This window comes from Luteimonas sp. A482, assembly GCF_054072655.1.
In genome coordinates this window covers 108790-165647 of the sequence record NZ_JBSVRO010000007.1, presented here as the reverse complement: position 1 = coordinate 165647, position 56858 = coordinate 108790, and the positions used below count along the sequence as shown (strand labels likewise).

At 70.4% G+C, this 56858-nt stretch carries 48 protein-coding genes and 1 tRNA gene (1 of these 49 running past the window's edge); 26 read left to right on the top strand and 23 right to left on the bottom strand.

The window, feature by feature from the left end:
* Window positions 1-4 precede the first annotated feature (4 nt).
* From ACW5DW_RS16305 to ACW5DW_RS16260, 10 genes are all read left to right on the top strand, one after another.
* The gene (locus tag ACW5DW_RS16305) at window positions 5-1858 is read left to right on the top strand and encodes a sialate O-acetylesterase (RefSeq protein ID WP_457020342.1); all 1854 of its coding nucleotides are present in this window, start codon (window positions 5-7) and stop codon (window positions 1856-1858) included.
* A 149-nt stretch (window positions 1859-2007) separates the two neighbouring features.
* Window positions 2008-3687: a DUF5597 domain-containing protein gene (locus ACW5DW_RS16300; protein ID WP_457020333.1), complete on the top strand. Its 1680-nt coding sequence runs from the start codon at window positions 2008-2010 to the stop codon at window positions 3685-3687.
* Window positions 3688-3691: 4 nt separating this feature from the next.
* Window positions 3692-6550, top strand: coding sequence for a TIM-barrel domain-containing protein (locus ACW5DW_RS16295; RefSeq protein ID WP_457020332.1), 2859 nt, complete (start codon window positions 3692-3694; stop codon window positions 6548-6550).
* A 19-nt stretch (window positions 6551-6569) separates the two neighbouring features.
* On the top strand, window positions 6570-9014 hold the full coding sequence (locus ACW5DW_RS16290; RefSeq protein WP_457020331.1) for a glycoside hydrolase family 95 protein: 2445 nt from the start codon (window positions 6570-6572) through the stop codon (window positions 9012-9014).
* Between the two features lie 299 nt (window positions 9015-9313).
* Entirely contained in the window at window positions 9314-10726 is a 1413-nt protein-coding gene (locus ACW5DW_RS16285) for a sugar porter family MFS transporter (protein ID WP_457020329.1), read from the top strand.
* A gap of 149 nt (window positions 10727-10875) precedes the next feature.
* Window positions 10876-12438: a sodium/sugar symporter gene (locus ACW5DW_RS16280; protein WP_457020340.1), complete on the top strand. Its 1563-nt coding sequence runs from the start codon at window positions 10876-10878 to the stop codon at window positions 12436-12438.
* A 192-nt stretch (window positions 12439-12630) separates the two neighbouring features.
* Complete coding sequence (locus ACW5DW_RS16275) at window positions 12631-12762, top strand: hypothetical protein (RefSeq protein ID WP_457020327.1); 132 nt, start codon at window positions 12631-12633, stop codon at window positions 12760-12762.
* The gene (locus tag ACW5DW_RS16270) at window positions 12759-14288 is read left to right on the top strand and encodes a UbiD family decarboxylase (RefSeq protein ID WP_457020325.1); all 1530 of its coding nucleotides are present in this window, start codon (window positions 12759-12761) and stop codon (window positions 14286-14288) included. The genes ACW5DW_RS16275 and ACW5DW_RS16270 overlap by 4 nt, the downstream gene beginning before the upstream one ends.
* Window positions 14288-15286, top strand: a complete 999-nt coding sequence (ubiU, locus tag ACW5DW_RS16265) for a ubiquinone anaerobic biosynthesis protein UbiU (protein WP_457020324.1) — start codon at window positions 14288-14290, stop codon at window positions 15284-15286. Before ACW5DW_RS16270 ends, ubiU begins: the two co-directional genes overlap by 1 nt.
* 10 nt (window positions 15287-15296) lie before the next feature.
* Window positions 15297-16175 (top strand): U32 family peptidase, encoded by an 879-nt coding sequence (locus ACW5DW_RS16260; RefSeq protein ID WP_457020322.1) that lies wholly within the window; start codon window positions 15297-15299, stop codon window positions 16173-16175.
* Window positions 16176-16352: 177 nt separating this feature from the next.
* Here ACW5DW_RS16260 and ACW5DW_RS16255 read toward each other — a convergent pair whose 3' ends face one another.
* From ACW5DW_RS16255 to ACW5DW_RS16235, 5 genes are all read right to left on the bottom strand, one after another.
* Entirely contained in the window at window positions 16353-17822 is a 1470-nt protein-coding gene (locus ACW5DW_RS16255) for an L-aspartate oxidase (protein ID WP_457020320.1), read from the bottom strand.
* Window positions 17819-18844, bottom strand: a complete 1026-nt coding sequence (gene nadA, locus ACW5DW_RS16250; RefSeq protein ID WP_457020318.1) for a quinolinate synthase NadA — start codon at window positions 18842-18844, stop codon at window positions 17819-17821. Before nadA ends, ACW5DW_RS16255 begins: the two co-directional genes overlap by 4 nt.
* Entirely contained in the window at window positions 18837-19697 is an 861-nt protein-coding gene (gene ubiT, locus ACW5DW_RS16245) for a ubiquinone anaerobic biosynthesis accessory factor UbiT (protein WP_457020317.1), read from the bottom strand. The genes nadA and ubiT overlap by 8 nt, the downstream gene beginning before the upstream one ends.
* 312 nt (window positions 19698-20009) lie before the next feature.
* Entirely contained in the window at window positions 20010-20423 is a 414-nt protein-coding gene (locus tag ACW5DW_RS16240; protein ID WP_457020316.1) for a putative zinc-binding protein, read from the bottom strand.
* 107 nt (window positions 20424-20530) lie between these two features.
* On the bottom strand, window positions 20531-22501 hold the full coding sequence (locus ACW5DW_RS16235) for a pyridoxal phosphate-dependent decarboxylase family protein (protein ID WP_457020314.1): 1971 nt from the start codon (window positions 22499-22501) through the stop codon (window positions 20531-20533).
* Between the two features lie 414 nt (window positions 22502-22915).
* Here ACW5DW_RS16235 and ACW5DW_RS16230 point away from each other — a divergent pair, with 414 nt between their 5' ends.
* Together ACW5DW_RS16230 and ACW5DW_RS16225 are read left to right on the top strand one after the other, a co-directional pair.
* Window positions 22916-24193: a beta-ketoacyl-[acyl-carrier-protein] synthase family protein gene (locus ACW5DW_RS16230; RefSeq protein WP_457020312.1), complete on the top strand. Its 1278-nt coding sequence runs from the start codon at window positions 22916-22918 to the stop codon at window positions 24191-24193.
* On the top strand, window positions 24178-25095 hold the full coding sequence (locus ACW5DW_RS16225) for a crotonase/enoyl-CoA hydratase family protein (RefSeq protein ID WP_457020311.1): 918 nt from the start codon (window positions 24178-24180) through the stop codon (window positions 25093-25095). Before ACW5DW_RS16230 ends, ACW5DW_RS16225 begins: the two co-directional genes overlap by 16 nt.
* A gap of 124 nt (window positions 25096-25219) precedes the next feature.
* Here ACW5DW_RS16225 and ACW5DW_RS16220 read toward each other — a convergent pair whose 3' ends face one another.
* The gene (locus ACW5DW_RS16220; RefSeq protein ID WP_457020309.1) at window positions 25220-27319 is read right to left on the bottom strand and encodes an ATP-binding protein; all 2100 of its coding nucleotides are present in this window, start codon (window positions 27317-27319) and stop codon (window positions 25220-25222) included.
* A 107-nt stretch (window positions 27320-27426) separates the two neighbouring features.
* Here ACW5DW_RS16220 and ACW5DW_RS16215 point away from each other — a divergent pair, with 107 nt between their 5' ends.
* Complete coding sequence (locus ACW5DW_RS16215; RefSeq protein ID WP_457020308.1) at window positions 27427-27678, top strand: acyl carrier protein; 252 nt, start codon at window positions 27427-27429, stop codon at window positions 27676-27678.
* Window positions 27679-27809: 131 nt separating this feature from the next.
* Here ACW5DW_RS16215 and ACW5DW_RS16210 read toward each other — a convergent pair.
* A tRNA-Met gene (locus ACW5DW_RS16210) sits at window positions 27810-27886 on the bottom strand.
* Between the two features lie 134 nt (window positions 27887-28020).
* On the opposite strand from ACW5DW_RS16210, the gene ACW5DW_RS16205 reads away from it, so the two are divergent.
* From ACW5DW_RS16205 to bfr, 3 genes are all read left to right on the top strand, one after another.
* Entirely contained in the window at window positions 28021-28620 is a 600-nt protein-coding gene (locus ACW5DW_RS16205; RefSeq protein WP_457020307.1) for an RNA pyrophosphohydrolase, read from the top strand.
* 77 nt (window positions 28621-28697) lie between these two features.
* A complete protein-coding gene (locus ACW5DW_RS16200; RefSeq protein WP_457020306.1) occupies window positions 28698-28907 on the top strand; it encodes a bacterioferritin-associated ferredoxin in 210 nt (69 codons plus the stop codon).
* Between the two features lie 175 nt (window positions 28908-29082).
* Window positions 29083-29553, top strand: coding sequence for a bacterioferritin (gene bfr, locus ACW5DW_RS16195; protein ID WP_457020304.1), 471 nt, complete (start codon window positions 29083-29085; stop codon window positions 29551-29553).
* Between the two features lie 21 nt (window positions 29554-29574).
* Here the strand turns inward: bfr and ACW5DW_RS16190 are convergent, their stop codons facing one another.
* The 3 genes from ACW5DW_RS16190 to ACW5DW_RS16180 all read right to left on the bottom strand — a co-directional run bounded on the left by ACW5DW_RS16190 (window position 29575) and on the right by ACW5DW_RS16180 (window position 35064).
* Complete coding sequence (locus tag ACW5DW_RS16190; protein WP_457020303.1) at window positions 29575-32406, bottom strand: ATP-binding protein; 2832 nt, start codon at window positions 32404-32406, stop codon at window positions 29575-29577.
* A gap of 11 nt (window positions 32407-32417) precedes the next feature.
* Window positions 32418-34241 (bottom strand): EAL domain-containing protein, encoded by a 1824-nt coding sequence (locus ACW5DW_RS16185; protein WP_457020301.1) that lies wholly within the window; start codon window positions 34239-34241, stop codon window positions 32418-32420.
* Window positions 34242-34482: 241 nt separating this feature from the next.
* Window positions 34483-35064, bottom strand: coding sequence for a DUF4126 domain-containing protein (locus tag ACW5DW_RS16180; protein WP_457020300.1), 582 nt, complete (start codon window positions 35062-35064; stop codon window positions 34483-34485).
* A 122-nt stretch (window positions 35065-35186) separates the two neighbouring features.
* On the opposite strand from ACW5DW_RS16180, the gene ACW5DW_RS16175 reads away from it, so the two are divergent.
* The 4 genes from ACW5DW_RS16175 to ampE all read left to right on the top strand — a co-directional run bounded on the left by ACW5DW_RS16175 (window position 35187) and on the right by ampE (window position 38210).
* A complete protein-coding gene (locus ACW5DW_RS16175; protein ID WP_457020299.1) occupies window positions 35187-35900 on the top strand; it encodes a DUF6776 family protein in 714 nt (237 codons plus the stop codon).
* Between the two features lie 56 nt (window positions 35901-35956).
* Window positions 35957-36319 carry an iron-sulfur cluster insertion protein ErpA gene (gene erpA / locus ACW5DW_RS16170; protein WP_457020298.1) on the top strand — a complete coding sequence of 121 codons (363 nt, stop codon included), beginning with the start codon at window positions 35957-35959 and terminating at the stop codon, window positions 36317-36319.
* A 4-nt stretch (window positions 36320-36323) separates the two neighbouring features.
* Window positions 36324-37208: an NAD(+) diphosphatase gene (nudC, locus tag ACW5DW_RS16165; RefSeq protein ID WP_457020296.1), complete on the top strand. Its 885-nt coding sequence runs from the start codon at window positions 36324-36326 to the stop codon at window positions 37206-37208.
* A gap of 84 nt (window positions 37209-37292) precedes the next feature.
* Window positions 37293-38210, top strand: a complete 918-nt coding sequence (gene ampE / locus ACW5DW_RS16160) for a regulatory signaling modulator protein AmpE (protein WP_457020294.1) — start codon at window positions 37293-37295, stop codon at window positions 38208-38210.
* Between the two features lie 23 nt (window positions 38211-38233).
* Here the strand turns inward: ampE and ACW5DW_RS16155 are convergent, their stop codons facing one another.
* On the bottom strand, window positions 38234-40177 hold the full coding sequence (locus tag ACW5DW_RS16155; RefSeq protein ID WP_457020292.1) for an MFS transporter: 1944 nt from the start codon (window positions 40175-40177) through the stop codon (window positions 38234-38236).
* Between the two features lie 117 nt (window positions 40178-40294).
* Between ACW5DW_RS16155 and ygiD the strand changes: the two genes are divergently transcribed.
* Window positions 40295-41158: a 4,5-DOPA-extradiol-dioxygenase gene (gene ygiD, locus ACW5DW_RS16150; RefSeq protein WP_457020290.1), complete on the top strand. Its 864-nt coding sequence runs from the start codon at window positions 40295-40297 to the stop codon at window positions 41156-41158.
* 16 nt (window positions 41159-41174) lie between these two features.
* Here the strand turns inward: ygiD and ACW5DW_RS16145 are convergent, their stop codons facing one another.
* The 7 genes from ACW5DW_RS16145 to prmA form a co-directional block, all read right to left on the bottom strand.
* Window positions 41175-42314, bottom strand: a complete 1140-nt coding sequence (locus tag ACW5DW_RS16145; protein WP_457020289.1) for a pyridoxal phosphate-dependent aminotransferase — start codon at window positions 42312-42314, stop codon at window positions 41175-41177.
* 3 nt (window positions 42315-42317) lie between these two features.
* Window positions 42318-43607 (bottom strand): phosphoribosylamine--glycine ligase, encoded by a 1290-nt coding sequence (gene purD / locus ACW5DW_RS16140; protein ID WP_457020288.1) that lies wholly within the window; start codon window positions 43605-43607, stop codon window positions 42318-42320.
* 3 nt (window positions 43608-43610) lie between these two features.
* The gene (locus ACW5DW_RS16135) at window positions 43611-44060 is read right to left on the bottom strand and encodes a hypothetical protein (RefSeq protein WP_457020287.1); all 450 of its coding nucleotides are present in this window, start codon (window positions 44058-44060) and stop codon (window positions 43611-43613) included.
* Window positions 44061-44076: 16 nt separating this feature from the next.
* Complete coding sequence (gene purH, locus ACW5DW_RS16130) at window positions 44077-45663, bottom strand: bifunctional phosphoribosylaminoimidazolecarboxamide formyltransferase/IMP cyclohydrolase (RefSeq protein WP_457020286.1); 1587 nt, start codon at window positions 45661-45663, stop codon at window positions 44077-44079.
* A 65-nt stretch (window positions 45664-45728) separates the two neighbouring features.
* Window positions 45729-46001, bottom strand: a complete 273-nt coding sequence (gene fis / locus ACW5DW_RS16125; protein WP_457020285.1) for a DNA-binding transcriptional regulator Fis — start codon at window positions 45999-46001, stop codon at window positions 45729-45731.
* Window positions 46002-46115: 114 nt separating this feature from the next.
* Entirely contained in the window at window positions 46116-47063 is a 948-nt protein-coding gene (locus tag ACW5DW_RS16120) for a DUF3426 domain-containing protein (protein WP_457020284.1), read from the bottom strand.
* Between the two features lie 46 nt (window positions 47064-47109).
* A complete protein-coding gene (gene prmA, locus ACW5DW_RS16115; RefSeq protein ID WP_457020283.1) occupies window positions 47110-48027 on the bottom strand; it encodes a 50S ribosomal protein L11 methyltransferase in 918 nt (305 codons plus the stop codon).
* A 124-nt stretch (window positions 48028-48151) separates the two neighbouring features.
* On the opposite strand from prmA, the gene ACW5DW_RS16110 reads away from it, so the two are divergent.
* Complete coding sequence (locus ACW5DW_RS16110) at window positions 48152-48778, top strand: superoxide dismutase (RefSeq protein WP_457020282.1); 627 nt, start codon at window positions 48152-48154, stop codon at window positions 48776-48778.
* A gap of 64 nt (window positions 48779-48842) precedes the next feature.
* Here ACW5DW_RS16110 and ACW5DW_RS16105 read toward each other — a convergent pair whose 3' ends face one another.
* A complete protein-coding gene (locus tag ACW5DW_RS16105; protein ID WP_457020280.1) occupies window positions 48843-49388 on the bottom strand; it encodes a DNA-3-methyladenine glycosylase I in 546 nt (181 codons plus the stop codon).
* Between the two features lie 99 nt (window positions 49389-49487).
* Between ACW5DW_RS16105 and ACW5DW_RS16100 the strand changes: the two genes are divergently transcribed.
* From ACW5DW_RS16100 to ACW5DW_RS16085, 4 genes are all read left to right on the top strand, one after another.
* The gene (locus tag ACW5DW_RS16100) at window positions 49488-49955 is read left to right on the top strand and encodes an FKBP-type peptidyl-prolyl cis-trans isomerase (protein ID WP_457020279.1); all 468 of its coding nucleotides are present in this window, start codon (window positions 49488-49490) and stop codon (window positions 49953-49955) included.
* A 73-nt stretch (window positions 49956-50028) separates the two neighbouring features.
* Window positions 50029-50595: a YqgE/AlgH family protein gene (locus ACW5DW_RS16095; protein ID WP_457020278.1), complete on the top strand. Its 567-nt coding sequence runs from the start codon at window positions 50029-50031 to the stop codon at window positions 50593-50595.
* Window positions 50592-51050, top strand: a complete 459-nt coding sequence (gene ruvX, locus ACW5DW_RS16090; protein ID WP_457020277.1) for a Holliday junction resolvase RuvX — start codon at window positions 50592-50594, stop codon at window positions 51048-51050. Before ACW5DW_RS16095 ends, ruvX begins: the two co-directional genes overlap by 4 nt.
* A gap of 146 nt (window positions 51051-51196) precedes the next feature.
* Window positions 51197-52135, top strand: a complete 939-nt coding sequence (locus ACW5DW_RS16085; RefSeq protein ID WP_457020276.1) for an aspartate carbamoyltransferase catalytic subunit — start codon at window positions 51197-51199, stop codon at window positions 52133-52135.
* A 58-nt stretch (window positions 52136-52193) separates the two neighbouring features.
* On the opposite strand, the gene ACW5DW_RS16080 is transcribed toward ACW5DW_RS16085, so the two are convergent.
* The 4 genes from ACW5DW_RS16080 to ACW5DW_RS16065 form a co-directional block, all read right to left on the bottom strand.
* Complete coding sequence (locus tag ACW5DW_RS16080; RefSeq protein ID WP_457020274.1) at window positions 52194-53000, bottom strand: carboxylesterase family protein; 807 nt, start codon at window positions 52998-53000, stop codon at window positions 52194-52196.
* A 63-nt stretch (window positions 53001-53063) separates the two neighbouring features.
* Window positions 53064-54425, bottom strand: a complete 1362-nt coding sequence (gene mgtE / locus ACW5DW_RS16075) for a magnesium transporter (protein WP_457020273.1) — start codon at window positions 54423-54425, stop codon at window positions 53064-53066.
* A gap of 265 nt (window positions 54426-54690) precedes the next feature.
* Complete coding sequence (gene ptsP, locus ACW5DW_RS16070) at window positions 54691-56412, bottom strand: phosphoenolpyruvate--protein phosphotransferase (RefSeq protein WP_457020272.1); 1722 nt, start codon at window positions 56410-56412, stop codon at window positions 54691-54693.
* A gap of 198 nt (window positions 56413-56610) precedes the next feature.
* Window positions 56611-56858 carry the 3' portion of an HPr family phosphocarrier protein gene (locus ACW5DW_RS16065; RefSeq protein ID WP_457020270.1) on the bottom strand. Its footprint extends 22 nt past the window's final position, so only the last 248 of its 270 coding nucleotides appear in the window; its start codon lies off the right edge, out of view; its stop codon occupies window positions 56611-56613.

Below are 56858 nucleotides of genomic sequence, written 5' to 3'. Positions count from 1 at the left end.
GCGCATGTTCTCCGACGGCATGGTGCTGCAGCGCGGGCAACCGGTTCCGGTCTGGGGTTATGCGGAGCCGGGTGCGCGCGTCGAAGTCGCCTTCGATGGCGCCAGCGTCCACACCAGTGCCGACGGCAACGGCGCGTGGCGCGTAGAGCTTCCGGCGCGCGAGGCGGGTGGGCCGTTCGTCCTGCGCATCGACGATGGCAAGGCGCCGGTCGAGCTGCGCGACGTACTGGTGGGCGACGTGTGGCTGGCCTCGGGACAGTCGAACATGGAGTGGCCGATCTCGCAGTCCGCGGATGCCGAAACCGAGATTGCACGCGCCACTGATCCGCTGATCCGCCACTTCAAGGTTCCGAAGTCCTGGGCGGGCCTGCCGCAGTGGCAGCTGGCCGGCGGCGACTGGATCGCATCGACGCCTGAAGCGGCTGGCGACTTCTCGGCGATCGCACACTTCTTCGCGCGCGAGCTGCGCGCGTCCGAAGGCGTGCCGATCGGCATCATCGACAGCACCTGGGGCGGCAGCAGCATCGAGGCGTGGATGGATGCCGGCACCCAGGGCATCGACGGCGACGGGCTGGTGGAGCTGGCGCGCCGGATGAAGGAGGAAGACGAGCGCGCGCTCGCGCAGTCGCGCGCACAGGTGGCGCGGTGGCAGCTGCCGGCCGACGACAGCGCGTGGCATGCCGCGGGCCTGGATACTTCCGGGTGGGACGACATGGCCGTGCCGGGCCTGTGGGAAGCAGCCGGCTGGAACGGCATGGATGGCGTGGCCTGGTACCGCACCACGTTCACCCTGGATGCGGAGCAGGCGCGGCGCGGACTGACCATCGGCGTTGGCCGCATCGACGACAGCGACACCACATGGGTCAACGGCGTCGAGGTCGGGCAGACGCAGTTGCAGTACGACCTGCCGCGTGTGTACGCGGTACCGGCGGCGGCGCTACGCGCCGGCGTGAACGAGATCGCGGTGCGCGTCACCGACAACGGCGGCGGTGGCGGCATCCATGGGCCGGCGCAGGAACTGTTCGTGCAGCCGGAGGGCGGCGCACGCCTTGCGCTGGCAGGCACGTGGAAGTTCCGCCCCGCCGAGGTCACCGCGCTTGCGCTCGACGACAACAAGAACCAGCAGCCGACGCTGCTGTACAACGCGATGATCCGTCCGCTGCAGCCGTTTCCGGTACGCGGCGTGATCTGGTACCAGGGCGAGTCCAACGCCGGCAGCGTCGAGCAGGCGATGGCGTACCGGGTGCAGTTCCCGGCGATGATCCGCCAGTGGCGCAAGCAGTGGAATGCCCCGGAACTGCCGTTCCTGTGGGTGCAGCTGGCCAGCTGGCATTCGGGCGGGGACCAGGGTGATACGAGTCCATGGGCGGTGCTGCGTGAATCGCAGACCGCAACGCTGTCGCTGCCGGCAACGGCGCAGGCGGTGGCGATCGACATCGGCGATCTCGCCGACATCCATCCCAAGAACAAGCAGGACGCCGGCAAGCGGCTCGCGCTGGCGGCGCGGCATGTGGCCTACGGTGAGGCGGTGGTGCATTCGGGGCCGGTGTTCACCGGTGCGACCTTCGATGGTGGCGCGGCGACGCTGGTGTTCGAGGGCAACGGCAACGGCGAGGCTGGCCGCAGCGGGCTGACCGTGCGCGGCGGTGGCGTGCTGCAGGGCTTCCGGCTGGCCGGCGCGGATCGCATGTTCCATCCGGCCAGCGCGACCATTGACGGCGAGCACGTCGTGGTGCGGAGCGAGGCGGTGCAGGCGCCGGTCGCGGTGCGTTATGCGTGGCAGGACGCGCCGGTCGACGCAAATCTGGTCGGCGCCAGCGGGCTGCCGGCATCGCCCTTCAGGAGTGACGAATGGTGACTGCGCTGCGACGCATGACGCAAGGCTTGGCAGTTTGGCTCCTTCCCCCGCGTGCGGGGGAAGGCCGGGATGGGGGCGGGCCCGTCGCGTCGGAGCGTGCCCCCACCCAACCCTCCCCCGCACGCGGGGGAGGGCTCCAAGCGTTGCGGATGACCGGGCTGGCAAGCCTGCTTGCGCTTGCGGCCTGCCAGCCGACTGCTGAAAACAAGGGCGCTGCCGTCGCGACCGATACCGTGACCCCGAATCCGGCCTTGGAGGCCGGCGAGCGCCCGATCCCGCGCTTTGAAAGCCGCGACGGCAAGCACGCCCTGATCGTCGACGGCGCACCGTTCCTGATCCTTGGCGGCCAGGCGCACAACTCCAGCAACTATCCCGACCCGCTCAAACAGGTGTGGCCCGCGCTGGAGGACCTCGGTGCCAACACGCTGTCGATCTCGGTCGCCTGGGAGCAGGTCGAACCCGAGGAAGGGAAGTTCGACTTTTCCTTCGTCGACCACCTGCTGCAGCAGGCGCGCGAGCACGACAAGCGGCTGGTCCTGCTGTGGTTCGCGACCTGGAAGAACAACGGGCCCAACTACGCGCCACGCTGGGTCAAGCTCGACAACGCGCGCTTCCCGCGCGTGGTGCGCGAGGATGGCGTGGTGCTCAACTCGCTCTCGCCGCATGCGCAGGCGACGCTCGACGCCGACCGAAAGGCTTTTGCCGCGCTGATGCGCCACCTGAGGCAGGCCGATCCGCAGCGCACGGTGATCCTCGTGCAGCCGCAGAACGAGCCGGGCACCTACGGCGGCGTGCGCGACTTCTCGCCGCTGGCCCAGCAGGCGTTCGACGGCGCGGTCCCGGAACCGCTGCTCAGGCATCTCGGCAAGTCCCCCGGCACCTGGCGCGAAGTGTTCGGTGGCGACGCCGACGAGACCTTCCACGCCTGGCATATCGCGCACTACATCAACGAGGTCGCGAAGGCGGGCAAGGCCGAGTACCCGCTGCCGATGTACGTCAATGCCGCGCTGCGCGGTCCGTTCAATCCGGGTCAGCCGGGCCAGTACGCCAGCGGCGGTCCGACCGACAACATGCTCGACGTCTACAAGGCCGCCGCGCCGGACATCGACCTGCTCGCGCCCGACATCTACATGCCCGAGTACGTCAACTACACCACCGTGCTCGAGCGCTATGCGCGGCCCGACAACGCGCTGTTCGTGGCCGAGACCGGCAACTCCGCGGCGTATGCACGCTATCTGTTCCCCGCGCTTGGCCATGACGGAATCGGCTGGGTACCGTTCGGCATGGACTACACGCCCTATGGCAACTTTCCGCTGGGCGTGAAGCGCACCACGCCGGACACCATCAAGCCGTTCGCGCTCGGTTTCGCCCTGGTCAACCAGGGCATGCGCGAGTTCGCGAAGGCATCGTCCGAAGGCCGCCTGCACGGGGTCGCCGAGCAGGCCGGCGTGCCGGAGCAGACCATCCGCCTCAACGACCGCTGGAACGCAACGATCGGCTACGGCATGCCGCACTTCTGGTTCGTAGGCGACGTGCCGGGTAACCCCGAACCGATCGGCGGCGCGCTGATCGCCGAACTCGGTCCGGACGAGTTCCTGGTCACCGGCATGCATGCACGGGTGACCATCCATCCTTCGGCCCAGGGCGAAGCGCTGATCTACGACCGCGTCGAGGAGGGCCGCTACGTCGATGGCGCCTGGCAGTTCCAGCGCAACTGGAACGGCGACCAGACCGACTACGGCCTGAACTTTTCCGACGCAGTGCAACTGCTGCGCGTGACCCTTGCGACCTACCGCACCACTTCCGACGTCGACCCCCAGGAGGACTGACGCCATGACCCGACTTTCCCGTTTCCCGCGCCTGCTTGCCCTGCCCGTGGCCATGGCCCTGGCCGGCTGCGGCGCGCAGGCCGCCACCAGCTGGGAGCGCGTCGACGATGGCCTCGTCGTGCGCCCGCTCGCCGACGGCGCCGCCGACGTGCGCCTGCAGGTGGTGTCCGACCGCATCATCCGCGTCACCGCCGACCCGGACGGCGATTTCGAGCGCTCCAGGAGCCTGATGCGCGTGGAGCGCGAAGGCGCGGCGCCGACCTTCGAAGCCAGCGAAGCGGACGGCAAACTGCGCGTCGTTGCCGCCGGCATCTCGGCCGAAGTCTCGTTGGCCGACGGCCGCGTGGCCTTCTTCGATGCCGCCGGCAAGCCGCTGGTGTCGGAAGTGGCGGGCGGCCGCAGCTTCGAGGCCACCGAGTTCGACGGCACGCCCTACTACAGCATCCGCCAGCGCTTCGAGTCGAACGACGACGAGGGCCTGTACGGCACCGGCCTGCACCAGCAGGGCTGGATGAACCTCAAGGGCCGCGACGTCGAGCTGTTCCAGCACAACATCGACAATGCGATCCCGTACCTCTCGTCCAGTCGCAACTACGGCATCCTCTGGGACAACAACTCGATCACGCGCTATGGCGATCCGCGTGGCCTGCGGCAGATCGGGGAGGCGGTCACGCTGTACGACAAGGACGGCAATGAGGGCGCGCTGACCGCGACCTACTCGATCGACGGCGAGGTCAAGCTCACGCGACGCGAGGGCAAGATCGACTATCAGTTCATCTCCGGGCTGGAGGACTTCCCCGACGAGGGCAAGAACCTCGCGCCGGGCGGCCGCAGCGACGTGCTCTGGGAAGGGCAGATCGAGGCCAGGAGCGACGGCCGCCACAGCTTCTCGCTCTACAACAGCGAGTACGCCAAGCTTTACGTCGACGGCAAGCTGGTGATCGACCGCTGGCGCCAGAACTGGAACCCCTGGCACCACGAGTTCGCGCTCGACCTCAAGGCCGGCCAGAAGCACGACCTGCGCATCGAGTGGGATCGCATCGAGCCGGCCTACATCGCGCTGCAGGGGCGCGACCCGCTGCCGGCGGCGGAGGCGCAGGACCTGTCAATCTGGTCCGAGGCCGCGCAGGTGATCGACTACTACGTGGTCGCCGCGGACGACGCCGACGGCGTGATCGCCGGCTACCGCGAACTCACCGGCAAGGCGGTGCTGCTGCCGAAGTGGTCGTACGGCTTCTGGCAGAGTCGCGAACGCTACAAGACGCAAGCCGAGCTCACCGACGCGCTGGACGAGTACCGCCGCCGCAAGCTGCCGATCGACGCGATCGTGCTCGACTGGTCGTACTGGCCCGAGAACGCATGGGGTTCGCACGATTTCGATCCGAAGAACTTCCCGGACCCGGACGGCATGGTCGATCACGTGCACGCGCAGAACGCGCAGGTGATGATCTCGGTGTGGCCGAAGTTCTATCCGACCACCGAGCACTACAAGGAGCTCGACGCGGCCGGCTACATGTACAAGCGCAATGTCGAGGTCGGCGAGCTGGACTGGATCGGCAAGGGCTACCTCAACTCGTTCTACGATCCGTTCACGCGTGAGGCGCAGGACATCTTCTGGCGCCAGGTCAACACCAAGCTCAACAGCAAGGGCTTCGACGCCTGGTGGCTGGATGCGTCCGAGCCGGACCTGCACAGCAACATCGACACCGGCGAGCGCAAGGCGCGCACGATGCCGAACGCACTGGGTTCGTCGACCGAGTACTTCAACGCCTACCCGCTGCCGCATTCGGAAGGCGTGTATCGCGGATCGCGCGAGGTCGAGCCGGACAAGCGCGTGTTCATCCTGTCGCGCGCGTTCTTCGCGGGTCAGCAGCGCGCCGGCGCGGCGTTCTGGAGCGGCGACATCGTGCCGCGCTGGGAGGATTATCGCGAGCAGATCTCGGGCCTGGTCAACGCCTCGATGGCGGGCGCGCCAAACGTCAGCTTCGACATCGGCGGCTTCTCGCCCGAGCGGCGCTACGAGCAGAAGGACCCGGCGCACCTGCCCGAATGGCGCGAGCTGAGCCTGCGCTGGTTCCAGCATGGGGCATTCGTGCCGATCTTCCGCGTGCACGGCCAGTTCCCCTACCGCGAGATCTGGGAGATCGCGCCCGAGGGCACGCCGCATTACGACAGCTTCGTGCACTACCTCAAGCTGCGCTACACCCTGCTGCCCTACATCTACACGCTCGCCGGCGACACCTGGCACCAGGACGGCAGCATCCTGCGCGGGCTGGCGATGGACTTCCCGGGCGATGCGAAAGCGCGCGACATCGCCGACCAGTACCTGTTCGGACCGGCCTTCCTGGTCGCGCCGGTGACGGAGTTCAAGGCCACCAGCCGCGAGGTCTACCTGCCGGCGGGTACGCAGTGGATCGACTTCGAGACCGGCAAGCGCTTCGATGGCGGGCAGACGATCACCGCCGACGCGCCACTGCAGCGCATGCCGCTGTTCGTGCGCGCCGGGTCGATCGTGCCGCGCACGGTGGTGCAGCAGTACGTCGACGAAAAGCCCGATGCGCCGCTGACGATCGAGGTCTACACCGGCGCCGACGGCAGCTTCTCGCTGTACGAGGACAACGGCCGCAGCTATGGCTACGAGCGCGGCGAGTCGGCGCGCATTCCGCTGGCGTGGGATGAGAAGAAGGGCGAGCTGTCGATCGGCGCGCGCGAGGGCGAGTATCCCGGCATGCAGGTCACGCGCGAGGTCCGCGTGCGCTTCGTCGACGGTCCGCGCGGCGACAACGGCGCGCTGGAGCCTGCCGCCGACGTGACCGTGCGCTACGACGGCGCGGCGCAGGTGGTCGGGCGTCCGGCGAAATGACGGATCGCGGCGCACGCGCATGAGCTTCGATCCACGTCGCCGGGAGGCGCTGAAGGTCGCCGCGCTCGCCGCGGTGGCAGGCGGTGCAGGCGCTGTCGGCCTGGCGCAGGCTGCGCCTGCTGGCGCCAATGCCGGCACGCGTGCGGCCGCGTCGACCGTCGGCGGGGCCGCGTCGTCCGCGACCGGCCCTGCGGGCGAGGCCCGGGACGCGCTGCGCCTGTGGTATCCGCGTCCGGCCACGCAATGGGTCGAGGCCATGCCGCTGGGCAATGGACGGCTCGGCGCCATGGTCTGGGGCGGCGGCAAGCACGAGCGCATCCAGCTCAACGAGGACACGCTCTACGCCGGCGGGCCCTACGATCCGACGCCGCCGGGCGCGCTGGCCGCGCTGCCGGAGGTGCGGCGGCTGCTGTTCGCCGGTCGCTACGCCGAGGCCGAGGCGCTGGCCAACGCGAAGATGATGGGGCAGCCCATCAAGCAGATGCCCTACCAGCCGCTGGGCGACCTGGTGCTCGATTTCTTCGAAATCTCCGAGACCAACGGCTACCGGCGCGAACTCGACCTCGATACCGCGCTGGCAAGCTCGACCTTCGAGGCGCGCGGCCTGCAGCATCGTCGCGACGTACTCGTCTCGCCGGTGGACCAGTGCGTGGCGGTGCGCCTGTCGGGCGACAAGCCCGGGCGCATTTCGTTGCGCATCGGGCTGGCCAGCGACCAGCCCTCGGCGCAGGTTGAATCCGATGGCGACGCCAGCCTGCTCATGCGCGGCCGCAACGAAGCCGCGTTCGGCGTCGAAGGCCGCCTGCGCTTCGCCGCGCGCCTGCGCGTGTTGCCGCTGGGCGGCACCTTGCGGCGACAGGGCGATCGCATCGAGGTGCGCGATGCCGACGAGGTCCTGCTGCTGCTCACGGCGGCCACCAGCTTCCGGCGCCACGACGACGTATCCGGCGATCCGGACGCGATCACCCGCGACCAGCTCGCGCGCGCGGCCGCGCGCAGCTGGCAGGCGCTGCTCGATGACCATGTCGCTGCGCACCGCTTATTGTTCCGGCGCGTGTCGATCGACCTGGGCCGCACGCCGGCCGACGTTTCCGCGCTGCCCACCGACGAGCGCGTCGCCCGTTTCGCAGACGGGCACGACCCGCAGCTGGCTGCGCTGTACCACCAGTTCGGCCGCTATCTGCTGATCGCCAGCTCGCGCGCGGGATCGCAGCCGGCCAACCTGCAGGGCATCTGGAACGACCTGATGCAGCCGCCGTGGGAAAGCAAGTACACGATCAACATCAACACCCAGATGAACTACTGGCCCAGCGAGGCCAACGCGCTGGCCGAGTGCGTCGAACCGCTGGAGCGCATGGTCTTCGAGCTGGCCGAATCCGGCGCCCGCACCGCGCGCGCGATGTACGACGCGCCCGGCTGGGTCGCCCATCACAACACCGACCTGTGGCGCGCCACCGCACCGATCGACGGCGCGCAGTGGGGCCTGTGGCCGCTGGGTGGCGCCTGGCTTCTGCAGCAGCTGTGGGACCGCTGGGATTACGGCCGTGACCTCGCCTACCTGCGCCGCGTGTATCCGTTGTTCAAGGGCGCGGCCGAGTTCTTCGCCGCCACCCTGGTCGAGGATCCAAACACCGGCACGATGGTCACCGCCCCCTCGATTTCGCCGGAAAACGTGCATCCGCACGGTGCCGCGCTGTGCGCCGGCCCGTCGATGGACGCGCAGATCCTGCGCGACCTGTTCGGCCAGTGCATCGAGGCGGCGCAACTGCTCGACGCGGACGCGGATTTCGCGGCGCAGCTGGCCGGGCTGCGCGACCGCCTGCCGCCGCATCGCATCGGCAAGGCGGGGCAGCTGCAGGAATGGCAGCAGGACTGGGACATGGACGCGCCCGAGATCGACCACCGCCACGTCTCGCACCTGTACGCGCTGCATCCCTCCAGCCAGGTCAATCCGCGCGATACGCCGCAGCTCGCGGCCGCCGCGCGCCGTTCGCTCGAGATCCGCGGCGATGAGGCCACGGGCTGGGGCATCGGCTGGCGGCTCAACCTCTGGGCGCGGCTGCGCGATGGCGCACGCGCGATGAAGATCCTGCGCATGCTGCTGAGTCCGTCGCGCACCTATCCCAACCTGTTCGACGCGCATCCGCCGTTCCAGATCGATGGCAACTTCGGCGGCACCGCCGGCATCACCGAGATGCTGGTGCAGAGCTGGGGTGGCAGGATCTTCCTGCTGCCGGCACTGCCGGAGGAGTGGCCTGCGGGCGAGCTGCGCGGGCTGCGCGTGCGCAATGCCGCGCGCCTGGACCTGGCCTGGCGTGACGGCGCGCTGCACAGCGCCACCCTGCACAGCGACCGCGGCGGCGAGTACCGCGTGGACTATCGCGGCCGCGAACTGACGCTGACGCTTGCCGCAGGCGAGTCGGCGCTATTGCGGGCAGGTCGCGGCGGGCTGGTGCGCGCATGATCCAATCGAAGCTTCACCAGTCGGTTTCCACCGCAACGGATTCTCTACGAAATGCTGCAGTGCAGGAACGCTCCGGGCGGTGTCTCGGGATACCCTACCGCGCTGGATGACAGCGCAGTCATCCAGTCCTGCCGTGGTCTCTGCGCAAGCGGTGGATCCGGCGCCATCCGTGAGGTCGGGCGGATGGCGTCTATGACGGGATCGGTTGCATGGCGTGCCCGTCTTCGCGGGAATGCCGGTGGATTCAAGCCGGCAGTGGTCAGGCAAAGAGACAAATGCATATCCCGGGGAGGGAGTACATGAGCAGTCCCAACGCATCAGGTGAGAACACACGTTTCATCATCCTGATCAGTCTGGTCGCCACCATCGGCGGCTTCCTGTTCGGCTACGACAGCGGCGTGATCAACGGCACGGTCGACGGCATCACCGCCGCCTTCGATTCCGATGCAGCGGTCACCGGTTTCAACGTGGCCTCGATGCTGCTGGGCTGCGCGATCGGCGCCTGGTTCGCCGGCACACTGGCCGACCGCTACGGCCGGCGCACGATGCTGCTGTGGTCGGCGGTGTTCTTCATCGTCTCGGCCTGGGGCTCGGGCATCGCCACCTCCTCGGCGGAGTTCGTGGTCTACCGCGTGATCGGCGGTTTCGCGGTGGGCGCGGCCAGCGTGATGTCGCCGGCCTACATCGCCGAAGTCGCGCCGGCGCGCTATCGCGGGCGGTTGGCGACGGTGCAGCAGATCGCGATCATTTCCGGCCTGTTCGCCTCGTTCCTCAGCAACTACCTGCTCGCGCGCATGGCGACCTCGTCGATGGCCGAACTGTGGCTGGGCTACGAGGCCTGGCGCTGGATGTTCTGGGCCGAGCTGTTGCCGGCGTTCCTGTTCCTGTTCATGCTGTTCTTCATCCCGGAAAGCCCGCGCTACCTGGTCGCACGCGGCCTGCGCGAGCGCGCGAGCAAGGTGCTGGCGCGGCTCTACGGCGCGGTCCAGGGCGAGCGCAAGCTGGGTGAGATCGAAGGCTCGCTGGCCACCGATCACCATCGCCCGCGGCTGTCGGACCTGATCAGCAAGACGACGGGCAAGATCCGGCCGATCGTCTGGATCGGCGTGGGCCTGGCGACGTTCCAGCAACTGGTCGGCATCAACGTGGTGTTCTACTACGGCGCGGTGCTGTGGCAGGCGGTGGGCTTCTCCGAAAGCGACGCGCTGCTGATCAACGTGCTGTCGGGCGCGCTCAGCATCGGTGCCTGCATCGTGACCGTGCTGCTGATCGACAAGGTGGGCCGCAAGCCGCTGCTGTGGATCGGCTCGGTCGGCATGGCCATCACCCTGGGCCTGGTGACCTTCGCCTTCGCCACAGGCGGGGTCGATGCGGCGGGCAAGCTGCAGCTCACCGATTCGATGGGCCTGCTGGCGCTGATCGCGGCCAATGCCTACGTGGTGTTCTTCAACATGTCCTGGGGTCCGGTGATGTGGGTGATGCTGGGCGAGATGTTCCCCAACCAGATCCGCGGCTCGGGCCTGGCGGTGGCGGGTCTGGCGCAGTGGACCGCGAACTTCCTGATCACCTGGACCTTCCCGATGATGCTGGCCGGCATTGGCCTGGCCGCGGCCTACGGCATCTACACGGTGATGGCGGTGCTCTCGGTGTTCTTCGTGTTCAAGTTCGTGTACGAGACCAAGGGTCGCGAGCTGGAGCAGATGGAAGGCTGAGGCCTGCATCCGGTCGCCGCCACGGCAGGCGGCGACCGGCTTCGATGGCAGAAGCAAGTACGTGATTCCCGCGCTCGCGGGAGTGATGCGTCGCTGACGATGACGACGTGGCCCGACACCTGGTGTCGCTGCCACACCTGGAGCGTGCAATGCAGTTGTCGAGCCTCGATATCGGCATCGTGCTGGCCTACCTGGCCGGCGTGTTCGTGCTGGCGCAGTGGGTGTCACGCGAGAAGGCGGGGCACAGCAAGAACGCACAGGACTACTTCCTCGCCAGCAAGTCGCTGCCCTGGTGGGCGATCGGTGCCTCGCTGATCGCGGCCAACATCTCGGCCGAGCAGATCATCGGCATGTCCGGCTCGGGCTACGCGATCGGCCTGGCCATCGCGTCGTACGAGTGGATGGCGGCGGCGACGCTGCTGATCGTCGGCAAGTGGTTCCTGCCGGTGTTCCTGCGCAACGGCATCTACACCATGCCGCAGTTCCTCGAGCAGCGTTACGGCACCCGCATCCGCACGGTGATGGCGGTGTTCTGGCTGGGCCTGTACGTGTTCGTCAACATCACCTCGATCCTGTGGCTGGGCGCGATCGCGGTCAGCCAGGTCACCGGCATGGACCAGATGCTGGCGGTGGTGCTGATCGGCGTGTTCGCGCTGGCCTACCAGCTCTACGGCGGGCTCAAGGCCGTCGCGCTGACCGACATCGTGCAGGTCACCCTGCTGGTGCTGGGTGGCCTGCTGGTGGCCGGGCTCACGCTGGACCAGCTGGGCGAAGGCAATGGCATCGTGGCCGGCTTCAACCGCCTGTGGGCCGAACATCCCGGCCACTTCGAGATGATCCTCGACAAGGACAACCCGTTCTACAAGGACCTGCCCGGCATCAGCGTGCTGATCGGCGGCATGTGGATCATGAACATCAGCTACTGGGGCTTCAACCAGTACATCATCCAGCGCGCACTGGCCGCCAAGGACATCCATGAGGCGCAGAAGGGCGTGCTGTTCGCTGCCTTCCTCAAGCTGCTGATGCCGGTGATCGTGGTGCTGCCGGGCATCGCCGCGGTCACGCTGGCGTCGGATATCTCGCGCCCCGACGAGGCCTACCCGACGATGATGCGGCTGTTGCCGACCGGCATCCTCGGCCTGGTCTTCGCGGCGCTGGTGGCGGCGATCGTTGCCTCGCTGGCCTCGAAGATCAATTCGGTGGCGACGATCTTCACCCTGGATTTCTACGCCAAGCGCGCGCCCCAGGCCGACCAGCAGCGGCTGGTGCGCGTGGGCCGCATCGCTGCCGCGGTGGCGGTGCTGCTCGGCATCCTCACCGCCAAGCCGCTGCTGGGCAGCTTCGACCAGGCCTTCCAGTACATCCAGGAATACACCGGCTTCTTCACCCCGGGCATCGTGGTGATCTTCGTGCTGGGCCTGTTCTGGAAGCGCGCCAACGAGGCCGGCGCGCTGGCTGCGGCGATCGGCTCGTTTGCGCTGTCGGTGGTGCTCAAGCTGGCGTGGCCGTCGCTGCCGTTCATCGACCGCGTCGGCCTGGTGTTCCTGCTGGCGCTGGCGCTGGCGGTGGTGGTGTCGCTCATGACCCGGCACGCACCGGAGAAGGACATCATCCAGACGCGCGACGTGGACTACCGCACCAGCGGCGCGTTCAATGTCGGCGCACTCGCCGTGGTGGCGATCCTGGTCGCGCTGTACGCACTGTTCTGGTAGCCGGTCTTCGCCGCTGCGGATGCAGCGGACAGGGCAGGCGCGCGGCCGACTGCGCCGCGCGGGTTCCCGGCGCCTGGCACATCGGCGATGACCCGGCTGCAGTACGATCGCGGCCGCACTTGATCCAGGTCAGACAGCGCGCCGTCGGCGGCCTGCATCATCCCGCGCTGCAGAATGCGGGGCGACTGGGGAATGAAGCCGAACAAGCCGGGCGTGCCTTGCGTCGGGATGGGCGCGGCGCGCGGCATCCTTGACTGGAACGTGCCGGATGCGGCGGCGCCTGTCCGCGCCGTGCGCGCGTCCGGTGGCGACGGCGGGGCATGAGCTTCCACGACCTGCGCGGTTTTCTCGATCGCCTGTCCGCGCGCGGCGACCTGCTGCAGATCGATGCGCCGGTCGATCCGGTGCTCGAAAGCACGGCCCTGTGCCTGCGTGCGCAGCGCGAACAGGGTCCGGCGCTGCTGATGCGCCAGCCCACCGGCTCGAGTCACGCGCTGCTCGGCAACCTGTTCGGCCATCGGCGCCGCATCGAGCTGGCGCTGGGCGACCGGCCGCTGTCGTCATTGCGCGAGCTGGGCCAGCTGCTGGCACGGCTGAAGGAACCTGACTGGCCGGGCTCGATGCGCGAGGCGCTGGCCGCGTGGCCGGGGCTGGCGCAGCTGGCGCATGCGGCGCCCCGGCGCGTGCACGAGGCCGCGTTCTGCGAGCAGGTGTTCGAGCGCGACGAGATCGACCTGTCGCGCCTGCCGATCCAGCACTGCTGGCCGGGCGACGTCGACCGCCTGCTCACCTTCGGCCTGGTCGTCACCCGCGGACCGCAGCGGCGGCGCCAGAACGTGGCGATCTACCGCCAGCAACCGATCGGACGCAATCGCCTGATCATGCGCTGGCTACCGCACCGCGGCGGCGCACTCGATTACGCAGCCTGGCGCCAGCAGCATCCCGACCGCCCGTTCCCGGTGCTGGTGGCGATCGGCGCCGATCCGGCCACGATGCTTGCGGCGGTCGCGCCGATCCCGGACACCATGTCCGAATACGAGTTCGCCGGACTGCTGCGCGGCGAACGCACCCGCGTCTGGCACAGCGCGGCCACCGGGCTGGATGCACCGGCCGGTGCCGAGATCCTGCTCGAGGGCTTCATCCATCCCGGCGACACCGCGCTGGAGGGGCCGTTCGGCGACCACACCGGCTACTACAACGCGCAGGGCACGTTCCCGGTGCTGACGGTGGAACGCATGCGCATGCGCCACGACGCGATCTACCACGGCAGCTACATGGGGCGCGCGCCGTTCGACGAACCGTCGGTGCTGTCGATGGCGCTCAACGACGTGTTCGTGCCGATCCTGCAGCGGGTGTTTCCGGAGATCATCGACTTCCACCTGCCGCCGGAAGCCTGCTCGTACCGCATCGCGGTGGTGTCGATCCGCAAGCAGTACGCCGGCCATGCGCGGCGCGTGATGATGGCGGTCTGGTCGTACCTGCGCCAGTTCACCTACACCAAGTTCGTGATCGTCACCGACGAGGACATCGACGTGCGCGACTGGGGGCAGGTGCTGTGGGCGCTGTCCACGCGCGTGGACCCGGCGCGCGACATGCTGCTGGTCGAGAACACGCCGATCGACTATCTCGACTTCGCCTCGCCCGTCGCCGGCCTGGGCTCCAAGCTCGGGCTCGACGCCACCCGCAAATGGCCGGGCGAATCGGACCGCGAATGGGGCCGTCCGATCCAGCTGGATGCAGAGGTGGAGCGGCGCGTTGATGCGCTGTGGTCGCAGCTGGGCGCCACCGGACGCGTCGCGGAACCCGCCACGGGGCCGCTGCCTGCCGCAATCAACACAGGGAGTCACTGATGCAACTGGTATGTCCCGCGGGCAACCTGCCTGCACTGCAGGCCGCGATCGACGCGGGCGCCGATGCGGTCTACGCGGGCTTCCGCGACCAGACCAACGCGCGCGCGTTCCCCGGCCTGAACTTCGACGAGCAGGAACTGCGGCGCGGCATCGCCTACGCGCACGCGCGCGGCCGCAAGGTGTACCTGGCGCTCAACACCTATCCCGACAGCGTGCGCCTGCCGTACTGGCAGGCCGCGGTCGACCATGCCGCCGAGCTGCGTGTGGACGCGATCATCGCCGCGGAGATGGCGGTGCTCGACTACGCCTGCCGCACGCATCCGGCGCTGGCCCGGCACCTGTCGGTGCAGGGTTCGGCCACCACCGCGCCGGCGCTGAAGTACGCGTACGAGCGCTTCGGCATCGTCCGCGCGGTGCTGCCGCGTGTGCTGGCGCTGCAGCAGGTGGAGCGCCTGTGCGCGGCTTCGCCGGTGCCGCTGGAGGTGTTCGCCTTCGGCAGCCTGTGCATCATGGTCGAGGGCCGCTGCCAGCTGTCGAGCTACGTCACCGGCGTCTCGCCCAACCGCCACGGCGTGTGTTCGCCGGCCAGCTTCGTGCGCTGGGACGAGCATCCGGACAACAGCCGCAGCGTGCGCTTGAACGGCATGCTGATCGACCGCTTCGGCGAAGCCGAGCCGGCCGGCTATCCCACGGTGTGCAAGGGCCGCTACGCCGTGGGCGGCGAGGTGTTCCACGCGCTCGAGGAACCGACCAGCCTCAACACCCTGGAGCTGCTGCCGAGGCTGGCCGAGGCCGGGGTGGTGGCGCTGAAGATCGAGGGCCGCCAGCGCGGCGTGGCCTACGTGCGCGCGGTGACCTCCACCTGGCGCCAGGCGATCGACCGCTACCGCGCCGATCCGCAGCGCTGGACCACCGAGACCGCCTGGCAGCAGGCGCTGGCCGCACACGCCGAGGGCCAGCAGACCACGCTGGGCCCCTACCACCGCGCCTGGCATTGAGGAGGCATCGATGAAGCTGAGCCTGGGGCCGCCGCAGTACTTCTGGCCGCGCGAGCGCACGCTCGCGTTCTATCGCGACGTCGCCGGCTGGCCGGTGGACATCGTCTATCTGGGGGAAACGATCTGCAGCAAGCGCCGCGAGCTGCGCCTGCAGGACTGGCTGGCGATCGCGCACGAGCTCGCCGCCGCCGGCAAGGAGGTGGTGCTCTCGACGCTGGCATTGATCGAGGCCGAATCGGAGCTGGGTGTTCTGCGCCGCCAGGTCGGCAACGGCACGTTCCGGATCGAGGCCAACGACCTGTCGGCGGTGCAGGTGTGCCGCGAGCAGGGGCTGCCCTTCGTCGGTGGACCGACCCTCAATGTGTACAACCATCGCGCGCTGGCGATGCTGATGGCGGACGGGCTGTACCGCTGGGTGCCCGGCGTCGAACAGGGTCGCACCCTGCTGCAGGAGCTGCGCGAGGCGCTGGAGGGCGACGGCGGCACCATGCCAGAACTGGAGGTGCATGCCTGGGGACGACTGCCGCTGGCGTATTCGGCGCGCTGCTTCACCGCACGCGCGCTGGACCTGCCCAAGGACCAGTGCGGCTTCCGCTGCATCGAGCATCCCGATGGCCTGCCGCTGGCCACCCGCGAGGGCGAGCCGTTCCTGACCATCAACGGCATCCAGATCCAGGGCACCGAGGTGATGGACCTGCTGCCCCAGCGCGACGCGCTGATCGCCTGCGGCGTGGGTGTCCTGCGCATCTCGCCGCAGGCCCACGGCACCGAAGAGGTGCTGGCCCATTTCCGCCAGGGCCTGGCCGCGCCGCAGCCGCCGGCGCCGCTGGGCGCGCACAACGGCTACTGGGACGGACGGCCGGGCAAGGCGACGCTGGCGCAGGCCTGAGCCACGCCGCGGGCGCGCACCGGCGCGGGCCTATTGACCCGGCCAGCCGAAGTTTTGACTCGTGTCATTCCGAACCCGCGCAGCGGGTGAGGAATCTCGTTCTGTCAGGCCCGTGTCGGCGATCGAGATCCCTCACCCGCGGTTCGGGATGGCAAGTTCAAACATCGTGTGGCCGGATCAACAGGCAGGGGCGTCACTGCGGCTATGCGCACCGAGGCTGCCGTTGCGGTGCAGCGCCGCGTCCAGCAGCCGCAGCGCCAGCCCGCCCTGCCAGCCGTAATCGGCCGCATCGGCGTGCAGCAGGTGCGCGGCCACGGTCAGGCCGATGCCGTCGCGGACCGGCCCGCAGGCGCTCCACAGCAGGCTGCGCAGGCGCGCGAGTGCGTCGGCGTCCGCCGCCGGGCCGGCGCTGGCCCAGGCGAACGCGCCGCTGCGCTCCATCGCCGGCCAGGTGTCTTCCGCGCCCAGCAGCCGGCCCAGCCGGCGGCCGAAGACCAGGCCTTCGAGCAATGAGTTGCTGGCCAGCCGGTTGGCCCCGTGCACCCGGTTGCAGGCGACCTCGCCGACCGCGTACAGGCCAGGCACCGTGGTGCGGCCATCGCGGTCGGTGGCCAGGCCGCCCATGTGGAAGTGCGCGGCGGGCGTGATCGGGATCGGCTGCCGGGTCGGGTCGATGCCGTGCGTGCGGCAGGCCGCGTACACGGTGGGAAAGCGCGCCGGCCAGGCGTCGCCGAGGGCGGTGGCGTCGAGCCACGCGCCGCCGTGGCGCTGCAGCTCGCGGCAGACGCGACGCGCGACCAGATCGCGCGGGGCAAGGTCGGCCAACGGATGCAGGCCGGCCATGAACGCCTCGCCGCGGCCGTTGCACAGGCGCGCGCCGGCGCCGCGCAGGGCTTCGGTGACCAGCGGCAGCGGCTGGCCGTCGCGGCGGGCACCGGGCACGGCCAGCGCGGTGGGATGGAACTGCACGAACTCCAGGTCGCGCCCGGCGGCACCGGCCGCCAGGCCCAGCGCCAGGCCATTGCCGTCGGCGCCGGCCGGATTGGTGCTGGCGGCAAACAACGCGCCCAGCCCGCCGGTGGCCAGCACCACGCCGCTGGCTTCGAGCGGCGCGATCGTGCCCCGCGCGTCGCGCACCCGCAGGCCGGCGACGGCGCCGCCGCGCAGCAACAGCGCCTCCGCGTGCTGGCCTTCGCGCAGTTCGACGTGCGCGGACGTGCGCGTCGCCCGCAGCAGGGTGCGCAGCAGCGCCGCGCCGCTGGCATCACCGCCGGCGTGCACGATGCGGTCGGCGTGGTGGCCACCCTCGCGGCCCAGGCGCAGGCGGCCGTCGTCGTGGTCGAAGACCAGGCCCAGCGACTGCAGCCAGGCGATCGCCGCCGGTGCCTGCCGTGCCAGGTAGCGCACCGTGGCGGCATCGTTGTGCGCGGCGCCGGCCACCAGGGTGTCGCGGACATGCGCGGCCGGCGAATCGCCGGGGCCGATCGCCGCTGCGATCCCGCCCTGGGCCAGGGCGCTCGCGCTGCCCGCACCCTCGCGTCCGCGCGCGAGCACCAGCACTGGCCGTGGTGCGGCGGCCAGGGCGACCGACAGCCCGGCGACGCCGGCGCCGACCACCACCAGCGGCGCGCAGGCCCCGGCGCTCACACCCGGTCGCGCCGGCCCACCGCCAGCATCCGCTCCAGCGCGGTGCGGGCACGCGCTGCGATGTCCGCCGGCACCTGCACCTCGTGCCTGAGATCGCGCAGGCAGGCGTGGATGCCGGGCAGGGTGATCCGCTTCATGTGCGGGCACAGGTTGCAGGGCTTGATGAACTCGATCTGCGGGAAACGCGCGCGCAGGTTGTCGGCCATCGAGCATTCGGTGATCAGCGCCACGCGCGCAGGCCGCTCACGCTCCAGCCACGCGCCCATCGCCGTGGTCGAGCCGACGAAGTCGGCCTCGTCCTGCACCTCCGGCGGACATTCGGGGTGCGCGACCAGGCGCGCATCGAAGCGCTCGCGCGCGTGCCGCGCCTGCTGCGCGGTGAACTGCTCGTGGACCTCGCAGCGACCGTCCCACAGCACCAGTTCGATGCCGGTCTGCAGGGCCACGTGGCGGCCGAGGAAGGCATCGGGCAGGAAGATCACCCTGTCGGCGCCGAACTGCGCGGCCATCGCCTCGACCACCTGCGCGGCATTGGCCGAGGTGCAGCAGGCGTCCGATTCGGCCTTCACCGCGGCGCTGGTGTTGACGTAACTCACCACCGGCGTGTCGGGGTGGCGGCGGCGCAGCTCGCGCACGTCGGCGGCGGTGATCGAGGCGGCGAGCGAGCAACCGGCTTCGGGATCGGGGATCAGCACGGTCTTGTCCGGCGCCAGGATCTTCGCGCTCTCGGCCATGAAGTGCACGCCGGCCAGCACGATCAGCTGCGCCTCGCAGTCGGCCGCGGCCTGGGCCAGGGCCAGCGAATCGCCGGTCACGTCGGCCACGCCGTGGAAGATTTCCGGCGACTGGTAGCTGTGCGCCATGATCACCGCGCCACGCTCGCGCTTGAGGGTGTTGATCGCGTCGATCCACGGCAGGTGCAGCGGCCATTCCAGGCAGGGCAGCAGCGGCTCCAGGCGCGCGCCGAGTTCGGCGTACGCCGATTCCAGTTCCGGGCGCCAGCGCGGTGCGGTGTCAGCCATTGCGGGCCTGCCGTGCGGCACGGGCGAAGCGGGCGCCGCGATGCAGGACGATGCGCAGCGCCAGCGGCACCGCTTCCCAGGGCATGCGGTCGAGCAGGTTGCGCACGGTCAGGCCGAGTTCGGTGTCGCCGGTGAGCACCAGCCTGCGCTGGAAGAACAGCGTGTCGGCGTCCTCCAGGCGCGCCGCCAGCAGCAGCAGGTCGGTCGCGCTGCCGCGCACGGTGGCTTCGGCCGGTGCGTCCACCACATGCAGGCGCCCGTCGCGCCACTCCAGGACGCAGCGCTGTCCCAGGTCCACCACCTCGATGCCCAGGCGGCGGCCGGCGAGTTGGTCCAGCGCGCTGCCGATGTGTTCCGGTGCCAGCGCCTGCGACAGGGCGCGGGCCACAATCCGGTCGCGCAGCGGCGCAGGCGCGAGTCGCAGCAGCGGACGCCAGCGGGCGGGTGGCGGGATCAGGCGCAGCAGGGCGTGGGATCGGGTCATGGTGGGGTCGCTTGTGGCAGTGGGGATGGCACGGCACGCCGCCGCGCGGGTGGCGTGGACGTCCTGCTGGTGCAGGGCATCGGTGAACAGGAAGGAGGCCAGGCCGTCGGCGGTCCCGGCCGACACGTGCAGGCGCCGCGCGAGCCTGCGCGCGCGCAGGCGCACCTGCGACTCGCGCGCTTCGTCGCGCAGCGGACGTCCAAGCGCACGCTTCTGTCGTCCGGCCGCCGCCGACATCAGCCGGCGCAGCGCCAGCAACCCGAGCATGCCGTCATCGACCCGGTCGATGCCGTGGCGCGCGCAGGCCAGCAGCAGCGACGCCAGGGGCGGGTTGATCGGCAGTGGCGAGGCAGGCGATGGCTGGTGCATGGGACCCCGGGTGATCGATTTGGATGTCGCTCTTGCCGCGTCCTGCTCCCTCCCCCGCCCGCGGGACAGGGCGGGGGCACTCTCGCCGGAAGGGTGCCGGCTTCGCGCGTCACGCACCCCCATCCCAGCCTTCCCCCGCTTGCGGGGGAAGGGGCCCAAGCGGTGCTGCGCCCCTGTCCGCGGCAGAAGCGGCCCGCCTTGCTCCCTCCCCCGCATCGCGGGGGAGGGTTGGGGTGGGGGCGCTCTTTGCCGGAAGCGGGTTCGCAGTCGCGCAGGCTATCGGTGCCGCCAGCCGTCCCGCGCTGATCCAGGTCAAGCGCCTGCCGGTGCCGGAGGAGTGTCGTCGCCAGCGCCGGGACGCAGCGCGCGCGCGGCGGGCAGCACCTCGGCCTCGAACACCGCGCGCGCCTGCGCCTGGTCGAAATCCGCATGCCTGCGCTTGGCCACGCCATAGTCCGACAGCGTGAGGTGCGCGTCGGCCTGTACGCCGGCCTGCGCCAGGCAGGCGCTCACGCAGTGCAGCACGCAGCCGTCCAGCGCCAGGATCGGCCGGCCCGCCTGCGCGGTGCGCACCAGGCCGGTGACGCCGCCGCCGACGCCGGCGATGCACGACATCTCGGCCGCGCCCTCGCGGTCGAGCCACAGCGCCAGCTGGTTGGCCATCTGCGCGGCGCTGGAGCAACCCGAGCACGAATACACCAGCGGTGGCTTGGCCTTCCTGGACATGTCGGTCTCCCCGTTCGGCAGGCAGGCGCCCGCGGTGCGCGGCGGCGCTGGTGCCCGCGCCTGGTCGCGGCGGCGCACCGCGTCGGCATCGTGGTGCAAGGCATCCGCTACGACGCCGGCAGCAGCGCCCGCAGCCGCGCCTGCAGGTGTTCGAAGTAGCGGTCGATGTAGCTGATGCCGTTCTCGCGGTCGATCAGATAGGGGTTCATCAGCGTGTGGCGCAGGATCACCAGGCGGCCGCCGTCGTCGCCCTCGTCGCCGCTGGCCGGATCGATCCCGAGCGCGCCGAGGATGCCCTGCATGTCCTGCTCGCCGACCACGTCGCGCCGCAGCGTGGTGATCGAGGCGAAGAACTGCTTGAGCTGCAACGGCTGGCCGGGATCGCTACGCAGCTCGTCGTGGAGCTGGCGCACGAGGACGTTGGCGCGGGCGAGTTCGCGGTTGCCGCGCGGATTGAGCGCCAGGCAGACCAGGTTGCTGTCCGGTGGGAACGGCACCACCGCCGCCACGGTGCCTGCCATCTCCACGGCGAAACGCTGCGCGCGCGCCTGGAAGGCTTCCGCGGCAAGCACGGTCTGGCGCGGCAGCAGGCCGAAGTTGGCGTGGTCGAGTGGCAGCACGCGATGGCTCACGTACACCGCGGCCGCCATCGCACCGGACTTGGAGCCTTCCGGGATGAGCTGCCCGAGCTGCCGGTAGCGGGTCGCGTAGTCGTCGGCCTCACCGCTGTGGAACACGTAGTCGGCCGCCTCGGCCAGCAGCGGCATCGCGCGCTGGTCGCGGCAGATGAAGGCGCCGGCGCCGTAGGGCAGGTAGCCGAGCTTGTGCGGATCGACGGTGACCGAATCGACCTCGGCCAGCGCCGCGAATGCGGCGTGCACCGCCGGCTGCGGGAATTCGTCGAAACCCTGCCGCACCTCGTGCAGCGGGCGCAGGCTGCCATCGGCATTGCGGAACAGGGTGGTCAGGTAACCGCCCCAGGCGGCGTCCACGTGCACGCTGAAGCCCAGGCCGCGCGCCTGCGCGCGCCGGCGTGCGGCCACCACGGCGTCGACCGGATCGATCGTGCCGTACTCGGTGGTACCCAGCACGGCGACGGCCGCCAGCACGGGCTGGCGTTCGCGCGCGCACTGCAGGAGCGTCCCCTCCAGCGCATCGGCATCCAGGCGCATGCCGCGCGTGGGCAGCAGGCGCAGCTGGTCGCGTCCGAGGCCCAGCATCTTCAGGCCCTTGCTCCACGAGTAGTGGGCGGTGATCGGCGCCAGCACCAGCGGCACGCGCAGGTCGCGATGGCGTCCGAAGAATTCCGCCAGCCCCAGTTGTTCGACGCGCTGCGCCTGCACCCGCCCGCTCCAGCGCGCGCGATCGGCGGCGGGCTGCGTGGCCAGCCACTGCCGCCACTGCGAGAACAGCGCGATGCCGGCTTCGGGTGAAAGGTTGAACGCCTGCCAGTCGTCCTCCGGCAGCGCCATGTCCGGCACGGCGGCCGCGCGCAACGCCACCGGGAACGCCTTCAGCGCCAGCGCCAGCCGCAGCGACTGGTAGTTGGCCAGGGTGCCGCCGGAGGTCAGGTGCCCGAACGCGCAGTCCGGCCGCGCCGGATCGTCCGGCCAGCCGAGCATGCGCGCCAGCTGCAGGCCGACCTGCATTTCCAGCTGCAGGGTCACCGGCGCAGCGTCGCCGCTGACGTTGTTGGGGTTGTAGGGCAGGGTCAGGATCTGCGCCGCCAGCCCCGGCAGCAGCAGGTCCGACACCATGTGGCCGATGTAGCGCGGGCTGTGGAAGGGCACCGAACGCTTGAGCGCGGCCGAGAGCTGGTGCAGCTCGCGCCGCGTCCTGGCCTCGAAGGCCTGGTAGTCCGGATGCTGCGCGGCGCGGGTGGGGATTGCCGGCGGATCCTCGGGATGGAAGTTGCGCCGCCAGTGCACGTGGTCGCGCAGGAACTCCACCACCAGCCGCTCCAGCAGCGTGTCGTTCTCGGCGTAGGGGCCGAGGAAGCAGGCGTCGAGCATGCGCTGCCCGTCCGCCGGCGGAACGTCGGCGGGGGAGGGCGTCATGAGGAAGGGGGCTGGCTGCATGGGGCGAGCCTAGCGGCCGGTGGCCAGGCGCCCCATGACCCAGATCAACCCGCCTGCGGGGCAGGCGCGGCAATGCGGCCGCAGGTCGGCGGGGAATACGATGGTCAGCGTGCGCAGTCGCCAGTGGCCAGGGGCCGGGCGGCGCCGGGCCGTGCGCGCGTCGTGCCGCCTCGAGCGCCGCGACCGGTGCGCCTGGAGCTGCACCGCCCGCGGTAATGGCGAAACGGGATGAAGCCTGCCCGATGGCAAGGTGCGCCGTCGCAGCGCGTCATGCACCAGCTAGTGTGCCGTCTACCGCCGTCGCGGTTTTCGGTGATACCGTCACGACGCGCATAGTGCTTATGGATCCGGGCGCGCTGGGAACAGGGAAGACTATCTGGTGCGTCCCGAGGTCATTGATCGGGATGGACATGCATGGTTATGGAAGATGTCGCGATCACCGGCATGGGCCTTGTTTCGCCCATCGGTTTGAACGTGCCCGAGGCGGAAGCCTCTTTGCGGAACGCCGCCTCCGGTATCCGCCTGTACGAGGCGCCGCCGATCCGCAAGCCGTTCGCGGCGGGCGCGATCCCGGTGCAATTCGAGGAGGAGTTTCCCAGGCTCGAGCGGCCGTTCCTGGACCGCGTCCAGCAGATGGCGATCCTGGCCGCGCGCCAGGCGATCGCGCAGGCGGGGCTTGAGGAATTCTCCAGCTACGGCGAGCGTGCGGGGCTGTACTACGGCAACGTCAACGGCGGCACCGCGACCGGGCTGGAATGGTTCCAGCAGCTGCTGCTCGAGGGCCGGCAGCGCTCGCGGCCGTGGACCTCGATGGCGATCATGGGCAACGGCGGCGGCGCGCAGATCGCGATCCGCCACCGCATCACCGGCCCGGTCATCACCAGCTCCAGCGCCTGCGCGTCCTCGGGTGTGTCGATCGGCGAGGCGGCCCGGGCGATCGCGCGCGGCGACCTCGACATCGCCGTGGCCGGCGGCGCGGAAGGCTCGCTGACCTCGCTGGTGCTGGGCACCTTCGACGGCACGCGGGCGATGTCCGAACCCGACCCTGACGATCCGTCCACCAGTTGCCGTCCATTCTCCAGGCAGCGTACCGGCCTGGTGCTGGGCGAAGGAGCGGCTTTCGTGATCCTGGAAAACGCCAGGCTCGCGCGCGAGCGCGGCGCCACGATCCTGGGTTACCTCAGCGGCTACGCCTGCACCAACGACGCCCACCACATCGGCATGCCCGATTCGCGTGGCCAGATCGCCGCGCTGCGCTCGGCGGTCGCCTCGGCCGGCCTGCAGCCCGCGGACATCGCCTATGTCAACGCCCACGCGACGGCCACCCGCGGTGGCGACGAGATCGAGTCCGCCTCGATCCGGGAGGTCTTCGGTGCCGGCCCTGGCGACGCTGCGGTCTCGTCCACCAAGTCCGTGCACGGCCATCTGCTAGGCGGCGCCAGCGCGCTGGAGCTGGTGCTGACCCTGCTGGCGATGCGGATCGGCATGGCGCCAGCCAGCGCCCATATCGGCGAGCCCGACGCTGCCTGCGCGCTCAACCATGTCGGCCCGGCTCCGCGTGCCATGCCGATCCCGCATGCACTGTCCTTCTCCTGCGGCTTTGGCGGCACCAACGTCGCACTCGTGGTTTCCAGTACCCCCAGGCAATCGCCATCCCGCCCACAAGGAGAGTCCCCATGCACCACGCCCTGACTGCCCCCCGCAACGTCCACACACGTGTCAGCACCCAGTTCCGCCAGCTGGCCGAACGCACGCTGTGGGTCACCGTCGCCCCCGACGCCTCCGGCGTCCACAACTTCACCCCGGCGCTGGTGGAGGAATTCCACGGCCTGATCGACGAGCTGCGGATCCCGGCCGCGGTCGCCGGCGCGATCGGCCACCCGCCCCCGTATGCGGTGATCCAGTCCAGCCATCCGACCTACTTCAGCCAGGGTGGCGACCTGCGCTTCTTCCTGCAGTGCATCAAGCGCCGCGACGTGCAGCAGCTGCGCGAGTATTCGATGCGCTGCCTCGACGCCATCGTCGCCTGGTCGACCGAGTTCAAGGGCAACATGGCCACGATCTCGCTGGTGCAGGGCCGCGCGCTGGGCGGTGGCTTCGAACTGGCGCTGGCCGCCGACCACATCATCGCCGAGGAGCAGAGCAGCTTCGGCTTCCCCGAGATCATGTTCGGCCTGTTCCCCTGCAGCGGCGCGATGGGCCTGCTGTGCGAGCGCATCACGCCCAAGGCCGCCGAGAAGCTGATGACCAACAAGAAGGTCTACAGCGCCGCGCAGCTGCTGGAGATGGGCCTGGTCGACGAGGTCGTGCCGCAGGGCGCGGGCGAGCTGGCGGTGGAGCGCCATATCCGCGAACACGCATCGCGTCGCAAGTCGCGGATGATGGTCCGCCAGGCAGTGCGGCGCACGGCCGGGATCGACTATGCCGAAGGCAGGCGCGTGGTGGAGGACTGGGTGGAGGCGGCGATGCAGCTTTCGGCCGAGGAGGTGCGTGCCATGGAGATGCTGATCCTGATGCAGGCGGGTGAGCCGCCCGCGCCCGCCCCGGTGGCCGATGCCGCACCGGCCACAGCCGCGGTGGCGCGCGTCGCCTGAGTCGGGGTGCCGCGGAACGGCGTGCTTTCCGGATCCAGCTCCCTCCTCCGCTTGCGGCGGAGGGACGGGGCGGGGCCTGCAGCGCATCCCACCTGCAGCCGCCCCACTCCAGCCGGGGCAGCGGTCAGTTGTTCACAGCAAGCTGCGTCGCAAAGGCCAGCCGCAGGTCGTCCAGGGCCTGGCAGCTCCTCGCCACGCAGGCGTCGAGGTCCTCGTGCCAGCGTGGTGCGCTGCCGGTCAGCACGTCGTGGGTCATGGTCATCAGGCGATCGGACAGATGTGCCAGCCGCACCACGCCCAGGCTCAGCGCCACGCCCTTCATCGCATGCGCCTGCTTGTGCAGGCCCGGCAGGTCGGCGCCGTCCAGGGCCTCGGCCAGGGCCTGGTGCAGGGCATGGATGTCGGCGATGCCGTCGGTGATCACCGCATGCAGGAAGTCCGGGCTGTCCTTGATTTCCCGCAGTCCCTCGATCGCGCTCGGGTCCAGGTATTCGACCGGTACCCCGCTGATCGCCACCGCGCCCTGCCGTGGCCGCAGCGGCTCGACCGGCACCGGCCGCGCCTCGTCGGGGAACACGCTGGCAATCGCCTGCCGGATCTTCTCGAACGTCAGCGGCTTGTAGATCACGCCGTTGGCGCCGAGGTCCTCAAGCAGGCGCGTGGTCATCGCCGTCGTGTCGGCGGTGATGAAGAAGGTCGGCGACAGCTGTACCCGGCTGTAGGCATAGGTCTGGTAGACCACCGCACCGTTGACGTCGTCCATGTTGTAGTCGAGGAAGATCACGTCGTAGGTGTTGGCGCTGAGCATCACGATGGCTTCGTGCCCGCTCTCGACCGCCGTGACCTGGTGCCCGTCCTTGAGCAGCATCTCCCTGAGCAGCGAAAGGTTGGTGGCATTGTCGTCGGCCACCAGCACGCGCTTGCCGGCCACGCAAGAGGGCGCGGCGTTGGCGGCCGCCGCCGCCGGGCTGGCGTCGACGGGCATCTGCAGCTCGAAGAAGAAGGTGCTGCCGCGTCCCAGCGCGCTGTCGACCTGCAGCTGGCCGCCCATGCGCCGCACCAGCTCGCTGGCGATCGAGGTGCCCAGGCCCGTGCCGCCGTAGCGGCGCGCCGGTCCGCCCTCGACCTGGAAGAAGGGCTGGAAGATCTTCTCGTGGTGGGCCGGGGCGATGCCGATGCCGGTGTCGGACACGGCGAAGCGCACCCGGTACGCGGTGTCGGTGGTCCCGAGCAGCCGCACCTCCAGCGTCACTGCCCCTTCCTCGGTGAACTTCACCGCATTGCCGGCCAGGTTGGTCAGGATCGACACCAGCTCCTGGTGGCGCCCGAGTACCGGCAGCTTGATCCGCTCGTCGAAATCCAGCTCCACCGAGATCGGTCGCGTGCCGACGATCGAGCGGATCGAGCCCATCACCTGGGTCGCGGTGAAGGCCAGGCTGAAGGGTTCTTCCTCCTGGCGGCGGTCACCGCCGTGCACCGCGATCTTGGACAGGTCGAGCAGCTGCTTGATCTCGGCGTCCAGGGTTGTGGCCAGGCGCTGGATCGAGCGCGCGCGATTCACGGTGCCCGCGTCGGTGGCCTCGACCTCCAGCAGCTGCGCGTCGGCGACGATGCCGGTCAGCGGCGTGCGCAGCTCGTGGCTGACCTTGGCCAGCAGCTGCGACTTGGCGCGGCTGTCGAATTCGGCCGCCTCGCGCGCGGCATTGATGCGCCGGATCAGGCTGGCTGCATACAGCGGCACCACCACCAGCAGCAGCGCGTGCGAGGCCGCGAACAGCAGGTTGTCCTGCCACGTGGGCGAGGCCATCACCACCACGCCAAACCCGGCCAGCGAAAACACCTGGCAGATGTGCATTGCCCGGGTGCCGACGCGGAAGCCGAAGCCGAGCGTGGTGAACAGGTAGAAAGCGACGAAGACCGTCGACGAACCGCCGGCGAAGTACATCCAGGCCGACAGGACCAGCGGATCGATCACCGCGGTGATGACGACCAGGTCGTGGCTGCCCAGCCACTGCGGATGCGCGGCCAGGTAGCGGGCGAGCGCGGCATATCCGACATAGCCGCCCAGCATGCCGACCACCAGTGCATCGGTCGTACTGGACCCGGCGGGGCCGAACCAGTGCACCCCGGCGATGATGATGGCGACCAGCACGCCGAAGCTCAGCCGGAAGTTCGCCTGGGCAATGACGTTCCTGTTCGCTTCGTTGCTGTCGTCCGGCTCCATTACAATGCCCTCAACGTCCCATTGCTGTCGTTCGTCCCGCCGACGGAATCCCTTCACTTCCGGCACGCAGGAACCGGGCCAGCGCGGACATTAGACAGGGGTCCCACGTGGAAAATCCAGCGATTCTGCGGCGCCTGACCGAGATGCTGCAGGAGCGGGTCGGTCCGACCGACGTGCCCATTACCGCACAGACCCGGCTTCAGGAACTGGGCATCGATTCCATCATCCAGGTCGACATCATGCTCGACCTCGAGAGCGAGCTGGATTTCACGTTCAAGAGCATGACCCTGCCGCGCGACCCGACGGTGGAGCAGATCGTGCAGCTGATCCAGGAAACGATAGGCAACCAGTCCGCCTGATCCGGTGGTGGCAGGCGCGCGCCTGGGCCACGCCGCGGGACGCCCGGACAGATCGGAATGCCGCCACGCGCCCGTGCCTGGAGCGGATACGAAAACACCCGCGAGCGAGGCGGGGCGCGGCGTGGATGACGTGGTGGCTATGGGTGGACTCGAACCACCGACCCCAGCATTATGAGTGCTGTGCTCTAACCAGCTGAGCTACATAGCCATCGGCCGCCGCGTGGGCGGCGAGCCGCATATTGTCCGGGGCTGGCGGGGCTGCGTCAACGTCGGGCGGCCGGGCTGTCGTTTTCGTGACAGACGTGGCAGAGTCGGGCGCAGTAGATCTTTGGAGTCCGCATCGTGATCGATCCGGACGGGTATCGCCCCAATGTCGGCATCGTGCTGATGCATCCGGATGGACGCGTCTTCTGGGCGCGGCGGGTGCGGCGGGACGGCTGGCAATTCCCGCAGGGCGGGATGAACAGCGACGAGACGCCCATCGAGGCGATGTACCGCGAGCTGCGCGAGGAGACCGGGCTGCTGCCCGACCACGTGGCGGTGCTCGGGGTGACCCCCGGCTGGCTGCGCTACCGCCTGCCGCGCAACGCGATCCGCCGCAACGACCGGGTGGTATGCATCGGCCAGAAGCAGGTCTGGTTCCTGCTGCAGTTCACCGGGGCCGAGAGCGACCTGCGCCTCGACCTGACCGCCAAGCCCGAGTTTGACAACTGGCGCTGGGTGGATTTCTGGTACCCCATGGAGCACGTGGTGATCTTCAAGCGCGGCGTGTACGCCAGCGCGTTGGGGCACCTTGCGCCGTTTGCGCGGCAGATCGCGGGGGCGGGGGCGATCCCATCGGACGGCATCGAGACCCGCGAACGGCCGGGACGACGCCGGCCGTGGCCGAATGGCGCGGCTGGACAGGCGGCGGGGCGCGATCGGGACCGCGGTCCGGGCTGAGTACGAACGCAGGCGCTATTGACACTCATTCTCATGTGTGGCGGAATGGCGTCCTGCCCCACCAGGTTGTCCGCACCGTGTACGTCTGCATCTGCAATGGGATCACCGACCACGACATCCGCCGCGCTGCCGAAGCCGGCTGCAGCTCGCTCTCCGAGCTGACCATGCGCACCGGCGTCGGTGCCTGCTGCGGCACCTGCGTGGATACCGCCCAGGCCCTGCTCGACGAGGCCCGGCCCGCTTCGGCCCGGCTCGTGGCCCTGCCGCTGGTCGCGCGCGCCGCCTGAGGGGCCTTGGCGTCGGGGCGGCACATGCCGGGCTCCGCCCGCGCTCCTCTCGAGACCCGTTCCCGCGCCTGCGGCAAGACAGGCGACGCGGATACAAATGCACACCATTCCCGTTCCGGCATCGATTGCGGCCTGCGGGTAGAGTCTGTCTCTCCATGGCGCAGGGAGCCCACCGATGAAAGGCGACGCGCGGGTCATCCGCTATCTCAACCAGGCGCTCTACAACGAGCTGACCGCGATCAACCAGTACTTCCTGCACGCCAAGATGCTGAAGCACTGGGGCCTGGCCGAACTGGCCAAGCATGAGTACGAGGAATCGATCGACGAGATGAAGCACGCGGACGTGCTGTCCGAACGCATCCTGTTCCTCGAAGGCCTGCCCAACTTCCAGGCGCTGGGCAAGCTCAAGATCGGCGAAAACCCGATCGAAATCCTGCGCTGCGACCTGGCTCTGGAGCTGGAGGGCATCCCGCTGCTGCGTGAGGCGATCGCCTACTGCGAGACCGTCGGTGACTACGTCAGCCGCAAGCTGTTCACCGACATCCTCGAGAACGAGGAGGAGCACGTGGACTGGATCGAGACCCAGCTCGACCTGGTCGAGCGCATCGGTGAGCAGAACTACCTGCAGAGCCAGATCGAGGACTGAGCGGGGCGGGCGCCGCGGCGCTCAGACCTTCTGCGTCGCGCGCCGCGCCAGCAGTTGCTGGCGGGCGCGGGCGAACTCGTTGGCGATCAGCGCCACCGCCACCGCCGGGCGCTCGAGCGAGCGCTCGCGCGCGGCCAGCTCGACGCGCCTGGCCGCAGCCGACAGCGACATCGCGCCGAGATTGGCGCTGGACGACTTCAATGAATGCGCCGCCTCGCGCAGGGCGTCGTAATCGGGGCCGCCAGCGGCGTTCTCCAGCGCGCGCACCAGCCGCGGCGTGTCCTCCAGGAAGATGTCGACCAGGCGCTCGACCTCGTCGCCGAGCATGGCCTCCAGGTCCTCCAGGATCGCGGCGTCGAGCACCGGCGCGAGCACGCGCTGCGGAGCGGGTGCGGCCGGTGCCTGGGTTGGTGCGGCGGGTGCAGGGGCCGGGGCAGCTACAGGTGCAGGTGCAGGGGCGACAGGCGGTGAAGCCGCAGTGGCGGATGCGAAGGCAGCATCGGGTGCCGAGACTGCAGCAGGTGTCGAGGTTGCCACCGAGGCGGGGGCCGCCGCAGGCAATGAAGCCACAGCAGGCTCCGGGACTGCGGCATGCGCAGGAATCGCGGCTGGCGCAGTGATCGCAGGCCCGGCAGCGAAGTCCGGCGCAGTCACGGTGTACAACGCCGTCGCGGCAGCTTGCGGCACGCCGGATGCTGCGCCTGTGACATCGGCGACGTGCTCCGGGATGGCGTACTCCGGGTAGGGCTCCGGCTTGGAGGCAACAGTGGCCAGGTCGGAACCCTGCGCCGTGGCGCCGAACGCCGCATCGAAATCAAATGAACCGGTGCGGGCCGGCTCCACCAGCGGATCGCCCATCGGCAGGCCCAGCAGCTGCGGGTCCAGCGTCGTCGGCACCGGCTCGCCGTCCGCGTCGCCGTCGACCAGGCCGGCGAAGTCCGCCGGTGCCCCGGACTGCTCCGGATCCCACCAGCGGTGCAGGCAACGTTCGAGTTCGCTGCGGGTCACCGGCTTGGGCAGGTAGTCGTCCATGCCGGCGTCCAGGCACTTCTGGCGGTCGCCGGCCATGGCGTTGGCGGTCATCGCGATGATGGGCAGGTGCCGGCCCTCGTTGGCGGCTTCCTCGTTCTCGCGCCAGCGCCGGGTGGCGGTGTAGCCGTCCATCACCGGCATCTGGCAGTCCATCAGCACGATGTCGTAGCGCGAGGCCGACATCCGCAGCAGCGCGGCCTCGCCGTTGCTGGCGGTATCGCAGGTGATCCCGAGCACGCCAAGCAGGCGCTGGCCGACCATCAGGTTGACCGGGTTGTCCTCGACCAGCAGCACGCGCGGCTTGCGCGCCGCCAGCCGGCCGGGTTCGCGCGCTGCAGGCGCGATGGTGGCTGCCGCAGGCTCGGCAGCGGCCGGCGCCGCAGCGGAATCGGCCGTGGCGTCGAACAGCGCCGCGCGCAGGTTGGCATCGGGGGTCTGACGGCTGAGCAGGGTGACGCTGCGCTGCAGTTCGTCGGGCACCGGGTCATCGCCGTACAGGCAGACCAGGCGCAGCTCGCCGTACACGCTCTGGCGGCCGAGGTTGCGGTGCAGGGCCAGCGCGGTGTTGCGCATCCCCGACAGGTCGGCCAGCACGATCGAGTAGGCCCACGGCGGCCCTTGGTTGGCGGCGTTGCGCAGGCGATCCAGCGCTTCCTGGGTGGTTTCGACCGAGGTCACGCGCAGGCCCCAGTTGGGCAGCAGCATGCTCAGGCGCAGGCGCAGGCGCGGGTCGGCGCTGAGCAGCAGCAGCCGGCCGCCCTGGGGATTGGTGTCATCTGCTTGCATGTCGCCCTGCACCTTGAGCAGCGGGATCTCGAACCAGAACGTGGCGCCGAGACCCGGTTCGGACTCCACGCCGATGCGTCCGCCCATCAGGTCGACGATGCGCTTGGAAATCGCCAGCCCCAGGCCAGTGCCGCCATACAGGCGCGTGGTCGAGGCATCGGCCTGGCTGAAGGCTTGGAACAGCCGGCCCTGCGCGGCCTGGGAGATGCCCACGCCGGTGTCGCGGACCTCGAAGCGCAGTTGGTGCTGGGTCGCGGTTTCGCCGAGCCTGCGCACGGACAGGGTCACCGAGCCGCGGTCGGTGAACTTCACCGCGTTGCTGATCAGGTTGCCCAGCACCTGCCGCATCCGCACCGGGTCGCCGCGCACCGGCAGGCGCACGCCGGGGTCGAGCTGCATGTGCATGCGCAGGCCCTTGCTCTGCGCCGGGCGCTCCAGCAGCTGCAGCACGCCCTCGACCACCTCGCGCAGGTTGAACGCGGTGGTCTCGAGTTCGAGCTTGTTGGCCTCGAGTTTGGAGTAGTCGAGGATGTCGTCGACGATGCGCAGCATCTGCTGCGAGGACAGATAGGCGGTGCGCACCAGCTCGGCGTGGTCGGGCGCCATGCGCGCGTGCATCAGCAGGTCGAGCATCGGCACGATGCCGTTGAGCGGGGTGCGGATCTCGTGGCTCATGGTGGCCAGGAATTCGCCCTTGGCCATCACCGCCGATTCGGAAGCCTGCTTGGCCAGGCGCAGGTCCTGTTCGAGCTGCGCGTGGCGCTCCAGCTCGCGGTGCAGTTCGGCGAGCACCGCCTCGTCGCGCTCCCGGCGCTCGTTCGCTTCGCGCAGCTCGCGGTCGCGCGTGCGCAGGTTGTAGAACACCGCAATCGAGGCGAACACCGCCAGCAGCGCCAGCACCAGGGCGAAGCCCTGCCACGGCCCTTCCATGCCCAGCACGTGCAGCACCAGGCTCAGCGCCGCGCCGCCGGCCGCGCCAAGGGTGAACCATCGCAGCATGATGCTCGAGGGGCGGGCGTTGCTGATCAGCGCCATACCCTGTCTCCTCACAGCACGGAGCTGTTGAAATCGAACTGGAGGTCGTCGGCCGGGCGCTGCACCAGGTTGCCCTGGATGTAGTCCACGCCGGTCATCCACAGCGTGGCGGCCGACTGCGCGTCCTCGACCTGCTGGCCGATCACCTGCAGCCCCATGCGGTGGGCGAAATCGATCGCGCTGCGCATCTCGTCGCGCACGAGGGTGTCGTCGAGGTCGCGCGAATAGCGTGGGTCCAGGCGCACATAGCCCAGCGGCAGCTGCCCGAGCAGGGCATTGGCCTCGGGACCGTGGCGATACTGGCTCAGGCACAGCTGCACCCCGGCCGAAACCATCGCGCTGCAGAAATCCTGCAGCGACAGCGCATGCACCAGCGCGTCCTCCTGGCGCACGTCGATCACCAGCGACGCGCCATCCACGCCGGCTTCGGCCAGCGACTGCAGCAGCCACTGCGCGTGCCCGTCGTGCGAGAGCGTGGACGGCGACTGGGTCACGAACAGGCGCAGCGCGCGCTGCTCCTGGCGCTGGCGGCGCAGCGCGCCGATCGCGATCCCGGCCATGCGCCGGTCCACCTGCAGGGTGGCGCCGATGCGGTTGGCGGCCTGCAGCACGCGTCCGGCCGCATGCAGCTCGTCGCCGGCGCCGCGCAGGCGCAACAGGACCTGGTACTGGGCATCGTCGCCGCCGGCGACTGCGACGATCGGCTGGAACGCCGCCAGCAGGCTGTCGGAAGCCAGCGCCTCGCGCAGCGACTGCTCGACCGCGGCCAGGTCGCGATCCTCGGCCGACACCGGTCGCGCCCACGCGGCCACGCCGTGCGCGTGGCTGCGCGCGGCACGCAGGGCTTCCTCGGCTGCGGACAGGGCTGCACCCGCGTCCTCGAAGCCCAGCGCCAGGTCGGCGTAACCGACCACCGCGCGCAGGCGCAGGCGTTCGCCGCCCACCTGGAAGCCATGCTCGCCCAGGCCGTCGCGCAGCTGGCGCGCGAACGGCGGCAGCGCGGCGCCCTCGAGCCCGGTCGCGAACACCAGGAAGGTGTTGTCGTTCAGGCGCGAAGCCGCGTGGCCCTCGGCGATCTCGCCGAGCCGGCGCCCGGCGTCGGCCAGCAGCGCTTCCAGCGCGGCATAGCCGAAACGGTCGCGCAGCGCGGCAGTGCCGGCGATCTCGACGAACAGCGCCGCGCCCGAGCGTGCCTGCGGCACCGACGCGGTCAGCAGCTGCAGCATCTGCGGGCGGGTGTGCAGGCCGGTCACCGGATGGCGGGCGCCGCCACCGCCTGCCTGCACGATGCGCGCGCGCTGGATGCGGCTCTGCACCGCGGAGACCAGGTGGCGGGGACGCACCGGCTTGCGCAGGAAGTCGTCCGCGCCCACGTCCAGCACCTCGAAGCGGCGTTCGGGGTCCTCGTCGCCGGTCAGGAACACCACCGGGGTCATCGCGAAATCGGCGTGGCCGCGGATCAGCGCGGTCAGCTCGACGCCGTCCAGGCCGGGCATGTGCAGGTCCATCAGCACCAGGTCCGGGCGCAGCCGCTGCATCGCGTCCATCACCTCGCCGGTGACCGAGACCACGTGCGCCTGCATTCCGGCGCCGTTGAGCACGCTCTCGGCAAACAGCGCCTGGCTGGGATCGTCCTCGACCACCAGCACGCGCCAGGCCGCGGCTTCGCGACCGGGCTCGGCCGGGGCTTGCGCCGGCGCGGGCGCGGGCCGGACCTCTTCGGTGGCGGGCACGTCCACGCGCGGCAGCACCGCAGGCGCCGCGTCGGCGCACCAGCGGCGCCAGTAACCGGTGGGCGGGACTTCCGCGCGTTGGCGATTGTTGGCGTCAGACACCACGGGAACCTTGCCGGAAAGCACATGCAGGGGCAACCGCAGGCGCGGCCGCGGCGCAGGTGCGCGACGACAGCCAAAGCATTGACGGGCCTGCCTGCGCAGCCTCGTGGTGCATTCCGGATCCCCCTGTTGCCGGCATTATCGCGACTGCGTGGCCCGGCGACTATCGCATGCCGGCAACAGGCCTGCGCGAGGACGCCGCGCGGCCATCGCGGCCCGGCTGCAAACCGTGATGGCGCACTCAGCCGGGCGCAGGTCGAGGCGCCCGTCGGAACAGCTTGCGCCAGACCCACCACAGCACCAGCGCCACGCCCAGGCCAAGTCCCACCACGACCGCCAGCACCAGCCAGGGATACGACCAGGCCAGGGCCAGCGCGCCCACCACCACCACGTCCTCGGTGGCCGAGGCGGCCAGATTGCTGACCGGTTCGGGCGAGGTGTTGAGCAGGGCGCGCGAGCCGGCCTTGATCGTGTGGCTGGCCAGCGCAACGCCAGCGCCGGCCGCCATCATGCCGGCCCCCAGCTCGCCATCGGGCGACAGCGCGGCGGCGGCGAGGAAGGCGCCGGCCGGTACCCGGGCCAGGGTCTGCAGCAGGTCCCAAGCCGAATCCACGCCGGGAATCTTGTCGGCAAAGAACTCGGTCAGCGCCAGCGCGCCCGAGACGCCAAGCACCCAGGGGGAGGTCGTCGCCTCCAGCGCTGGCGGCAGGTCGAGCCAGCCCAGCACGCCGGCCAGGCCGACGCCGAACACGGTGAGATAGGCGCGGATCCCCGCCAGCCAGGCCAGCAGCACGCCGACGGCGAACAGGTGGGCTTCGGTCATGGCGGGCTCCTCGCGACAAAGCCGGCGGGCGGCTGAACGTGACAGCAGGCGCGCGGCCTGCGCAGGCGAGTATAGGGCGCGCGCCTTGACGCGGCCTCGGGCGGGTCGATATACCGGGTGCGATGACTGACACCCCTACTTCCCGGCCGGTCGACGGCGCGCCCAGCGCCGGGGTCGTGCCTGCCCATATCCGGGGCGCCTCCTATGCGGTGCTGGCCGTGTTCATCGTGGCGCTCGGGTTTGGTCTGTGGGGCCTGTGGCAGGTGGTCATTGGCGCGGCCCCGCGCGTCGGCGTCGACCAGGCGCAGGTCGAGGCGCTGGCACAGCAGGTCGCCACCCTGACCCGCTCCGACCAGATCAGCCGCGATGCCAACCGCGATCTGCAGGGCACGCTGGCCGAGCGCGACGAGGAAATCGCCGCCCTGCGCGCGGACGTCGCCTTCTACGAGCGCTTCGTCGGGTCCACCGCGCAGCGGCGCGGGCTGACCGTGCACCAGTTGGCCCTGACCCCGCGCGCGGGCCAGGCCTGGCACTACACCGCCACCCTGACCCAGAACCTCAACCGGGGCGCGGTCAGCAGCGGCCGGCTCAGCCTGGCGGTGGAGGGCACCCGCGACGGGCGGCTGGAACGGCTGGACTGGGCGGCGCTGCGCCAGGATCCCGAGGCGGCCGGCGTGGAGTACTCGTTCAAGTATTTCCAGCAGGTCGAGGGCGAGATCATCCTGCCGCCGGGCTTCGAGCCGCTGCGCATCCGCGTGCGCCTGACGCCGGCATCCGGCCCGCCGGTCGACCAGACCCTGCCCTGGGACGAAGTGGCGGGCGCGGCGCCCGGCTGAACGCTGCATCCGCGCCTCGGCTTGAAGTCGGCACCGCCGCGCCCCATCCTGACTGCATGGAACAAGCCGCCCCCGACTACCTTTCGCTGCCGCGCCCGCTCGATTTCACCCCGGCCGCGGCCGGCAAGGTGCGCGAGCTGATCGCCGAGGAGGGCAATCCGGCGCTGAAGCTGCGCGTCTACATCCAGGGCGGCGGCTGCTCCGGCTTCCAGTACGGCTTCGAGTTCGACGAACAGCAGGGGGAGGACGACCTGGCGGTCATCACCGAGGGGGTGACCCTGGTGGTCGACCCGCTCAGCCTGCAGTACCTGATGGGTGCGGCGGTCGACTACACCGAGAGCCTGCACGGCGCCCAGTTCACGATCCGCAACCCGAACGCGAAGTCGACCTGCGGCTGCGGGTCCTCTTTCACGGCCTGAAGCCATGGCCGAGGCGCCGTCGCCGTTCGCCTTCATCGACGGTGCCCTCGACCGCGCCGAATACCTGCGCAACGACGCCGACCGCCTGGCCGTGCTGTGGCCACAGGCGCGGCTGCTGCTGCTCGATGGCGAAGGCCGCGCGCTGGGGGACGCCGACGCCGGGCCGCTGCCGGTGACTGGCGCGCAGCGACCGGAGCTGCGCGAGGACGCGGTGCTGCTGGGCCTGGACGGCCAACAGGCCTGGTTTGCGGCGCGCGATGACAGCGGCGATGATCGCGCCCGCATCGACCTGCGCAGCGCGGCTGCGCACTGGCCCGCGCGCGAAGCCACCGCCTTCGCCCAGGCCCGGGCGGTACTGCACTGGCGCACGCGCCACCGCCATTGCGGGGCCTGCGGTGGCGCACTGCGCTACGGCCGCGCCGGCTGGCTCGGCCATTGCGCCGGCTGCGGGCTGGACCACTATCCGCGCACCGATCCGGCGGTGATCGTGGCGGTCAGCGATGGCCAGCGCCTGCTGCTGGGGCGTGAGGCCAACTGGCCGCCGCGGCGCTATTCGACCCTGGCCGGCTTCGTCGAGCCCGGCGAAACCCTGGAGCAGACCGTGGTGCGCGAGGTGTTCGAGGAATCGGCGGTGCGCGTGCGCAGCTGTCGCTACCTGGCCTCGCAGCCGTGGCCATTCCCCTCGTCGCTGATGCTCGGCTTCGTCGCCGAGGCCGAGCCCGATGAGCCCGTCCCCGCCGACGAGGAACTCGAGGACGCGCGCTGGTTCAGCCGGGACGAGATCGGCGCGGCGCTGCGCGGCGAAACCCATGCCGATGGCCTGCTGCTGTCGCCCAGGCTGTCGATCTCGCGCTGGCTGATCGAACAGTGGTACGAGCGCGGCGGCTGATCCGGCTGCCCGGCCTCGTTGCGCCGCATGCCCGGCCTGGGCCCCAGCGCACCGCGCGTGACCGCCAGCGCCTAGAATCGTCCCATGTTCGCCACCCTGCTTGCCGTCGTCATCGCGCTGGTGCTCGGTCATCTGGCGCAGGGCGCGGCGAGCGCGCTGCGCAACCACGCCTGGTTCCGCCGCTGGCTGCGCTGGCTGGACGCACGCCTGGCCGACGCCAGCCTGTGGCGCGGCGCGTTCGGGATCGTGCTGGCGCTGCTGCCGGTGCTGGCGCTGGTTGGCCTGCTGCAGCTGCTGCTGTCCGGCCACTGGCTGGGCCTGCCGTCGCTGCTGCTCGGCATCGCCGTGCTGTTCCACGCCTGGGGGCCAGGCAACCTCGACCATGACGTCGAGGCGGTGCTGGACGCATCCACCGGCGACGAGCGCCGCGCCGCAGCCGCCTGGCTGTGGCCGCCGCTGCGCCGCGACGAGACACGCGTGGATTCGCCAGCCTTGGTCGGCGCCGTGTTCGGCTGCGCGCTGCGACGCTGGTTCGCGGTGCTGCTGTGGTTCCTGCTGCTGGGGCCGGTGGGCGTGCTGGGCTACCGGCTGGTGGCGATCGCGGCGGAGGACGATGTCGCAGCCAGCCTGCCGGCCGCCATGGTGTCTGGCGCGCGCACGCTGCTGGCGGCGCTGGACTGGCCGGTGGCGCAGCTGATGACGCTGTCGCTGGCGCTGGTGGGCAACTTCGAGGACGTGGTGCTGGCCTGGAAGCAGGCCGGGGGCGCCTCGCTGCGGGCCGATGCGGGGTTCCTGGCCGCGGCGGGGCGCGCCAGCGTGCGCGGCGGCGTCGCCGACGAGGCCGAGGACTATGCCGAAGCCGGCGTCGCCAGCGGCAGTGCGCTGGTGCGCGAGCTTGGCCCGATGCCGGAGCTGCGCGAAGCGATGGGCCTGGCCTGGCGTGCGCTGGTGCTGTGGCTGGCGGTGCTGGCGCTGCTGGTCATCGCCGGCTGGGTGAGCTGAGCTGCGCGAGTCGCCGACGCGTGTCAGGCGTGGGGGCCGCGCAAGGTGCGCACCCTGGCTTCAAGCTGCTCTGCGGTGACGGAGGGATCATGCACCGGTGCCTGGGCAGCCACGCCGATGTGGGCGCGGAAGCGGCGCGGCACGCGCATGCGGCCCAGCCGTGAGTCGCGCTGGCTCCACATGCTCGACCACATGCCGCGCAGCGCCATCGGCACCACCGGTACGACCTGGCCGCGCGCGGCGGCGCGTTCGAGGATCTTCTCCACGCCCGACTTGAAGGCGGCGATCTCGCCATCCTTCGTCAGCGCGCCCTCCGGGAAGATGCCGACCATCTCGCCGTCCGCCAGCGCCGCGTCGATCGCGTCGAACGCCTGCTGCATCAACGCGGGGTTCTCGCGCGCACCGGCGATGGGGATGGCGCGGGCGGTGTGGAAGAGCCAGCGCATCACCGGGATGTTGAAGATCTTCCAGTACATGACAAAGCGCACCGGCCGCGGGATCGTGGCCGCCAGGATCAGCGCGTCCATGTAGCTGACGTGGTTGCACACCAGCAGCGCGGCGCCCTCGTCGGGCACGTGCTTCTCGATCCCGTGCAGCTCCAGCCGGTACAGCCCGCGCACCATCAGCCAGCTGACGAAGCGCATGAAGAATTCCGGCACGATGCTGAAGATCCAGATCGCCACCAGCACGTTGGCGATCGCCAGCGCCAGGAACAGCTGCGGGATGGTCCAGCCAAACAAGCGCTGCAGCGCGATCCCGATCATTGCAGCGGCGACGATGAACAGCGAGTTCTGGATGTTCATCCCGGCGATCACGCGCGCCAGCTGCGCGCGCGGCGTGCGGCTCTGGATCAGCGCGAACAGCGGCACCACGAAGAAGCCGGTGAACAGGCCGATGCCGGTCAGGTCGACGATCACGCGCCAGCTGCCCGGCGCGTCGATGAATTGCGTCACCGACATGCCGGTGGCGAGCGCGCCGGCAGGCCGCGCGAAATACAGGTCGAGCATGAACGCACTCACGCCAAACGCGCCCAGCGGCACCAGGCCGATCTCGACGGTTCGCCCCGACAGCCTCTCGCACAACAGCGAACCCACGCCCACGCCGATCGAAAACAGCGCCAGCGCGAAGATGTACAGCGACGCCGTGCCGCCCAGGTTCACCTCCGCATACACCGGCAGCTGCGCGGTGAGCACGGTGCCGATGAACCAGAACCAGGACACGCCCAGCACCGCGTTGCGCACCGCCGGCTGGCGCCGCGTCAGCTGCCAGATGTGCCAGGACTGGCGGACGATGTTGAAGTCCACACGCAGCCCGGGCTCGCCCGCGTCAACGCGCGGGATGCGCCGCGCAACCAGGTTGCCGGCGACGGCGAGCAGCACGATCACCAGCGCCGCCACGTGGGGCCCGGCCGCGCCGGCAAGCAGGAAGATTGAGCCACCGACGATCATGCCCAGCAGGATCGAGATCGAGGTGCCCATCTCGACAAGGCCATTGCCGCCGGTGAGTTCCTCGGGCTTGAGTACCGAAGGCAGGATCGAATACTTCACCGGCCCGAACAGGGTCGACTGCAGGCCGGTGCAGAACAGCGCGACCAGCAGCAGCGGCATGTTCTGCAGCATGAAACCGATCGCCGCCAGCGACATGATCGCGATCTCCATCGCGGTGGTGATCACGATCAGGCGCTGCTTCTCCAGCTTCTCGGCGATCTGCCCGGCGGTGGCGGAAAACAGGAAGTAGGGCACGATGAAGATCGCCGGCGCGAGCTGCGTATACAGCGCGCGTGCGTCGGACGACATCGTGCCGGCCACGACCATCGCGCCGAGCAGGCCGATGATCGCCTGCCGGTAGACGTTGTCGTTGAACGCACCCAGCGCCTGCACGGTGAAGTAGGGCAGGAAGCGGCGCTGGCGCAGCAGGTCGAACTGCGAATGGCGGTTGCGGGTCTCGTGCTCGGGATCGTGCGCCATGCGCCCTCCATCGGCTGGCGGCGAGTGTAGCGGGCGAACGCCGCCTGCGGCTGGCGCCACACCGCGTGGACACGCTGTTGCTAGAGTGCCGGGCACGCACCCCGCGCCGGAGCTTCCATGCCCCCGTCACTCACGCCGGCCGCCTTCCTCGGCCACGGCAGCCCGATGAACGCGCTCGAGCGCAACCGCTACACCGAGGCCTGGCGCACGTTTGGCGCCTCGGTGCCGCGGCCGCGCGCGATCCTGGCGGTGTCGGCGCACTGGTACGTGCCGGTGCTGGCGGTGACCGCGATGCCGCGGCCGCGCACGATCCACGACTTCTTCGGCTTTCCGCAGGCGCTGTTCGACGTGCAGTATCCCGCGCCGGGGCTGCCCGAGCTGGTCGAGGAAGTGGCCGAGGTGGCGCGGCCCGACCGGGTCGGCGCCGACATTGACAGCTGGGGTATCGACCACGGGACCTGGTCGGTGCTGGTGCACGCATTTCCCGAAGCCGACATCCCGGTCGTGCAGTTGTCGATCGACACGCGCAAGCCGCTCGACTGGCACCTGGAACTTGGCGCCAGGCTGGCGGCGCTGCGCGAGCGTGGCGTGCTCGTCATCGGCAGCGGCAACGTCGTGCACAACCTGCGCGCGATCGACTGGAAGCAGCCCGACGGCGCCTTCGCCTGGTCGCAGCGCTTCGACGAGCGTGCGCGCGAGCTGATGCTCGAACGCCCGCAGGACATTCCTTCGCTGGCCTCGCATCCGGACTTCCGCATGGCGGTGCCGACCCCGGACCACTTCCTGCCGCTGCTGTACGTCGCCGGCCTGGCCGCCAGCGCCGGCAAGCCGGCCGACACGCTGATCGATGGCTACGCCTACGGATCGCTGTCGATGACCTCCTACACGCTGGAAGCGCGCTGCCCGTCGTCGTCGGAGCAGGACATGGGCGGCGCCGCGCCGCTGCAGACCAGCCTGCCCCCGGAGGCGGCCAACGTCTGATGCGCCGTGCGGCGCTTCAGCCGATGGGCGGCTGCGCGGCGAACCACGGCCGCAGCCGCCGCAGCGCTTCCTCGATCTGCGCGGTGGCCGGCGCGAAGCTGAAGCGGATGAAGCGGTGGCCGTCCACCGGATCGAAGTCCACGCCGGGCGCCAGGGCCACGCCGGTCTCTTCCAGCATGCGGGTGCAGAAGGCCAGGCTGTCGTCGGTCAGGTGGCCCACGTCGGCCCAGATGTAGAACGCGCCATCCGGGGGCGCGATGCGCTCCAACCCCAGTGCCGGCAGGGCGTCCAGCAGCAGCGCGCGGTTGCGTGCGTACACCGTGCGGTGGCCCTCCAGCTCGTCGCGGCAGTCCATCGCCACCAGCGCGGCCTGCTGGCTGGGCGAAGGCGGGGTCAGGAACAGGTTGCCGGAGTAGGCACGCGCGGTGTCGACCAGCGACGGCGGCACCAGCAGCCAGCCCAGGCGCCAGTCCACCATGCTGTAGTACTTGGAAAAGCTGTTGAGCACCAGCGCGTCGGCGGCGTACTCGAGCACCGAATGCGCCGGCTGGGTGTAGTGCAGGCCATGGTAGATCTCGTCGGAGATCAGCTCGATGCCGCGCTCGCGGCAGACCCGGGCGATGGCCTGCAGTTCCTCGCCGGGAATGATCGTGCCGGTGGGGTTGGCTGGACTGGCCAGGATCACGCCGGCCGGGGCCGGATCCAGCGCGGCGATCGCCGCGGCGGTGAGCTGGTAGCCCGTCTCCGGTCCGCAGCCGATCGCCACGGGCTGCATGTGCGAGGCCACGGTGGTGTTGCGATAGGCGATGTAGCCCGGTCGCGCGAAGGCGATGCGGTCGCCCGGACTGAACCGTGACAGCAGGGCCAGCAGCAGTGCTGGCGACGCGCCGCAGGTCAGGATGATGCGCGCCGGCTCCACCTCCACGCCGTGGCGTTCGCGGTAGTAGCGGGCGATGCGCACGCGCAGGGGCTCGCTTTCCCAGTAGCCGGGCGGATCGCGATCCAGCGCCTCGCGCACCGCCGCCAGCGCGGCGGCCGGCGCCGGCGTGGACGGCTGGCCGAACTCCATGTGCACCACGGAGCGGCCGCCGGCCTCCAGCGCACGAGCCAGCTGGCTGATGGCGATCGCGCGGAACGGTTCGACGCGACCGGGCATGCGTCAGCCGGCCTGCTCGCGCGCGATCGCGCGCCAGCCGATGTCGCGACGGTGGAACGCGCTGGTCCAGCCGATGGCATCGACGCCGGCGTGCGCGCGCCGCTGCGCCTCGGCCACGCTGTCGCCCAGCGCGGTCACGCACAGCACCCGGCCGCCGGCGCTGAGCACGCGACCCTGCACATCGAGCGCGGTGCCGGCATGGAACACCTTGGCATCGGCCGGAACCGCGTCCAGTCCGCGGATAGGCTCGCCGGTGACCGGCGTGTCGGGGTAGGGCCGTGCCGCCATCACCACGCCAAGCGCGGGGCGCGGATCCCACTGCGCCTGCACCTGGTCCAGGCGGCCGTCGATCGCGGCTTCCAGCAGGTCGACCAGGTCGGACTGCAGGCGCAGCATTACCGGCTGTGTTTCCGGATCGCCGAAACGCACGTTGAACTCGATCACCTTCGGCGCGCCTGCGGCATCGATCATCAGTCCGGCATAGAGGAATCCGGTGAACGGCACGCCATCGGCGATCATGCCCTGCACGGTGGGATCCACCACCTCGCGCATGACGCGCGCATGCACCTCGGCCGTGACCACCGGCGCCGGCGAATACGCGCCCATGCCGCCGGTATTGGGCCCGGTGTCGCCATCGCCGACGCGCTTGTGGTCCTGGCTGGTCGCCATCGGCAGCGCGCTGCGGCCATCGACGATCGAGATGAAGCTGGCTTCCTCGCCGTCGAGGAATTCCTCGATCACCACGCGCGCGCCGGCATCGCCGAACGCATTGCCCGAGAGCATGTCGCGCACTGCGGCCTCGGCCTCGTCGAGCGTCATCGCCACGATCACGCCCTTGCCGGCGGCCAGGCCGTCGGCCTTGATGACGATGGGCGCGCCCTTGTCGCGCACGTAGGCCAGCGCGGGCTCGACTTCGGTGTGGACTGCATAGAACGCGGTGGGGATGCCGTGGCGCGCGAGGAAATCCTTGGCGAAGGCCTTGCTGCCTTCCAGCTGCGCGGCCGCGGAGGTGGGGCCGAAGATGCGCAGGCCGGCAGCGCGGAAGCGGTCGACCACCCCGGCGACCAGTGGCACCTCCGGGCCAACCACGGTCAAGGCGACGCCCTCGTCCCGCGCAAGCGCCAGCAGGCCATCGAGATCGCCGACCTTCACCTCGATGTTGCGGCAGCGCGGCTCGGTGGCCGTGCCGGCATTGCCCGGCGCGACGAGTACTTCGTCCACGCGCGGCGACTGCGCCAGCTTCCACGCCAGCGCGTGCTCGCGGCCGCCCGCGCCGATGACCAGGATTTTCAAGCGTCAGTCCTCATGCGGAGGTGCGCAGTCGCGCGCAGGGAAGGTGGTTTCGAAGAACAGCTTGCCGTGGCGATCGACGAAGCGGCGCACCAGCACCGCATCGCCACCTGCCAGGCGCGCGAGCGCGGGGTGGCTGCACAAGGTGTGCATCTCGTCCTGCTCGGTCTGGCGCAGCAGCTCGAACTGCGGATGATCGCGGGTCCTGTCGGCGTCGCCCTCGGGGCTGCGCACCAGCAGCACCAGGCGCTCGCCTTCGATCGTGGCCGATTCTGTCACCAGGTCCTCGAAGTACGGCTCCGGCAGGCCGGTGGCCAGCGCATCGCGCGCGGCCTGCAATTCGCCGCTGTCGCTGTCGCTGTCGCTGTCGCTGTCGCTGTCGCTGCCGCAGGCGGCCAGCGCCAGCAGCAGGATCGCCGCCGGCAGGTGCGCGGACACGCGGCGCAGGCTGTGCATTCGCCCCGTCGCCAGTTCAGTGGCGGAAATGACGAACGCCGGTGAACACCATGGCGATGCCGTGCTCGTCGGCCGCGGCGATCACCTCGGCATCGCGCATCGAACCGCCCGGCTGGATCACCGCCTGGATGCCCGCGGCCGCCGCGGCGTCGATGCCGTCGCGGAACGGGAAGAAGGCATCCGATGCCATCACCGAACCCTCGACCACCAGACCCGCGTCGGTCGCCTTGATCCCGGCGATGCGCGCCGAGTAGACGCGGCTCATCTGCCCGGCGCCGACGCCGATCGTGCGGTGGTCCTGCGCATAGACGATGGCGTTGGACTTGACGAACTTCGCCACCTTCCAGGCAAACAGCAGGTCGGCGAACTGCGACTCGCTGGGCGCGCGCCGGGTCACCACCTTCAGCTCGTCGCGGGTGACCACGCGATCGTCGACGGTCTGCATCAGCAGGCCGGAGCCCACGCGCTTGGTGTCGATGAAGCCGGTCGATGCCGGCGCCAGGGCAATGCGCAGCACGCGCACATTGGCCTTCTTCTTCGCGTAGGCGAGGGCGTCGTCGTCGTAGTCCGGTGCGATCAGCACCTCGACGAACTGGCGATCGAGGATGGCTTTCGCGGTCGCCGCGTCGAGCGTGCGGTTGAAGGCGATGATGCCGCCGAACGCCGATGTCGGGTCGGTGGCATGGGCCTGCTCATAGGCATCGCCGCAGGCCGTGCCCACGGCGACGCCGCAGGGATTGGCGTGCTTGACGATCACGCAGGCCGGCGCGTCGAACTGGCGCACGCATTCCCAGGCCGCATCGCTGTCGGCGATGTTGTTGTAGCTCAGCTCCTTGCCCTGCAGCTGGCTGAAGGTCGCCAGTGAACCGGGCGCGGGATGCAGGTCGCGGTAGAACGCGGCCTGCTGGTGCGGATTCTCGCCATAGCGCAGATCCATGAGCTTGACGAAGCTGCCGTTGGCCTGGGCGGCGAATGGCGCGCGCGCCGGCACGCCAGGCGACGCGTCGGTGACCGCTGACAGGTAGTTGCTGATTGCTGCGTCGTACTGCGCGACGCGGTTGAACGCGGCGACGGACAGCGCGAAGCGGGTGTTCGTCGACAGTGCGCCGTCGTTGCGCGCCAGTTCGTCCAGCAGGCCGGCGTACTGCTCCGGCGCGGTCGCCACCGCAACGCGCGCGAAGTTCTTCGCGGCCGAGCGCAGCATGGCCGGACCGCCGATGTCGATGTTCTCCACCGCGTCGGCCAGCGTGCAGTCGGCGCGCGCGGTCACCGTCTCGAACGGATACAGGTTGAGCACCAGCAGGTCGATCGGCGCGATGCCGTGCTGCGCCATCACCGCATCATCGGTGCCGGCGCGGCCGAGCAGGCCGCCGTGCACCATCGGATGCAGGGTCTTGACCCGGCCGTCCATCATCTCGGGAAAGCCCGTGGCCTCGCTCACGTCCTGCACCGGCAGGCCGGCGTCGCGGATCGCCTTCGCGGTGCCGCCGGTGGACAGCAGTTCGACGCCGCGCGCGGACAGGGCGGTGGCGAGTTCGATCAGTCCGGTCTTGTCGGACACGGACAGCAGCGCCCGGCGCAGGGGCAGGAGGTCGTGGGTCATCGGGTATGCAACGCGGAGACGCGGAAAGAGGCGGAATTATAGCCACCCGCGCAGCGCGGCGTGGCTCAGGCGATACCGTACTCGCGCAGTTTCTTGCGCAACGTTGCGCGATGGATGCCGAGCATCGTCGCGGCGCGGCTCTGGTTGCCCTCGCAGTGTTCGAGCACTTCCAGGAACAGCGGGATCTCCAGCTCGCGCAACGCGATCTGGTAGAGGTTGTCGGCATCGCTGCCGTTGAGGTCGCCCAGGTAGCGCCGCACCGAATTGGCGACGTGTTCGCGCAACGGTGCACGCGGCGCGCTGCGGATGGCGGGGTCGGTCTGTTCTGCGGTGTTCAATGGGGCGCTCGGTGCGGCCGGGCGATGCGGCGCACGGGGTGGCGGTCATCGCGGGGCGATCGAGTCTAGCGCCTCGTGGTCGCACCCGACAATGCGAATGTCTGCGCCGATGGTCTAGCGCAGGTCCCAGGCGTAGGACACCGTCTCGACCGACGGCTCGCGGATGTCCAGCGCGATGTCCACCGTCTGTCCGGGTTCGACCAACGGCGTCGCAGGCGCGCCGCCAAGGTACTGGTCGGGCGTGAACGCACGCGCGGCCACGGCGCGGCCGTCGACGTCCGAGAGCGTCAGCAGCAGCTGCGGCCACGGCTGCGGCCAGCGCGCATCGTTGCGGAACGATGCGCGTGCGCGCAGCGCGTCGCTGCGCTGCGGATGCGGCGCCACTTCGCGCGCGAGCAGGACGAAGGCCTGCGGTTCGCGCCACGGCTGCACGCTGCAGCCGAGCACGCCACAGATGCCGCTCACCAACGGACGCCAGCGGGCGTCGGCGGCGAGGCGTTCGCGGTCGGCAAGCACGATCTGCAGGCCAAGCAGCGCCAGCAGGACCGCGATCACCACCAGCTGCCGCCACGCGCTCGGGCTGCGCTGCGGGGGCGGCGTGGGGATGCCGCCGAGGAACCCGGGCGGCGAAGGCGTGTTGACGGCTGCCGCCCCTTCACGTGCCTGCGGGGGCGGGGCGTCGGTTGGGGGGGCTTCGCTAGGGGCAGGCGATGCATCCGCCGCAGCGGCGTCCACGGTCACGGCGTCGGACGCCGGCGCGGAGGGTGCATCGGGCTGCGCCGGGACCGCGATCGCGGGGTCGCGTGGTCCGGGGTCATCCGGGGGTGCCGGCTCCAGGGCAGGCGTCATGCCGCTGCCGGCTGGCGCCGCTGCTGCGGGTGCGGTTTCGCGCTTACCGGCGTCCGGCGACGGATCGGCACCGGCATCCGCGGCGACTTGCGCATCGGCAACCGGCGCGGGCCGGCGCAGCACGCCCGCGCAGCGCGGGCAGCGCTCGGGCGGCAGGCCGGTCGCCGGATCGGTCGCGACCAGCGTGTTGCAGTGCCGGCAGTTGATGAACATGGGGGCTATTCAACCATGCAGGCGCGGATGCCGACCGCGGCCGACGTCACCGACGGATGCCGTCGATGCGGATCCAGTCGCCTTCCTGCGCGACGGCCAGGGCGTCGAACCACTCGCCGTAGCGCTGCAGCAGCGGCTCCTGCTGTCCATCGAGGATGCCGGACAGGGCGATGCGCCCGCCCGGCGCGGTGCGCGCAGCCAGCTCCGGCGCAAGCGTGTCGAGCGCCGAGGCCAGGATGTTGGCGACCACGACCGGATACGCCTCGCGCGGCGCTTTGCCCGGTTCGAACACGTCCAGCGCCTGCGCGACCTCGTTGCGCTGCGCGTTGTCGGCGGTCGCGATGAGCGCCTGCGGGTCGTTGTCGATGCCCACCGCGCGCGCCGCGCCGAGCTTCAGCGCCGCCAGCGCAAGGATGCCGCTGCCGCAGCCGAAGTCGAGCACCGTCGCGCCGCGAAGCAGCCCGTCCACGCCGAGCGCGTCCAGCCACTGCAGGCACAGCGAGGTGGTCGCATGGGTACCCGAGCCGAAGGCCAGGCCCGGGTCCAGCCGCACCACGGCGGCGTCGTCACCGCGCGCATCGTCCGGCAGCTCGTGGTTCCAGGGCACGATGAAGGTGCGGCTGCCAAAGCGCAGCGGCGCGTACTGGTCCATCCATGCGCGCTCCCAGTCCTGGTCCTCGACCTTGCGGAAGCCGGCGCCGCTCCAGTCCAGACCCGGGTCGAACGCCTCCAGCGCGGCCAGCAGCAGCAGCGCGTCGGCATCGTGCGGGAACAGCGCGCTGAGCGAGATCGCCTGCCACAGCGGCGTTTCGCCCACGCCCGGCTCCAGGATCGCGTGTTCGTCGGGCGTTTCGGCGTCGGCATCGAGCATGGTCACGGCCAGCGCGCCGACATCGTCCAGCGCATGTTCGTAGCGCGGCTGGTCGGACTCGCGGCAGCGCAGGGTCAATTCGATGAATGGCATGGCGCCAGTGTATCCGCGGCCGCCCGCATGGTTGCGGTGGAAAGCAGCATCACGGCGCCGGTCATCGAGTTTTTACCCCCGTCACGGCACAATGATCGGCCCCCCGACCCGAATGGAGATCGCCGTGGCCTTTACCCTCCCCAAGCTGCCCTATGCCTATGACGCGCTCGAGCCGCATATCGACGCGCAGACGATGGAAATCCACCACACCAAGCATCACCAGACCTACATCAACAACGCGAACGCGGCGCTCGAAGGCACCGAGTTTGCGGGCAAGAGCGCCGAGGAGATCATCGCCAACCTCGACGCGCTGCCCGAGGACAAGCGCGGCCCGCTGCGCAACAACGCCGGTGGCCACGCCAACCATTCGCTGTTCTGGACGGTGATGTCGCCCAAGGGCGGCGGCAACCCGGTGGGCGAGGTGGCCAAGCGCATCGATAGCGAGCTGGGCGGCTTCGACGCCTTCAAGGAGGCCTTCACCAAGGCAGCGCTGACCCGCTTCGGCAGCGGCTGGGCGTGGCTGTCGACCGACAAGGCCGGCAAGCTCAAGGTCGAGAGCAGCGCCAACCAGGACAATCCGCTCATGAAGGGCGTCGGCTCGGGCAACACCCCGGTGCTGGGCCTGGACGTGTGGGAGCACGCCTACTACCTGAAGTACCAGAACCGTCGCCCGGACTACATCGGCGCGTTCTACAACGTGGTCGACTGGAACGAGGTCGAGCGTCGCTACCAGGAAGCCGTAAAGGGCTGATCCTGCGCCGCAGCTGCATTCGCAACGGGCCGCGCAAGCGGCCCGTTCGCGTTGTGGCAGTTCGTCAGGCCGTTGGGCGCAGCCGCGCCAGGCGTTTGGCCACCGGGCAGTCCGGGCGGTGTGCGCCGGGCAGGTAGCCCAGGCTCATCAGGAATTCGCCGGTGATCTCGCCGCCGGTGAAGCGGAAGGTCCGCTTGAACAGCTTCACCCACGCGGCCTTGTCGCGCGGGCTGTCGTCATCGTCGTGCACATGGGCGTCCAGCCACGCGGCAAAGCCGCCGTGCGAGGCGCGCATGCCGCGCACCACGCCGGCATTGTGGATTGCGGCGGCCACCTTGAGCCGGTTGCGGATGATGCCAGGGTCGGCCAGCAGGCGCGCAACGTCGGCCTCGCCGTAGCCGGCGACGGTATCGACGTCGAAGCCCTGGTAGGCGCAGCGAAAGCCTTCGCGCTTTTTCAGGATGGTTTCCCAGCTCAGCCCGGCCTGGTTGATCTCGAGCAGCAGGCGTTCGAACAGCGCCGCTTCGTCGCGCTGCGGGAAGCCGTACTCGTGCTCGTGGTAGGGGCCGTGCACCGGATGTCCGGGCGCGACGTCGCAATAGCTCGTCATCGCCGCAGCATAGCGGCCGGCCTGCGCCGCGGGTTGCCCCGGGTTGCCCGCAGCGGTGCCTCCGCGCCACCATGCGCGCACCTCCCCGGGAAGGACGCCATGGACATCGCCGACCGCCGCATCGCCACCGTCCACTTCAGCCTGCACGACGAACAGGGCCAGACCATTACCTCCACCCACGGCCACGATCCGCTGGTGTACATGCACGGCACCGGCAGCATCATGCCGGGCCTGGAGCAGGCGCTGGCGGGCAGGGCGGCGGGCGACGCGTTCAGTGTGACGATCGCATCGGAGGCAGGCTTCGGCCCGCGCCACGAGGCGCTGGTGCAGACGCTGCCGCGCAGTCGGCTGCAGGCCGCTGGCGAGGTGGCGGTAGGCACCAAGCTGGCCGCGCAGACCGCGAAGGGGCCGCTGGACGTGGTGGTGGTGGCGGTCGAAGGCGACGCCATCACGGTCGACGGCAACCATCCGCTGGCCGGGCGCACCGTGGAGGCGCGGGTGGAAGTGCTCGAGGTGCGGCTGGCGACCCCGCATGAGCAGCAGTTCGGGCTGGGCGCGGGCGGCTAGGGGCGGTCGGCGGGGCTCGAAGAGGGCCCAGCCCGCCCCGGACCCTTCACCGCAGCCCGCCTACAATGTCCGCATGTCCACGCTGTCCTGTTCGTTCGCCAACCAGCTGCTGATCGCGCTGCCCACGCTGGCCGATCCGCATTTCGCACGCAGCGTCGCGCTGATCTGCCAGCACGATGCCGATGGCGCGATGGGCGTGGTGGTCAACCGCGCCTCGGACTACACCCTGGGCGAGGTCCTGCGGCAGATGGGGATCGAGTCCGACGACCCGGCGCTGCTGGAGCAGCGCGTGCTGGCCGGCGGTCCGGTGCATCCGGAGCGCGGCTTCGTGCTGCACGATGGCGGGCGCGCCTGGGATTCGACGCTGGCGGTGTCCGACGGACTGGCGGTGACCACCTCGCGCGACATCCTCGAGGCGATCGCGCGCGGCGACGGTCCCGAGCACGCCACGGTCGCGCTGGGCTGCGCTGGCTGGGGCGCAGGGCAGCTCGAGCATGAGCTCACCGAGAACAGCTGGCTGACCGCGCCTGCGCAGGCAGGCATCCTGTTCTCGCTGCCGCTGGACCAGCGCTGGCAGGCCGCGGCCGGGCAGATCGGCGTGGACCTGATGCGCATGGCGGGGCACGTGGGGCACGCATGAGCGGCGCGATCCGCGCCGACGGCACGGTGCTCGGTTTCGACGTGGGTGCACGCCGCATCGGCGTGGCGATCGGCAGTGCCTTCGGACACGGTGCGCGCGCGCTGGCGGTGATCGACGTCCACGGTGAGCAGGTGGACTGGGCGGCGATCGACCGGCTGCAGAAGGAATGGCGGCCCGATGGCCTGGTGGTCGGTGATCCGATGACGCTCGACGGTGGCGACCAGCCGATCCGCGTCCGCGCCCGCGCCTTTGCCGTCGAACTCAAGGCGCGATATCAGCTGCCCGTGGTGATGGTGGACGAGCGCGCCAGCTCGATCGAGGCCGCGCAGCGCTTCGCCGTGGACCGCGCCCAAGGGCGTCGCCGCCGCCGCGATGCGGTTGCGCTGGATGCGGTGGCCGCGGCAGTGATCGTCGAACGCTGGTTCGCCGCGCCCGGCGATGCGACGCCCCTGTAGGAGCGGCTTTGGTCGCGACGGGGGGCCGGGGGGTCAGAGTCACTTTCCCCTGAAGCGAACAAGCCCCGAGAGAGACAGCGGGGGAAAGTGACTCTGACCCCCGAGTCGCACTCCTGCCGCGCCCGTGATTGCGGGACAATGGCGACATGACCGAACAGACCGACGCCCAGGGCCGCCTCGTCCACCTGCTGACCCTCGAAGGCCTGCCGCGGCAGGCCCTGGTTGATCTGCTCGACCGTGCCCAGGCGTTTGCCGAAGGCCACGACGCGCGCCAGGCCCTGGCCGGGACCGCAATCTGCACCTTGTTCTTCGAGCCCTCCACGCGCACCCGGCTCAGCTTCCATCGCGCCGCGCAGCGGCTGGGCGCGGACGTGCTCGGCTTCGACGCCGCCACCTCGTCCACGACCAAGGGCGAAACCGCGCGCGACACCCTGCAGAACATCGAGGCGATGGGGGTGCGCGGCTTCGTGGTGCGGCATTCGGGCGACGGCGCGGTCGCGGAACTGGCGGCGATGGCCGGGCCGGGCACCGCGCTGGTCAACGCCGGCGACGGTCGCAGCGCCCACCCCACCCAGGGGCTGCTCGACATGCTGACCCTGCGCCAGTCCCTCGGCGACGATTTCGGCAAGCGCCGCTTCGTCATCGTCGGCGACGTGAAGCACTCGCGCGTCGCGCGCTCCGACCTGCACGCGCTGCGCACGCTGGGTGCGGGCGAGATCCGCATCTGCGGCCCTGCCGCCCTGCTGCCGGACGACGGCACGCTCGCCGGTTGCACCGTGACGCACGATCTCGACGCGGCGCTCGATGGCGTGGATGCGGTGATGATGCTGCGCCTGCAGCGCGAGCGCATGGAAGAGGGCCTGGTCAAATCGCTCGACGACTACCACCGCGACTACGGGCTCACGTCCACGCGCCTGCGCCGGGCAGCGGCCGGCGCGGTGGTGCTGCATCCCGGGCCGCTCAACCGCGGCGTGGAGATCAGCGATGCGGTCGCCGACGGCGCGCAGTCGCTGATCCTGCGCCAGGTCGGCAACGGCGTCGCGGTGCGAATGGCGGTGCTGGAGGCGCTGCTCGGCGCACGTTGAGCGCGGCCCGCTGCGGCCCAGTCTTCGTGGCGGCGCACGAACGCGACCGCGACCCGCGTCAGCGTTGCGGGCGCTGCACGGAGCGGCGCTGTACAAACAGCCAGGTCCACAGTTCCGGAGTCGCGTAGGCGGCATCCCAGCTGTTGTGGTCGGCCTCGGGGAACTCGGTGTAGCGCGCGTCGCGCGCGCCCGCGGCCTGGAGCGCCATATCGAGCCGGCGCGAATATTCCACGGGCACCGATTCATCCCGCGCGCCGTGGAAGAGCCAGACCGGTACCTCGCGCAAACGCTGCGCCACGGCGGCATAGGGATCGGCTTCATCGTCCAGCCCGGTCACCGCCATCGACGGCCGCCGCGCGTGCAACAGGCCGCCGCAGACCGGCACCAGCGCGGCGAAGCGCTCACTCTGGCGTAGGGCAAGCTCCCAGACGCCGTAGCCGCCCATCGACAGGCCGGTGAGGCTGGTGCGGTCGGGATCGCCGTTGAACTCGAGCGTGGCCGCGTCGAGTTGCGCGAACACCACGTCGGCCAGCTGGTTCCATTCGCTGTCGGCGGGCGCCTGCGGGAACACCACGATGGCGGGGAATTCGTCTGCGTACTCGCGCAGGTGCGGGCCGAGGCCGACCGCGAGCTGGCTGCGATTGTCGTCGCCGCGCTCGCCCGAACCGTGCAGGAACACGACCACCGGCGCCTTGCCGCGGGCCACGCTGGCGGGGACGAACACCTGGTAGCGGTGGCGGCGTCCGTCGATCGTGACCTCGCGCTCGACGAAGCCGCCCCGGTCCGGGCGTGGTGGCGTGGAGCCGCAGGCGGCGAGCATTGCGGCCATCAGCAGCACCAGTGCGGGCAGGCGTGGGCGGCGCATGGGCGATGTTCCATTGTCATTTCTGCCGTCGATGTTAGCGCTGCGGATCCGGCGACGGCGCCCTCAGTGCAGCAGGATCACCGTGGCCAGGCCGAGGAAGCTGAAAAAGCCCATCACGTCGGTGACTGCGGTCACCACCACGGTGCCGGCCACGGCCGGGTCCACGCGCATGCGCTTGAGCAGCAGCGGCAGCAGCACCCCGGCCAGCGCGGCCGAACAGAAGTTGATCACCAGCGCCGCGCCGATCACCAGCGACAGCCGCCAGGAACCGAACCACAGCAGCGCCACGGTGCCGACCAACGCGCCGATCAGCAGCCCGTTGATCAGCGCCACGCGCAGTTCCTTCCACAGCAGGATGCGGGCGTTGCTCTGCCCCACCTGTCCCAGCGCGATGCCGCGGACCATCAGGGTCAGCACCTGCACGGCGGCGTTGCCGCCGATGCCGGCCACGATCGGCATCAGCACCGCCAGCGCCACGATCTGCTCGATGGTGGCGTCGAACTGGCCGATCACGGCCGCTGCCAGGAACGCGGTGAGCAGGTTGATGCCCAGCCACACCACGCGACCGCGCACCGCGCGCGGGATCGGCGAGAACAGGTCCTCGTCCTCGTCCAGGCCGGCCGCGCCCAGCGCCTGGTGCTCGGCCTGCTCGCGGATGATGTCGACCACGTCGTCGACGGTGACGCGGCCGAGCAGCACGTTGCCGTCGTCGACCACCGGCGCGGACACCCAGTCGTTGTCGCTGAACTGCCGCGCGACCTGTTCGGCCGAGGCGTCGACGTGCAGCGATTCGAGTTCGTCGTCGATCAGCTGGTTGATCGGCGTGCCCGGGTCGCGGGTCACCAGGTCCTGCAGTGCGACCCAGCCGATCAGCTGGTGGCGGCGATTGACCACGTACAGGTGGTCGGTATGGTCGGGCAGCTCGCCGCGCAGGCGCAGGAAGCGCAGCACCACGTCGACCGTGGTGTCGGCCCGCACCGTCACCACGTCCGGGTTCATCAGGCGGCCGGCGGTGTCCTCGGGGTAGGACAGCACCTGCTCGAGACGCTCGCGGTTGTCGCGGTCCATCGAGCGCAGCACCGCGTCGATCACCGTGTCGGGCAGGTCCTCGACCAGGTCGGCGAGGTCGTCGATGTCGAGATCCTCGACCGCGGCGACCAGCTCGTCCTGGTCCATGTCCGCGATCAGGCTCTCGCGCACCTCGTCGCCGACGTGCACCAGCACCTCGCCGTCGTCCTCCGGATCGACCAGGCCCCAGACCACCATCCGCTTCTCGAGCGGCAGCGATTCGAGCAGGTTGCCGATCTCGGCGGGCGCCAGCGTATGCACCATGCGCCGCACCGGGCCGAGGCGGCCGCTGTCGAGCGCGTCCGACAGCAGGCGCAGCTGGCGCGCGGTCTTGTCGTGGCGGACGGCTTCGGCCATGCGCGGCGGCTCCGGTGGTGCGAGGGCGTGCCGCGCGGAATGACGCGGCCGATCAGGTGTTCATGCGGGCATTATCGCCTGCAGGGCTGCGGACTGCATCCCCGGGCAGGATGGCATGCGCATGTTGCGGCTGGCGTGGACGCGCCTGCGGCGAGGCCTTGTCGCCTCAAGCCCGTCATTACGGCCGCGGCGAGTTCCGGTCTACGCGACGCCAGATCTCTCGCTGCGCTCGAGATGACCTCGGGATGGATGAGGTCGGGACAGCTCAACCGGCCGCCATCTTCCCCAGCCAGCGCTCGATCGCGTCGCGGTCGCGGCAGCGCAGCAGCGCGGGCGCCGCGGCGCGCAGCGCGGACAGGTCCTGCGCGCGGATCGCACGCCGTACTTCCAGCAGCGTGGACGGATGCAGGCTGAATTCCTCCAGCCCCAGCGCAAGCAACAGCGGCGCCAGCTCCGGGTCGCCCGCCATTTCGCCGCACACGGCGACCGGCTTGCCGCGCGCGCGCGCGGTGCGGATCACGCCGTGCAGCAGCTTGAGCATGGCCGGATGCAGCGGCGAATACAGGTCGCCCAGCGCGTCGTTGCCGCGGTCGGCGGCGAGCAGGTACTGGGTCAGGTCGTTGGTGCCGATCGAGATGAAGTCGACCGCGTCGATGAAGGACGACAGCGCGATCGCCGCAGACGGGACCTCGATCATCGCGCCCAGCGGCACCCGTTCGGCGATCTCGTATCCTTCGCTGCGCAGGTCGCGCGAGACGCGCCGGATCGTGCCGGCCACCGCCAGCACCTCCTCGCGGCCGCTCACCATCGGCACCAGGATCCGCAGCGGCCCGTAGCCGGAGGCACGCAGGATCGCGCGCAGCTGCGTTTCGAACACCGGCGGGCGCGCCAGCGACAGGCGCACGCCGCGCAGGCCCAGCGCCGGATTGGGCTCGTCGGTCAAGGCCAGGCCGGTGCGGTCGGCCTTGTCGGCGCCGATGTCCATGGTGCGGATGGTGACGGTGCGGCCGGTCATGGCCAGCACCGCGTCGCGGTAGGCACGCAACTGCTCGTTCTCGTCGGGCAGCTCGTTGCGCCGCAGGAACAGGAACTCGGTGCGGTACAGGCCCACCCCGGCCGCGCCGAGCGCATGCGCGCCGGTGACGTCCTCGCGCGATTCGGCGTTGGCCCAGAGCCTGATGTCGACGCCGTCGACGGTTCGCGACGGTTCGCGGCGCAGGCGGTGCAGCTGCTTGCGCTCGCGCTTCTCCTCGCGCAGCCGCGCCCGGTAGTCGCGCAGGTCCGGCGCCTTGGGCTCGACGATGACGATGCCGGTGCTGCCGTCGACCAGCAGCACGTCGCCATCATTGATCTGCTGCAGGGCCAGCGGTGCGCCGACCACCAGCGGCAGGTGCAGGCTGCGGGCGAGGATGGCGCTGTGCGACAACGCGCTTCCGCCCGCGGTCACCACCGCCATCACGCCCTGCGACTGCAGCTGGCCGAGCTCGGCCGGGGCGACGGCATCGGTGACCAGGATCTCGCCGGCCACGCCCTGCAGGTCGGCCGCGCGCTTGTGCAGCATCGCGTGGACGCGGCCGATGACGTGGTCGATGTCCTCCACGCGGCTGCGAAAGTAGGCATCGTCCATGGCCTCGAACACCGCCGCCAGCCGGTCGCGCTGCAGGCGCAGCGCGTAGTCGGCGCCATACAGGCCCTTGGCCACCAGGTCGTCCAGGCCCTGCAGCAGTTCCGGGTCGTCGAGCAGCAGGGTGTGCAGGTCGAGGAACTCGCCAACCTCGTGCGCCAGCGCGCCGTGCAGGCGGTCGCGCATGTTGCGGATCTCCACCCGCACCGCATCGATGGCGGTGTGCAGGCGACGCAGTTCGGCGTCCACCGCCGCGGGCGCGATGCGTTCTTCGGCCACCTCCAGCGCGTGCGGCAGCCGCACCCGCGCCCGCCCCAGGGCATTGCCGCGCGATGCCCCGTGGCCGGTGAACGACTGGCGCATCAGTGGCCGCCGCGGGGATGGTGCGGACGCGGGCCTTCGGGCACCGGGCTGCAGGCGGACAGGCTTGGGCGCGGGTGTGGACCCGGCGCAATGCCGGCGCACTGTCGCGCCTGTTGCAGCGTCATGGGTCGGGCCACACTGCGCATACCGCTCCCAGTTCCATTCCGTTGCGCGCCGCTCGGCACGCCGCGCCGACGTTCAGCCGGCCTCGTCGAATTTGCGTTCGAACAGCGCCGCCGCGGACTCCATCGCCTCGGCCTCGTCCTCGCCTTCCAGGCGCAGCACGACCTTGGTGCCGTGTGCGGCGGCGAGCAGCATCACGCCCATGATGCTCTTGGCGTTGACCTCGCGGCCCTTGGCGATGAGCGTGGCGTTGCTGTGGAAACCCGCAAGCACCTGCACCAGCTTCGCGGTCGCGCGCGCGTGCAGGCCGAGCTTGTTGGCGA

Bases quoted from the DNA above. Each gene is read 5' to 3' on its own strand.
- ACW5DW_RS16295 (WP_457020332.1), top strand. From the start codon at position 3,692: ATGACCCGACTTTCCCGTTTCCCGCGCCTGCTTGCCCTGCCCGTGGCC.
- bfr (WP_457020304.1), top strand. From the start codon at position 29,083: ATGAAAGGCGACGCGCGGGTCATCCGCTATCTCAACCAGGCGCTCTAC.
- ACW5DW_RS16235 (WP_457020314.1), bottom strand. From the start codon at position 22,501: ATGCAGCCAGCCCCCTTCCTCATGACGCCCTCCCCCGCCGACGTTCCG.
- ACW5DW_RS16305 (WP_457020342.1), top strand. From the start codon at position 5: ATGTTCTCCGACGGCATGGTGCTGCAGCGCGGGCAACCGGTTCCGGTC.
- ACW5DW_RS16190 (WP_457020303.1), bottom strand. From the start codon at position 32,406: ATGGCGCTGATCAGCAACGCCCGCCCCTCGAGCATCATGCTGCGATGG.
- ACW5DW_RS16240 (WP_457020316.1), bottom strand. From the start codon at position 20,423: ATGTCCAGGAAGGCCAAGCCACCGCTGGTGTATTCGTGCTCGGGTTGC.
- ubiU (WP_457020324.1), top strand. From the start codon at position 14,288: ATGCAACTGGTATGTCCCGCGGGCAACCTGCCTGCACTGCAGGCCGCG.
- ygiD (WP_457020290.1), top strand. From the start codon at position 40,295: ATGCCCCCGTCACTCACGCCGGCCGCCTTCCTCGGCCACGGCAGCCCG.
- ruvX (WP_457020277.1), top strand. From the start codon at position 50,592: ATGAGCGGCGCGATCCGCGCCGACGGCACGGTGCTCGGTTTCGACGTG.
- ACW5DW_RS16135 (WP_457020287.1), bottom strand. From the start codon at position 44,060: ATGCACAGCCTGCGCCGCGTGTCCGCGCACCTGCCGGCGGCGATCCTG.
- ACW5DW_RS16105 (WP_457020280.1), bottom strand. From the start codon at position 49,388: ATGACGAGCTATTGCGACGTCGCGCCCGGACATCCGGTGCACGGCCCC.
- ACW5DW_RS16275 (WP_457020327.1), top strand. From the start codon at position 12,631: ATGAAGCCGAACAAGCCGGGCGTGCCTTGCGTCGGGATGGGCGCGGCG.
- ACW5DW_RS16155 (WP_457020292.1), bottom strand. From the start codon at position 40,177: ATGGCGCACGATCCCGAGCACGAGACCCGCAACCGCCATTCGCAGTTC.
- ptsP (WP_457020272.1), bottom strand. From the start codon at position 56,412: ATGCGCCAGTCGTTCACCGGCCACGGGGCATCGCGCGGCAATGCCCTG.
- ACW5DW_RS16285 (WP_457020329.1), top strand. From the start codon at position 9,314: ATGAGCAGTCCCAACGCATCAGGTGAGAACACACGTTTCATCATCCTG.
- ACW5DW_RS16290 (WP_457020331.1), top strand. From the start codon at position 6,570: ATGAGCTTCGATCCACGTCGCCGGGAGGCGCTGAAGGTCGCCGCGCTC.
- ACW5DW_RS16145 (WP_457020289.1), bottom strand. From the start codon at position 42,314: ATGCCCGGTCGCGTCGAACCGTTCCGCGCGATCGCCATCAGCCAGCTG.
- ACW5DW_RS16230 (WP_457020312.1), top strand. From the start codon at position 22,916: ATGGTTATGGAAGATGTCGCGATCACCGGCATGGGCCTTGTTTCGCCC.
- ACW5DW_RS16300 (WP_457020333.1), top strand. From the start codon at position 2,008: ATGACCGGGCTGGCAAGCCTGCTTGCGCTTGCGGCCTGCCAGCCGACT.
- ACW5DW_RS16120 (WP_457020284.1), bottom strand. From the start codon at position 47,063: ATGTTCATCAACTGCCGGCACTGCAACACGCTGGTCGCGACCGATCCG.
- ACW5DW_RS16085 (WP_457020276.1), top strand. From the start codon at position 51,197: ATGACCGAACAGACCGACGCCCAGGGCCGCCTCGTCCACCTGCTGACC.
- ACW5DW_RS16175 (WP_457020299.1), top strand. From the start codon at position 35,187: ATGACTGACACCCCTACTTCCCGGCCGGTCGACGGCGCGCCCAGCGCC.
- nadA (WP_457020318.1), bottom strand. From the start codon at position 18,844: ATGGCTGACACCGCACCGCGCTGGCGCCCGGAACTGGAATCGGCGTAC.
- nudC (WP_457020296.1), top strand. From the start codon at position 36,324: ATGGCCGAGGCGCCGTCGCCGTTCGCCTTCATCGACGGTGCCCTCGAC.
- erpA (WP_457020298.1), top strand. From the start codon at position 35,957: ATGGAACAAGCCGCCCCCGACTACCTTTCGCTGCCGCGCCCGCTCGAT.
- ubiT (WP_457020317.1), bottom strand. From the start codon at position 19,697: ATGCACCAGCCATCGCCTGCCTCGCCACTGCCGATCAACCCGCCCCTG.
- ACW5DW_RS16260 (WP_457020322.1), top strand. From the start codon at position 15,297: ATGAAGCTGAGCCTGGGGCCGCCGCAGTACTTCTGGCCGCGCGAGCGC.
- prmA (WP_457020283.1), bottom strand. From the start codon at position 48,027: ATGCCATTCATCGAATTGACCCTGCGCTGCCGCGAGTCCGACCAGCCG.
- mgtE (WP_457020273.1), bottom strand. From the start codon at position 54,425: ATGGCCGAAGCCGTCCGCCACGACAAGACCGCGCGCCAGCTGCGCCTG.
- ACW5DW_RS16180 (WP_457020300.1), bottom strand. From the start codon at position 35,064: ATGACCGAAGCCCACCTGTTCGCCGTCGGCGTGCTGCTGGCCTGGCTG.
- ACW5DW_RS16270 (WP_457020325.1), top strand. From the start codon at position 12,759: ATGAGCTTCCACGACCTGCGCGGTTTTCTCGATCGCCTGTCCGCGCGC.
- ACW5DW_RS16080 (WP_457020274.1), bottom strand. From the start codon at position 53,000: ATGCGCCGCCCACGCCTGCCCGCACTGGTGCTGCTGATGGCCGCAATG.
- purH (WP_457020286.1), bottom strand. From the start codon at position 45,663: ATGACCCACGACCTCCTGCCCCTGCGCCGGGCGCTGCTGTCCGTGTCC.
- ACW5DW_RS16100 (WP_457020279.1), top strand. From the start codon at position 49,488: ATGGACATCGCCGACCGCCGCATCGCCACCGTCCACTTCAGCCTGCAC.
- ampE (WP_457020294.1), top strand. From the start codon at position 37,293: ATGTTCGCCACCCTGCTTGCCGTCGTCATCGCGCTGGTGCTCGGTCAT.
- ACW5DW_RS16225 (WP_457020311.1), top strand. From the start codon at position 24,178: ATGCACCACGCCCTGACTGCCCCCCGCAACGTCCACACACGTGTCAGC.
- ACW5DW_RS16280 (WP_457020340.1), top strand. From the start codon at position 10,876: ATGCAGTTGTCGAGCCTCGATATCGGCATCGTGCTGGCCTACCTGGCC.
- ACW5DW_RS16095 (WP_457020278.1), top strand. From the start codon at position 50,029: ATGTCCACGCTGTCCTGTTCGTTCGCCAACCAGCTGCTGATCGCGCTG.
- ACW5DW_RS16220 (WP_457020309.1), bottom strand. From the start codon at position 27,319: ATGGAGCCGGACGACAGCAACGAAGCGAACAGGAACGTCATTGCCCAG.